Origin of the sequence: Pectobacterium versatile (assembly GCF_003932035.1) — a bacterium.
GTDB lineage: Bacteria > Pseudomonadota > Gammaproteobacteria > Enterobacterales > Enterobacteriaceae > Pectobacterium > Pectobacterium versatile.
Map to the genome: position 1 here is coordinate 2,476,320 of NZ_CP034276.1, position 57,671 is coordinate 2,533,990.

General features: G+C 52.2%; 52 protein-coding genes and 1 other annotated feature (2 of these 53 cut by a window edge). Of the genes, 20 read left to right on the plus strand and 32 right to left on the minus strand.

Annotated elements, in window-relative coordinates; translation table 11 throughout:
- On the minus strand, nt 1-238 hold the 5' end (the start) of the coding sequence (locus EIP93_RS11235; RefSeq protein ID WP_103940363.1) for an anthranilate synthase component 1. Its footprint begins 1,325 nt before the window's first position; 238 of the gene's 1,563 nt are visible here — the first part of the coding sequence; it begins with the start codon at nt 236-238; the stop codon falls past the left edge of the window.
- A gap of 31 nt (nt 239-269) precedes the next feature.
- Nucleotides 270-374: a sequence feature (Trp leader region), on the minus strand.
- Nucleotides 375-582: 208 nt separating this feature from the next.
- Here EIP93_RS11235 and rnm point away from each other — a divergent pair.
- From rnm to rluB, 3 genes are all read left to right on the plus strand, one after another.
- On the plus strand, nt 583-1,467 hold the full coding sequence (gene rnm, locus EIP93_RS11240; protein WP_164498011.1) for an RNase RNM: 885 nt from the start codon (nt 583-585) through the stop codon (nt 1,465-1,467).
- Between the two features lie 170 nt (nt 1,468-1,637).
- On the plus strand, nt 1,638-2,258 hold the full coding sequence (locus EIP93_RS11245; protein WP_103971542.1) for an L-threonylcarbamoyladenylate synthase: 621 nt from the start codon (nt 1,638-1,640) through the stop codon (nt 2,256-2,258).
- Nucleotides 2,259-2,452: 194 nt separating this feature from the next.
- Nucleotides 2,453-3,337: a 23S rRNA pseudouridine(2605) synthase RluB gene (rluB, locus tag EIP93_RS11250; protein ID WP_103860720.1), complete on the plus strand. Its 885-nt coding sequence runs from the start codon at nt 2,453-2,455 to the stop codon at nt 3,335-3,337.
- 84 nt (nt 3,338-3,421) lie between these two features.
- Here the strand turns inward: rluB and cobO are convergent, their stop codons facing one another.
- Both cobO and EIP93_RS11260 read right to left on the minus strand, forming a co-directional pair.
- Nucleotides 3,422-4,012, minus strand: a complete 591-nt coding sequence (cobO, locus tag EIP93_RS11255) for a cob(I)yrinic acid a,c-diamide adenosyltransferase (RefSeq protein ID WP_103971543.1) — start codon at nt 4,010-4,012, stop codon at nt 3,422-3,424.
- A 17-nt stretch (nt 4,013-4,029) separates the two neighbouring features.
- The gene (locus EIP93_RS11260; RefSeq protein ID WP_125232707.1) at nt 4,030-4,791 is read right to left on the minus strand and encodes a YciK family oxidoreductase; all 762 of its coding nucleotides are present in this window, start codon (nt 4,789-4,791) and stop codon (nt 4,030-4,032) included.
- Nucleotides 4,792-5,147: 356 nt separating this feature from the next.
- On the opposite strand from EIP93_RS11260, the gene sohB reads away from it, so the two are divergent.
- Nucleotides 5,148-6,194 (plus strand): protease SohB, encoded by a 1,047-nt coding sequence (gene sohB, locus EIP93_RS11265; RefSeq protein WP_095994530.1) that lies wholly within the window; start codon nt 5,148-5,150, stop codon nt 6,192-6,194.
- A gap of 58 nt (nt 6,195-6,252) precedes the next feature.
- On the opposite strand, the gene EIP93_RS11270 is transcribed toward sohB, so the two are convergent.
- Nucleotides 6,253-6,522, minus strand: coding sequence for a YciN family protein (locus EIP93_RS11270; protein WP_039276201.1), 270 nt, complete (start codon nt 6,520-6,522; stop codon nt 6,253-6,255).
- A 369-nt stretch (nt 6,523-6,891) separates the two neighbouring features.
- Here EIP93_RS11270 and topA point away from each other — a divergent pair, with 369 nt between their 5' ends.
- Nucleotides 6,892-9,492, plus strand: a complete 2,601-nt coding sequence (gene topA, locus EIP93_RS11275) for a type I DNA topoisomerase (RefSeq protein ID WP_125232708.1) — start codon at nt 6,892-6,894, stop codon at nt 9,490-9,492.
- A gap of 380 nt (nt 9,493-9,872) precedes the next feature.
- Nucleotides 9,873-10,847, plus strand: coding sequence for an HTH-type transcriptional regulator CysB (gene cysB / locus EIP93_RS11280; protein WP_005968651.1), 975 nt, complete (start codon nt 9,873-9,875; stop codon nt 10,845-10,847).
- A 119-nt stretch (nt 10,848-10,966) separates the two neighbouring features.
- Here the strand turns inward: cysB and dtpA are convergent, their stop codons facing one another.
- The 11 genes from dtpA to EIP93_RS11335 all read right to left on the minus strand — a co-directional run bounded on the left by dtpA (nt 10,967) and on the right by EIP93_RS11335 (nt 23,516).
- A complete protein-coding gene (gene dtpA, locus EIP93_RS11285; protein ID WP_103971545.1) occupies nt 10,967-12,484 on the minus strand; it encodes a dipeptide/tripeptide permease DtpA in 1,518 nt (505 codons plus the stop codon).
- 677 nt (nt 12,485-13,161) lie between these two features.
- Entirely contained in the window at nt 13,162-13,797 is a 636-nt protein-coding gene (gene nth, locus EIP93_RS11290; RefSeq protein WP_103860715.1) for an endonuclease III, read from the minus strand.
- A complete protein-coding gene (locus EIP93_RS11295) occupies nt 13,794-14,501 on the minus strand; it encodes an electron transport complex subunit E (RefSeq protein ID WP_039358556.1) in 708 nt (235 codons plus the stop codon). Before EIP93_RS11295 ends, nth begins: the two co-directional genes overlap by 4 nt.
- Entirely contained in the window at nt 14,498-15,127 is a 630-nt protein-coding gene (rsxG, locus tag EIP93_RS11300; RefSeq protein WP_039531578.1) for an electron transport complex subunit RsxG, read from the minus strand. The genes EIP93_RS11295 and rsxG overlap by 4 nt, the downstream gene beginning before the upstream one ends.
- Nucleotides 15,128-15,137: 10 nt before the next feature.
- Nucleotides 15,138-16,193 carry an electron transport complex subunit RsxD gene (gene rsxD / locus EIP93_RS11305; RefSeq protein WP_107332895.1) on the minus strand — a complete coding sequence of 352 codons (1,056 nt, stop codon included), beginning with the start codon at nt 16,191-16,193 and terminating at the stop codon, nt 15,138-15,140.
- Nucleotides 16,194-18,431 carry an electron transport complex subunit RsxC gene (rsxC, locus tag EIP93_RS11310; RefSeq protein ID WP_125232709.1) on the minus strand — a complete coding sequence of 746 codons (2,238 nt, stop codon included), beginning with the start codon at nt 18,429-18,431 and terminating at the stop codon, nt 16,194-16,196.
- Nucleotides 18,424-19,002, minus strand: a complete 579-nt coding sequence (gene rsxB, locus EIP93_RS11315) for an electron transport complex subunit RsxB (protein ID WP_125232710.1) — start codon at nt 19,000-19,002, stop codon at nt 18,424-18,426. Before rsxB ends, rsxC begins: the two co-directional genes overlap by 8 nt.
- Nucleotides 19,002-19,583 (minus strand): electron transport complex subunit RsxA, encoded by a 582-nt coding sequence (gene rsxA, locus EIP93_RS11320; protein ID WP_011093834.1) that lies wholly within the window; start codon nt 19,581-19,583, stop codon nt 19,002-19,004. The genes rsxB and rsxA overlap by 1 nt, the downstream gene beginning before the upstream one ends.
- Before the next feature lie 216 nt (nt 19,584-19,799).
- Nucleotides 19,800-20,015, minus strand: coding sequence for a transcription modulator YdgT (gene ydgT, locus EIP93_RS11325; RefSeq protein WP_103860710.1), 216 nt, complete (start codon nt 20,013-20,015; stop codon nt 19,800-19,802).
- A 272-nt stretch (nt 20,016-20,287) separates the two neighbouring features.
- Nucleotides 20,288-21,793, minus strand: coding sequence for an L-arabinose isomerase (gene araA, locus EIP93_RS11330; RefSeq protein ID WP_103860709.1), 1,506 nt, complete (start codon nt 21,791-21,793; stop codon nt 20,288-20,290).
- A 37-nt stretch (nt 21,794-21,830) separates the two neighbouring features.
- Complete coding sequence (locus tag EIP93_RS11335) at nt 21,831-23,516, minus strand: ribulokinase (RefSeq protein ID WP_116362133.1); 1,686 nt, start codon at nt 23,514-23,516, stop codon at nt 21,831-21,833.
- Nucleotides 23,517-23,888: 372 nt separating this feature from the next.
- On the opposite strand from EIP93_RS11335, the gene EIP93_RS11340 reads away from it, so the two are divergent.
- From EIP93_RS11340 to EIP93_RS11370, 7 genes are all read left to right on the plus strand, one after another.
- Nucleotides 23,889-24,872, plus strand: a complete 984-nt coding sequence (locus EIP93_RS11340) for an arabinose ABC transporter substrate-binding protein (RefSeq protein WP_039486909.1) — start codon at nt 23,889-23,891, stop codon at nt 24,870-24,872.
- A 96-nt stretch (nt 24,873-24,968) separates the two neighbouring features.
- Nucleotides 24,969-26,492 carry an L-arabinose ABC transporter ATP-binding protein AraG gene (gene araG, locus EIP93_RS11345; RefSeq protein ID WP_125232711.1) on the plus strand — a complete coding sequence of 508 codons (1,524 nt, stop codon included), beginning with the start codon at nt 24,969-24,971 and terminating at the stop codon, nt 26,490-26,492.
- A gap of 18 nt (nt 26,493-26,510) precedes the next feature.
- Entirely contained in the window at nt 26,511-27,497 is a 987-nt protein-coding gene (araH, locus tag EIP93_RS11350; RefSeq protein WP_095699450.1) for an L-arabinose ABC transporter permease AraH, read from the plus strand.
- 212 nt (nt 27,498-27,709) lie between these two features.
- Nucleotides 27,710-28,642 (plus strand): arabinose operon transcriptional regulator AraC, encoded by a 933-nt coding sequence (gene araC, locus EIP93_RS11355; RefSeq protein WP_103860706.1) that lies wholly within the window; start codon nt 27,710-27,712, stop codon nt 28,640-28,642.
- A gap of 114 nt (nt 28,643-28,756) precedes the next feature.
- Entirely contained in the window at nt 28,757-29,803 is a 1,047-nt protein-coding gene (locus EIP93_RS11360; RefSeq protein WP_103860705.1) for an oxidoreductase, read from the plus strand.
- 328 nt (nt 29,804-30,131) lie between these two features.
- Nucleotides 30,132-31,124 (plus strand): bile acid:sodium symporter family protein, encoded by a 993-nt coding sequence (locus EIP93_RS11365; RefSeq protein ID WP_125232712.1) that lies wholly within the window; start codon nt 30,132-30,134, stop codon nt 31,122-31,124.
- Nucleotides 31,125-31,367: 243 nt separating this feature from the next.
- Nucleotides 31,368-31,832 carry an SgcJ/EcaC family oxidoreductase gene (locus tag EIP93_RS11370; protein WP_103860703.1) on the plus strand — a complete coding sequence of 155 codons (465 nt, stop codon included), beginning with the start codon at nt 31,368-31,370 and terminating at the stop codon, nt 31,830-31,832.
- Between the two features lie 79 nt (nt 31,833-31,911).
- Here EIP93_RS11370 and add read toward each other — a convergent pair whose 3' ends face one another.
- The 4 genes from add to manA form a co-directional block, all read right to left on the minus strand.
- A complete protein-coding gene (add, locus tag EIP93_RS11375) occupies nt 31,912-32,928 on the minus strand; it encodes an adenosine deaminase (RefSeq protein WP_107333708.1) in 1,017 nt (338 codons plus the stop codon).
- A 120-nt stretch (nt 32,929-33,048) separates the two neighbouring features.
- The gene (locus EIP93_RS11380; protein ID WP_103940346.1) at nt 33,049-34,026 is read right to left on the minus strand and encodes an arsenic resistance protein; all 978 of its coding nucleotides are present in this window, start codon (nt 34,024-34,026) and stop codon (nt 33,049-33,051) included.
- Between the two features lie 98 nt (nt 34,027-34,124).
- Nucleotides 34,125-35,675: a YdgA family protein gene (locus EIP93_RS11385; protein WP_125232713.1), complete on the minus strand. Its 1,551-nt coding sequence runs from the start codon at nt 35,673-35,675 to the stop codon at nt 34,125-34,127.
- 88 nt (nt 35,676-35,763) lie between these two features.
- On the minus strand, nt 35,764-36,936 hold the full coding sequence (gene manA / locus EIP93_RS11390; RefSeq protein WP_125232714.1) for a mannose-6-phosphate isomerase: 1,173 nt from the start codon (nt 36,934-36,936) through the stop codon (nt 35,764-35,766).
- A gap of 238 nt (nt 36,937-37,174) precedes the next feature.
- Here manA and fumC point away from each other — a divergent pair, with 238 nt between their 5' ends.
- Nucleotides 37,175-38,572 carry a class II fumarate hydratase gene (gene fumC / locus EIP93_RS11395; RefSeq protein WP_103860699.1) on the plus strand — a complete coding sequence of 466 codons (1,398 nt, stop codon included), beginning with the start codon at nt 37,175-37,177 and terminating at the stop codon, nt 38,570-38,572.
- A gap of 63 nt (nt 38,573-38,635) precedes the next feature.
- Here fumC and tus read toward each other — a convergent pair whose 3' ends face one another.
- Both tus and EIP93_RS11405 read right to left on the minus strand, forming a co-directional pair.
- Complete coding sequence (gene tus / locus EIP93_RS11400; protein ID WP_125232715.1) at nt 38,636-39,571, minus strand: DNA replication terminus site-binding protein; 936 nt, start codon at nt 39,569-39,571, stop codon at nt 38,636-38,638.
- A 164-nt stretch (nt 39,572-39,735) separates the two neighbouring features.
- Nucleotides 39,736-41,004, minus strand: coding sequence for an MFS transporter (locus tag EIP93_RS11405; RefSeq protein ID WP_125232716.1), 1,269 nt, complete (start codon nt 41,002-41,004; stop codon nt 39,736-39,738).
- A 114-nt stretch (nt 41,005-41,118) separates the two neighbouring features.
- On the opposite strand from EIP93_RS11405, the gene EIP93_RS11410 reads away from it, so the two are divergent.
- From EIP93_RS11410 to EIP93_RS11425, 4 genes are all read left to right on the plus strand, one after another.
- The gene (locus EIP93_RS11410; RefSeq protein ID WP_010296073.1) at nt 41,119-42,015 is read left to right on the plus strand and encodes a LysR family transcriptional regulator; all 897 of its coding nucleotides are present in this window, start codon (nt 41,119-41,121) and stop codon (nt 42,013-42,015) included.
- A gap of 181 nt (nt 42,016-42,196) precedes the next feature.
- Nucleotides 42,197-43,414 (plus strand): sugar metabolism global transcriptional regulator Mlc, encoded by a 1,218-nt coding sequence (gene mlc / locus EIP93_RS11415; protein ID WP_103860697.1) that lies wholly within the window; start codon nt 42,197-42,199, stop codon nt 43,412-43,414.
- A 133-nt stretch (nt 43,415-43,547) separates the two neighbouring features.
- Nucleotides 43,548-44,213: a dethiobiotin synthase gene (bioD, locus tag EIP93_RS11420; protein ID WP_010296067.1), complete on the plus strand. Its 666-nt coding sequence runs from the start codon at nt 43,548-43,550 to the stop codon at nt 44,211-44,213.
- Between the two features lie 102 nt (nt 44,214-44,315).
- Nucleotides 44,316-45,803 (plus strand): MDR family MFS transporter, encoded by a 1,488-nt coding sequence (locus EIP93_RS11425; RefSeq protein WP_116362128.1) that lies wholly within the window; start codon nt 44,316-44,318, stop codon nt 45,801-45,803.
- Between the two features lie 62 nt (nt 45,804-45,865).
- Here the strand turns inward: EIP93_RS11425 and EIP93_RS11430 are convergent, their stop codons facing one another.
- The 5 genes from EIP93_RS11430 to EIP93_RS11450 form a co-directional block, all read right to left on the minus strand.
- Nucleotides 45,866-46,165 carry a DUF1161 domain-containing protein gene (locus tag EIP93_RS11430; protein WP_010296060.1) on the minus strand — a complete coding sequence of 100 codons (300 nt, stop codon included), beginning with the start codon at nt 46,163-46,165 and terminating at the stop codon, nt 45,866-45,868.
- Nucleotides 46,166-46,268: 103 nt separating this feature from the next.
- Nucleotides 46,269-46,889, minus strand: coding sequence for a hypothetical protein (locus EIP93_RS11435; protein WP_103860695.1), 621 nt, complete (start codon nt 46,887-46,889; stop codon nt 46,269-46,271).
- Between the two features lie 165 nt (nt 46,890-47,054).
- Entirely contained in the window at nt 47,055-47,405 is a 351-nt protein-coding gene (locus tag EIP93_RS11440; RefSeq protein WP_010296054.1) for a DUF1283 family protein, read from the minus strand.
- 265 nt (nt 47,406-47,670) lie between these two features.
- Entirely contained in the window at nt 47,671-48,420 is a 750-nt protein-coding gene (ydfG, locus tag EIP93_RS11445) for a bifunctional NADP-dependent 3-hydroxy acid dehydrogenase/3-hydroxypropionate dehydrogenase YdfG (RefSeq protein WP_010296052.1), read from the minus strand.
- Nucleotides 48,421-48,627: 207 nt separating this feature from the next.
- Nucleotides 48,628-49,812, minus strand: coding sequence for a pyridoxal phosphate-dependent aminotransferase (locus tag EIP93_RS11450; RefSeq protein ID WP_125232717.1), 1,185 nt, complete (start codon nt 49,810-49,812; stop codon nt 48,628-48,630).
- Between the two features lie 80 nt (nt 49,813-49,892).
- Between EIP93_RS11450 and EIP93_RS11455 the strand changes: the two genes are divergently transcribed.
- Entirely contained in the window at nt 49,893-50,096 is a 204-nt protein-coding gene (locus tag EIP93_RS11455) for a hypothetical protein (RefSeq protein WP_125232718.1), read from the plus strand.
- A 25-nt stretch (nt 50,097-50,121) separates the two neighbouring features.
- On the opposite strand, the gene EIP93_RS11460 is transcribed toward EIP93_RS11455, so the two are convergent.
- From EIP93_RS11460 to EIP93_RS11475, 4 genes are all read right to left on the minus strand, one after another.
- On the minus strand, nt 50,122-51,339 hold the full coding sequence (locus EIP93_RS11460) for a glycosyltransferase family protein (RefSeq protein WP_103860692.1): 1,218 nt from the start codon (nt 51,337-51,339) through the stop codon (nt 50,122-50,124).
- A 30-nt stretch (nt 51,340-51,369) separates the two neighbouring features.
- Nucleotides 51,370-52,194, minus strand: coding sequence for a mannosyl-3-phosphoglycerate phosphatase-related protein (locus tag EIP93_RS11465; protein ID WP_103971560.1), 825 nt, complete (start codon nt 52,192-52,194; stop codon nt 51,370-51,372).
- A 202-nt stretch (nt 52,195-52,396) separates the two neighbouring features.
- Nucleotides 52,397-53,359, minus strand: a complete 963-nt coding sequence (locus tag EIP93_RS11470; RefSeq protein ID WP_125232719.1) for a GlxA family transcriptional regulator — start codon at nt 53,357-53,359, stop codon at nt 52,397-52,399.
- A 45-nt stretch (nt 53,360-53,404) separates the two neighbouring features.
- Nucleotides 53,405-54,181, minus strand: coding sequence for an MBL fold metallo-hydrolase (locus EIP93_RS11475; protein ID WP_125232720.1), 777 nt, complete (start codon nt 54,179-54,181; stop codon nt 53,405-53,407).
- A gap of 246 nt (nt 54,182-54,427) precedes the next feature.
- Here EIP93_RS11475 and pptA point away from each other — a divergent pair, with 246 nt between their 5' ends.
- Complete coding sequence (gene pptA / locus EIP93_RS11480; protein WP_010296037.1) at nt 54,428-54,658, plus strand: tautomerase PptA; 231 nt, start codon at nt 54,428-54,430, stop codon at nt 54,656-54,658.
- 148 nt (nt 54,659-54,806) lie between these two features.
- Here pptA and EIP93_RS11485 read toward each other — a convergent pair whose 3' ends face one another.
- Both EIP93_RS11485 and EIP93_RS11490 read right to left on the minus strand, forming a co-directional pair.
- Entirely contained in the window at nt 54,807-56,303 is a 1,497-nt protein-coding gene (locus tag EIP93_RS11485) for a pyridoxal phosphate-dependent decarboxylase family protein (RefSeq protein WP_105879612.1), read from the minus strand.
- Nucleotides 56,304-56,312: 9 nt separating this feature from the next.
- Nucleotides 56,313-57,671, minus strand: the 3' portion of a protein-coding gene (locus EIP93_RS11490; RefSeq protein ID WP_103940322.1) for a diaminobutyrate--2-oxoglutarate transaminase. Its footprint extends 27 nt past the window's final position; 1,359 of the gene's 1,386 nt are visible here — the last part of the coding sequence; the start codon falls outside the window, past its right edge — the gene reads right to left on this strand; its stop codon occupies nt 56,313-56,315.

A 57,671-nucleotide genomic window follows, 5' to 3' on the forward strand; every position in this document is an offset into this window, starting at 1 on the left:
GGCTGGCACCGTTTGCCGTGAGTGCCTGAATGGAAACGTGTTGGCCCAGTGCGGTGATGCGCAGCGCGCTATCTACGATCAACAGGCTTTTCAGGTTTTCCTTGCTGTCGATTTCAGCCGACTCTAACAGCAACGTTGCCGGTCTGGCACCGCAGAGCTGATGGAAGATGGCGCTGGGGTCGTTACGGTAAACGGCCTCGGTACGCAGCAGTTCCAGTTTAGGTTGTGTTGTTTGCATTCTTGCTACCCGTTTAATGTTGTGCCCATCAAATAAAAAGCCCGCTTAGTTAAGCGGGCCTGGGAATATCTGCATGTGTGATAACAGCGATGCGTGATTAGTCCACCCGCGATAGGGAAGAGCGCCACCAACCATGCTTCATCATTTTCTGCGTTGCCATTATCATCATCTCACTGTTTGTATACTGATTACTGTCTGTGTACCGAACTTGCGTACTAGTTAACTGGTTCAGCGATAAAATGTCAACACCTTCAATATGATTATTTTATTACTCAGAGAAACGGCGGGCATTACCATTTGCTTCCTATTAATGGCATCATGCGGCCTTCGCATTATTCTTGTTAATGGATAGGCTTGTGCCAGAAGATTCTCAACCGATATCGTCATTTCCACTTTATGATTTGCATAGCCATACCACGGCATCTGATGGCCTTTTAACGCCGACGGCGCTGGTCAGTCGGGCGGTAGACATGCGGGTGAGCGTGTTGGCTATTACCGATCACGACACGACGGCTGGGCTTGACGAAGCGCAGAATGCGATTGCACAGCAGGGGTTTCCGCTGAGGTTGATTCCCGGCGTGGAGATCTCCACGCTGTGGGAAAATCATGAGATCCATATTGTCGGGTTGGGCATGGATATTGCGCATCCAGCGTTAACGGGTTTGCTGCAACAGCAGGCAGAGTGTCGGCAGAGTCGGGCGGAACAGATTGCGGCTCGGCTGGAAAAAAACCGTATTCCCGATGCGCTGGCTGGCGCACAGCGTCTGGCGACGGGAGGGCAGATTACACGAGCGCATTTTGCTCGTTACCTGATCGAACTGGGCATCGCGGCGAATATGAATCAGGTGTTCAAAAAATATCTGGCGAAAGGCAAAATCGGTTACGTGCCACCGCAGTGGTGCACCATCCCGCAAGCGATTGAGGCGATTCATCAATCCGGCGGTGTGTCGGTGTTGGCGCATCCGGGGCGCTACGATTTGACGGCCAAATGGTTAAAGCGACTGTTAGCTACCTTCGCAGAAAGCGGCGGGATCGCGATGGAAGTGGCGCAATGCCAACAGGCACCGGATGAGCGCACGCAGTTGGGACGCTATGCGCGTGACTTCAACCTGATGGCGTCGCAAGGATCGGATTTCCACCTGCCATGCGCCTGGATTGAGCTGGGCCGCAAGCTGTGGCTACCTGCCGATGTCGAACCCGTTTGGCACCATCCCGTGTTGGTAGGCTAGTGGTGCATAGCCGTGTTGATGCCATGTCGTTCTTTTTGAAATAACAAATTCATGGAATAACAATCTTTTACCATCAACACGTTCTATAATAATCCTATTGCACTATATTGCACGATGAAGCGGGTTGGAATGAACAACGCCGCGAAATGTCAGACGTACGAGGTAGGGTCATGAGCCAGTTTTTTTATATTCACCCACAGAATCCGCAACCGCGATTGATCAATCAATCGGTGGAATTTTTGCATAAAGGTGGGGTGATTGTTTATCCAACGGATTCCGGTTACGCGTTGGGCTGTATGTTGGGCGAAAAAAACGCGCTGGAACGCATCTGCCGGATTCGCGATCTGGGGAGCGATCATAACTTCACGTTGATGTGTCGCGATCTGTCCGAACTGTCGACATATGCCCATGTTGATAACTCGGCTTTCCGGTTGATTAAAAATAATACGCCGGGTAATTACACGTTTATTCTGAAAGCGACGAAAGAGGTGCCTCGCCGCTTAATGAATGAAAAGCGTAAAACCATCGGCCTGCGCGTGCCGTCCAATCCTATCGCTCTGGAGCTGCTGGCCGCGCTGAATGAGCCGTTGATGTCGACCACGCTGATGCTGCCAGGAAATGATTTTGCCGAATCCGATCCAGAAGAAATTCAGGATAGATTGGGAAAACTGGTGGATTTGATTATTCACGGCGGCTCGCTGGGTCAACAGCCGACGACGGTTATCGACTTGACCGAATCCGTACCGCGAGTCGTCCGTGAAGGCACCGGTGATGTCACGCCGTTCCTATAAGTGCAGCGACGAGCGGTAACAATGGGAATACAAATGGCGTGAAGATCGGTATAATCGCGCCAGTTTTTAATACGACGAACGATTTTTACGTACACACTATTTTTACGTACATTCAATTTTTACGTAACGGCTGAATTTTATCAGCAGTTATGACTCCCCCCGACGCCTGGGAAGGCGACACTAGAGGTTGCTCAATGAGCGAAAAGTTACAAAAAGTTCTGGCGCGTGCCGGACATGGCTCACGCCGCGAAATTGAAGGTATCATTCAGGCTGGACGCGTCAGCGTTGACGGTAAAATTGCCACTCTGGGCGATCGCGTTGAAGTGACGAAAGCCACCAAAATCCGTATCGATGGTCATGTGGTTACCGTTAAGGAAACCGAAGAGTCCGTGTGCCGCGTACTGATGTACTATAAACCGGAAGGTGAGTTGTGCACCCGTAACGATCCTGATGGCCGCCCGACGGTATTTGACCGTCTGCCAAAAATTCAGGGCTCTCGCTGGGTTGCCGTAGGGCGTCTGGATGTCAACACTTCCGGTCTGCTGCTGTTCACGACTGACGGTGAGTTAGCCAATCGCCTGATGCACCCAAGCCGCGAAGTTGAGCGCGAATATGCCGTGCGTGTCTTCGGTGTTGTTGACGACGAAAAGATCAAACAGCTGAGTAAAGGTGTACAGCTGGAAGACGGTCCTGCATCATTCCGCACTATCCGTTATCAGGGCGGTGAAGGTCTGAATCAGTGGTATAACGTGACGCTGACCGAAGGGCGTAACCGTGAAGTTCGCCGTCTGTGGGAAGCGGTTGGCGTGCAGGTTAGCCGCCTGATTCGCGTGCGCTACGGCGACATTTCGTTGCCGAAAGGCATTCCGCGCGGTGGCTGGACAGAAATGCCGTTGGAACAACTGAACTATCTGCGTGAGCTCGTGCAGCTTCCGGCAGAAACGGTATCGAAACTGCCGGTTGAGCGTGAGCGCCGTCGGGTGAAAGCGAACCAGATCCGTCGTGCGGTAAAACGTCACAGCCAGCTCAACAGTGCTCCGGCGCGCCGTACCTCGCCAAAACCGAAGCGCAACGGTTAATATCGTTATTCCTACGCTTTATGGGCAGCCTTTTCGCTGCCCGTTTTCATTTCGCTTTGCTCATCAACAATGAAAAACTAACGACTACCAGTCAATACCTTGTTGTGCCTGAATCCCGCTATCAAACGCATGTTTTACCGGACGCATTTCCGTCACGGTATCGGCCATTTCTAGCAAGTCACGATGGCAACCTCGTCCGGTAATAATGACCGTCTGCCCGGCAGGGCGCTGCGTTAATGCAGTGACAACGTCACTTAAATCCAGATAATCATAGCTAATCATATACGTCAGTTCGTCCAATACGACGAGGTCGAGCTGTGGATCGGCCAACATGCGTTTGCCATGTTGCCAGACGTGCTGTGCCGCTTCGGTATCCGTCTGGCGATTCTGCGTATCCCAGGTAAAGCCCGTCGCCATGACTTGAAATTCCACGCCGTGCTGTTGCAGCAGATTCTTCTCACCGTTCGGCCATTCGCCTTTAATAAACTGGATCACGCCTGCCCGTAATCCGTGGCCTATCGCTCGCGTGACGGTACCAAACGCCGCTGTGGTTTTTCCTTTCCCGTTACCGGTGAAGACGATCAGGATACCGCGCGTTTCATTCGCGGCGGCAATGCGGGCATCGACCTTTTCTTTCAGGCGCTGTTGGCGTTGCTGGTGGCGTTCATCGCTCATCGTGCGGCTCTTCTCTATTATTCGGCTGGACCGACTTTTCTGCCCGGCTGTGCGTCAAAACTCATCCCCGTCTTGCGGCGACTGTCATCGCCCATCAGGTAGAGATACAGTGGCATAATATCTGCTGGCGTTTTCAGTCTCATCGGATCTTCGTTAGGGAAGGCTGACGCACGCATTCCCGTACGCGTTCCGCCGGGATTAATACAGTTCACCCGCAGATTTTGTGAACGATACTCTTCGGCCAGTACTTGCATCAGGCCTTCAGTCGCGAACTTGGAGACGGAATAGGCTCCCCAGCCGGCACGACCTTCGCGGCCCACGCTGGAACTGGTGAAAACCAGAGAAGAGCAAGGTGATTTCAATAACAGCGGCAGCAGCGCCTGCGTCAGCATAAAGGTTGCGTTAACGTTGACCTGCATAACCTGATGCCAGATCTCCGGCGTTTGCTGTGTGATAGGGGCGATTTCCCCAAGTAATCCGGCGTTGTGGAGAACCCCATCCAGGTGCGGCACAATCTGAGCCAGTTCGTCAGCCAGTTGAAAGCATTGTGCGGAGGATAAAGCCAGCATATCGCAAACAACAACGTGCGCTGGTGTGCCGTGATCCTGCTCGATCTGCTGTTTAACCGACTGAAGTTTACTTTCTGTCCGTCCGAATAAGATAACGTGTGCGCCGTAGCGGGCGTAGGTCAGCGCAGCTTCCCGACCAATGCCGTCGCCCGCACCGGTGACCAGAATGATGCGGTTTTGCAGTAAATCGATTTTAGGTTGGTAATGCACAATGAATTCCTCTTGCCGTGGCGCAGAACAGCCACGCTTCAGATAATAGACCTGCCATCGCGTGTCGGCACGACGATATGCGTCAGTCGTGCCGATCGGAACGTCAGATAACGGCGCATCCGAGCAGGGTGAATGGGGGTGTTATGCCTCAAATGTCGTATGTTTTCAATGAGACTGCCTCTATTTATCCCCATGCTGTTGTAAAAAGCAGCATTAGGCGTAAAAACCGCAGGAATAACATCGCCATATTGCGTGCCATCAGTTAGGTTATAGGAAGGGAATGGCGCTCGACGTCAACGCCATGGTTGGTGAGTAAACCAACATTAATTAATACGCAGTCAATGAGGACGGTGTTTGTGGAATTACTTTCTCTGTACGGTTTATTCCTGGCTAAGGTACTCACCATCGTGGTGGCTATTGGTGCGTTAGTCGTTCTGGCATTCGGGATGACGCAGCGTAAACGCCCACATAAAGGTGAGTTGCAGGTCACGAATCTAGGTGAACAATATCAGGAAATGCAGCGCGAAATGCAGACTGCCTGTATGAGCGACACCGAGCGTAAGCTGTTATCTAAACAAGAAAAGAAGAAAGAAAAAGAAACCGCGAAGCAAGATAAACAACGCGCCAAACGTGGCGAAGAGAAAAATGTTAAGCCGTGCCTGTATGTGCTCGATTTCAACGGCAGTATGGATGCGGGCGAAGTCAGTTCGCTGCGTGAAGAGATCTCAGCCGTGCTCGCCGTGGCGAAACCGAAAGATGAGGTATTGCTGCGTCTGGAAAGCCCAGGCGGAGTGGTGCACGGTTATGGGTTGGCGGCCTCGCAATTGCAACGTTTACGTCAGGGGGGCGTACGCTTGACGGTTTCCGTGGATAAAGTGGCTGCCAGTGGCGGATATATGATGGCCTGCGTAGCTGACCGTATCGTAGCGGCACCGTTTGCGATTGTAGGGTCTATTGGTGTTGTGGCGCAAATCCCCAATTTCCACCGTTTACTGAAAAACAAAGACATTGATGTTGAGCTGCACACCGCGGGTGAATTCAAACGTACGCTGACGCTGTTTGGTGAGAATACCGAACAAGGCCGTGAGAAATTCCGCGAAGATCTGAATGTCACACATACGCTGTTTAAGGATTTTGTGCAGCAGATGCGTCCTTCGCTGGATATTGATTCGGTAGCGACGGGGGAGCACTGGTTTGGCACTCAGGCGAAAGATCTGGGGTTAATTGACGCTATCGGCACCAGTGACGATCTGCTGATTGCTGAAATGGCCAACCATGAGGTATTAAGCGTTCGCTATACGCGGCGTAAACGCCTGCTGGATCGTCTGACGGGCAGCGCAGGCGATACCGCAGAACGATTGATGCTGCGATGGTGGCAACGTGGTTCAAAGCCCCTGCTGTAATTGCTAAAACATTAAGCCGTACACGATCAAATGCCCGCGAATTTGCGGGCATTCGTTTTTAATCGATCAAGTCGTATTTTTCGGATAAAACATGCGCAAGATGCTTGAACATGTTAAATACCGCAGTGCTTTTTAAGGTCGGTATTCCGTTCTCATCGAGAAAAAACTCACCGCGAAAAACCAGCACGCCGTTTTTTTGTTCTACGCTATCAGCGACCATGCCATGCAAATAATCATCGTGATGTTTAATGATGTCATTGGCTTCAATTAATAAGCTCTGGCGGTCAATAGGACGCTTTTCTTCGTTAACCTGATGTTCAGGTGACATGATTGTTACTCCTGTACTCACCCTTGAAAAAAAGGGGCGTTGCACTATATCAATAAGGTTATTTCTAAAATCAACACCGCGATTTCAAAACGCAATGCGGTTATTTCAAAAGTCGCACCAAGATAAAGGGTACTGCGATACGGTTTCAGCGTAAAGCGTAGATTATGATGCAAAGGGACTACATTTTAGGTGCTTACCTGCCGATATTCAGTGTGGCAGGAAGCGGATAAAACAGAGTTTCCATGCTAATTAGGTTGCGTGGCAATATTTATCAGGTAGAGTGTGGGATTTTGCGCAGTCAGTAGAATCCGCTCTGGATGCCCCGAAAAATATCTGATTTTCAGAAGAATTCAGCAGGTAATAGTACATATGGGTAAAGCTCTCGTTATCGTCGAGTCCCCGGCAAAAGCCAAAACGATCAATAAGTATTTAGGCAATGACTACGTGGTTAAATCCAGCGTCGGTCATGTGCGCGATTTGCCGACGAGTGGCTCAGTCAGTAAAAAGAGCGCGGACTCAACGACTAAAGATAAAACGAAAAAGAAAGTCAAAAAGGATGAGAAATCCGCGCTAGTTAATCGTATGGGCGTCGACCCTTATCATGGCTGGAAAGCCAACTACGAAATACTGCCGGGTAAGGAGAAGGTTGTCTCCGAATTAAAAACACTGGCGGAAAATGCTGACCACATCTATCTCGCAACCGACCTTGACCGCGAAGGGGAAGCCATTGCCTGGCACCTGCGGGAAATCATTGGTGGTGACGATCAGCGTTTCAGCCGCGTGGTGTTTAACGAAATCACGAAAAATGCCATTAAACAGGCGTTTGAAAAACCAGACACGTTGAATATTGACCGCGTGAATGCCCAGCAGGCGCGTCGATTTATGGATCGCGTGGTGGGTTACATGGTTTCTCCACTGCTGTGGAAAAAAATCGCCCGGGGCTTGTCCGCTGGGCGCGTACAGTCGGTCGCAGTGCGTCTGATTGTCGATCGCGAGCGTGAAATCAAAGCGTTCGTGCCGGAAGAATATTGGGAACTGCACGCTGATTTGCTGGCAGGCAGCGATATTCAACTGCAAATGCAGGTGACGCACCACAACGGCAAACCGTTTAAACCGGTTAATAAAGAACAAACGCATGCGGCGGTCAGTCTGCTTGAGAACGCGCGCTATGTGGTTGCCGATCGTGAAGATAAACCGACCAGCAGCAAACCGGGCGCGCCGTTCATCACCTCCACGCTGCAACAGGCTGCCAGTACGCGCCTTGGCTTCGGCGTGAAAAAGACCATGATGATGGCGCAGCGTCTGTACGAAGCGGGCTACATTACCTACATGCGTACCGACTCAACGAACCTCAGTCAGGATGCCTTGACGATGGTGCGTGGCTATATTGGCGAAGAGTTCGGCAAGCGTTATCTGCCCGAGTCTGCGAACCTTTACAGCAGCAAAGAAAACTCGCAGGAAGCGCACGAAGCGATTCGTCCTTCCGATGTCGGCGTGTTAGCTGACAACCTGAAAGATATGGAAGCCGATGCGCAGAAGCTGTATCAGCTGATTTGGCGTCAGTTTGTCGCCTGTCAAATGACACCGGCGCAATACGATTCCACTACGTTAATCGTGGAAGCTGCCGATTATCAACTGCGTGCCAAAGGCCGAACGCTGCGTTTCGATGGCTGGACGAAAGTCATGCCTGCGCTGCGTAAAAATGATGAAGACCGCACGTTGCCGACCGTGTCCGTGGGCGAAGCGCTGTCGCTGCAGAAACTGCTGCCAGGGCAACACTTCACTAAACCACCTGCACGTTATAGCGATGCCTCTCTGGTTAAAGAGCTGGAAAAACGCGGGATTGGTCGTCCGTCTACTTACGCATCTATTATTTCAACCATCCAGGATCGCGGCTATGTCCGAGCGGAGAATCGTCGTTTCTACGCCGAGAAAATGGGTGAAATTGTTACCGATCGACTGGAAGAAAACTTCCGCGAACTGATGAATTACGATTTCACCGCACGGATGGAAAGCCGCCTCGATCAGGTCGCCAATAATCAGGCGGAATGGAAAGCGGTACTGGATGAGTTCTTCAACGAATTTAGCCAGCAGTTGGAAAAAGCAGAGCAGGATCCTGAAGAAGGCGGCATGCGTCCCAATGCGATGGTATTAACCAGCATTGACTGCCCAACTTGCTCTCGTCAAATGGGTATCCGTACTGCCAGTACCGGGGTGTTCCTGGGCTGTTCCGGCTATGCACTGCCGCCGAAAGAACGCTGTAAGACCACGATCAACCTGATACCGGAAACCGAAGTGCTGAACGTGTTGGAAGGTGATGATGCCGAAACCAACGCGCTGCGTGCTCGTCGTCGCTGTGAAAAATGCGGTACGGCGATGGACAGCTACCTGATTGATAATCAGCGTAAGCTGCACGTTTGCGGAAATAACCCAGCCTGTGACGGATATGAAATCGAAGCCGGTGAGTTCCGAATCAAAGGCTACGATGGGCCGATTGTTGAGTGCGAGAAATGTGGCTCCGAGATGCACCTCAAAATGGGGCGCTTCGGTAAATACATGGCGTGCACCGGCGAGACGTGTAGTAACACGCGTAAGATCCTGCGTAATGGCGATGTTGCGCCACCGAAAGAAGATCCGGTGCCGTTGCCTGAGTTGCCTTGCGAGAAGTCTGATGCCTATTTCGTATTGCGTGACGGCGCGGCAGGGGTCTTCCTTGCGGCCAATACGTTCCCGAAATCTCGCGAAACGCGGGCACCGTTGGTAGAAGAACTGGTGCGATTCAAGGATCGTTTACCGGAAAAACTGCGCTATCTGGCCGATGCTCCTGTGGCTGATAAAGACGGCAACAAAACGCAGGTACGTTTCAGCCGTAAGACCAAACAGCAATATGTCTCGTCAGAGAAAGATGGCAAGGCCACGGGCTGGTCAGCGTTTTACATTGATGGCAAATGGGTTGAAGGGAAGAAGTAACTTCTTTCAGTTACCCTACGCATAACTGGGTTATGTGTAAGACATCGCTAAATCAAGCCAGCCGCAAGGCTGGCTTTTTTGATCGCAGAAAATATCCAGATAAAACAGAAACATGAAGATTGTCCTGCGGTAGCATGAGGATTGTTGATCCGTGATAGAGAATAATGCGGTTTACCTCGGTGATAATCGCCTGCACCGCGTTCTTTATCGCTATCGCTATGCAAATATGGTTATATAAAAATAGTTTTTATGATTAAATGACATTAATTGATGGAAATATGCGCCAGATGGTTAAGGCGCAATCAAAGTCAATAAAACGGAACGTCGTCAGAACGTCGTGAGATGCCACGCGCACACTTCAATTGGGAATGGGATAAATTATGAAACTACAACAGCTTCGTTATATTGTTGAAGTTGTTAATCACAACCTGAATGTATCTTCTACTGCAGAAGGGTTGTACACCTCCCAGCCGGGGATCAGTAAACAGGTCCGCATGCTGGAGGATGAGTTGGGCATTCAGATTTTTGCCCGTAGTGGAAAACACCTGACACAGGTGACGCCAGCCGGACAGGAAGTCATCCGCATTGCACGTGAAGTGTTGTCGAAAGTCGATGCCATCAAAGCGGTTGCTGGAGAACATACCTATCCCGATAAAGGGTCTCTGTATGTAGCGACCACGCATACGCAGGCACGCTACGCGTTGCCAAGCGTCATTAAAGGTTTCATCGATCGCTATCCTCGCGTGTCGCTACACATGCATCAGGGCTCGCCGACGCAGATTGCTGAGGCCGTTGCGAAAGGCTCTGCGGATTTTGCTATTGCGACCGAAGCGCTGCATTTATACGACGACCTGATCATGCTGCCGTGCTACCACTGGAATCGCGCGGTGGTAGTAAAACCGGATCACCCGCTGGCGTCCAAAACCGATATCACCATCGAAGAACTGGCCGCTTATCCTATCGTCACCTATACCTTTGGTTTTACGGGGCGCTCCGAGCTGGATACTGCGTTTAACCGCGCTGGTCTTACGCCGCGTATCGTCTTTACCGCAACGGATGCCGATGTGATTAAGACCTACGTGCGTTTAGGGTTGGGGGTCGGGGTGATTGCTAATATGGCGGTCGATCCGCAGACGGAAACCGATTTGGTGACCATCAACGCGAATAGCATCTTCAGCTACAGCACGACGAAAATCGGTTTCCGCCGCAGCACGTTCCTGCGCAGTTATATGTACGATTTCATCCAGCGGTTTGCTCCGCACTTAACGCGCGATGTCGTCGATTCTGCCGTTGCGCTGCGTTCGAATGATGAAATTGAGGCAATGTTTAAGGATGTGACGCTGCCAGTGAAGTAAACGTCATTCAGGACGGATCAACCAACGTAAAAAAGCCAGACAGTGTCTGGCTTTTTATCATCTGGCTATCATCTAATTCTTCACCAATAACACGTCACACCGTCATTTGCGGCTAGTTATCAGGCAGAGGCTGTTGTAGTGACGGCGTCCACAGGAGCGTCAGTGACATCCTGCGTCATACGCGTCAGTTTCGGTGCGGTCAGCAGCATCAGAACGGCAATGATGCCCGTGACGATGCCAATCTGCATGAAGACATTGCTATAAATCTCAAGAGACGCGTGCGGGTCTACGACGTTCTCAGGCACGGCCATCATATTCGCAACGTAGCCTGCGATAATGGCGGCACCGGCTGACGTCAGGAACCAGGCACCCATAATGAAGCCCATCAGGCGCTGCGGTACCAGTTGAGCGACCATCGCCAGACCCAGACCGGAAATCATCAACTCCCCGATACTTTGCAGGCCATAGCAGAGGATCAGCCAGTTGACGGACACGATACCCTGTTCGTTTGCCATGCTGGCACCCCACGGCAGCACCAGAAACGCGCCGGAGCACAGCACCATACCAAGTGCAAACTTGTGCGCCATCGGCAATTGATCGCCCATTTTGTTGTAAACCGCAGCCAGAATCGGGCTGGCAACCATAATCCAGAACGGGTTGAGCGCCTGATACTGCTCTGGCTCAAAGGTAAAGCCTAAAATGGAGTGCTCAACGTTGCGAATGGCAAAGAAGTTCAGCGATGTTGGCATCTGGTTGTACAGCACAAAGAAAACAACGGCTTCCAGCATCAGCAGAAGGGCGACAATCATTTTCCGGCGTTCTGCACCGCTCACTGCCAGCATCTCTTTGATGAAGATGGCGACAACGGCCAATGAAATAAGCGTCAGAATCCAACGTGCGACGCTCTGGTTGTGCAGCAGCCAGGTGGAAAGTGCGACCAGCGCGACAATCCCCGCGAGCGTGACGGCGAGTTTCTGCAGATTGATTGGTTGGAAATCTGGCTGAGAACCTTGTGTACTGACCCACTTACGACAAAACATAAAGTTAATCAGCGTCAGAATCATACCTACTACGCTCAGGGAGAAGGCCACGCTCCAGCCATAGTTCGCGGCAAGCACGGGTGTAGCCAGCATAGAGAAGAAGGAGCCGATGTTCACCGCCATATAGTACATGGTGAAAGCACCATCCAGACGCGGATCGTCTTTCGCATAGCTGGTAGACAGTAGGGCTGAGGGGTTGGCTTTAAACAATCCATTACCGACGGCAATGGTCGCCATACCGATATACACCCACGTCACGCTGTGGCCTGAGTAGGCAATCATGGTGTAACCGATCGCCAGCACGATGGCACCCAGCACGATCACACGTTTGGTGCCGAGGACTTTGTCGCCTAACCAGCCGCCAATGGCGACGAAACCGTAGACCAGCGCACTGAATGAGGAGAAGAGGGTAATGGAGTCGGTTTCGGACATGCCCAGCATTTTGACCAGATAAACCGCCATAATGCCTTGCAGACCGTAGTAACCAAAACGTTCCCACAGTTCGATGCTAAAGATGAGATAAAACGCTTTTGGCTGTTTGAATGCGTTCATGCTGACGCTTTCGGGGGATTCGCTGTTGTTGTTTGCTGTTGACACAAAGACCTCTAATTTTACTTATCTCGTTTTTTTTAACGAGAAAATAACAAGAGTGAAGCAGTGAAACTGCAACCTCTTTTGATTAGTTATGGGGAGTAAAAACGGCGCTATATTGACGTGATTTTACGGATAGACAAGTTATTTGACATGTTTTGTTACAAGTGGTTTTTGTAGCGGGATAAAACCAGAAATTAAATGTTATGCAGAGTTTAATTTCATAACTTGCTTTCGCTTCGAATGATTATCTCGGTTTTTCGTATTTGGTTTTTTAAAAAGGGATATAATCTGCCTTTTTGTTAAAATTAAGACAATATCATTAACTATGAATGAATATGCAGTTTAATCTTTTGCATATCACTAAATATGCAGTGAGTATAAAAATACATCAAATGCGTGCAATAAAATAAAATACGACATAATCACGAAAGGTGACTTTCAATCACTAAATTTTCTATTAAAAATAACTTATTAGCCTTAAATAGTGGTTACTTGTACTTTTATACAGGCTTTTTAGTAGAAGAATACGCTACAACGCATCGAATAAACCGCCAGAGAGCAGAGTTGCCTGAGCAATAAAATGCAGAGAACACGCGGATCACGTTGAGAGTGAGAGAGCGAAAGACAAGGCGGAGTGTGGATAACAGAAAGGAAGGTCTGGCGCTCCAGACCACAGCAGATTAGACGTCGACCTTTTCGCCGAACTCACATAAATCCTCAATCAGGCAGGAGCCACAGCGCGGTTTACGGGCAATACAGGTGTAACGACCATGCAGGATTAACCAGTGATGGCAGTCGACTTTAAATTCTGCCGGAACGACTTTCAGCAGTTTTTCCTCTACCTGTTCGACATTTTTACCCGGTGCGAATCCTGTCCGGTTACTGACGCGAAAGATGTGAGTATCAACGGCAATCGTCGGCCAGCCAAATGCGGTATTCAGAACGACGTTTGCTGTTTTTCGACCTACGCCGGGTAAGGCTTCCAGCGCGGCGCGATCTTCAGGAACCTGCCCCTGATGCTTTTCCAGCAACAAACGGCAGGTCTTAATGACGTTTTCCGCTTTGCTGTTAAACAGGCCAATCGTCTTGATGTAGCCTTTAACGCCGTCTACACCGAGTTCAAGCAGGGCTTCCGGCGTGTTGGCGACAGGGTAGAGCTTTGCAGTTGCTTTATTGACGCTGACATCGGTTGCCTGTGCGGAAAGCAGTACGGCGATCAGCAGTTCAAACGGCGTGCTGAAATGTAATTCAGTCGTCGGATGGGGATTGTTGTCGCGTAAACGCGTTAAGATCTCAATCCGCTTTGCCTTGTTCACAGCGATTCCCCTACGGCACCCGTCACCGGTGCGGTTTTCCCTTCGGCAACAGCAGCACGGGCTCGGCGTTGTTTCATTTTCTCATCGATCAAATATTTCACGGCCAGCAACAGTCCCAGACCGATAAAGGCGCCCGGCGGCAGCATCGCCAGCAGGAAAGGGGAATCAAGGTGGACAACCTCAATGCGGAGAACCTTAGCCCAACTGCCCAGCAGCAAATCTGCGCCATCGAATAGCGTGCCGTTACCCAGAATTTCACGTAAAGAACCGAGTACCACCAGTGCGCTGGTCGCTCCTAACCCCATTGCCAGGCCGTCGATGGCGGAAGGGAAAACCGCATTCTTGGAGGCAAAGGCTTCTGCCCGACCGATAACGATACAGTTCGTCACGATCAGCGGGATAAAAATTCCCAGCGACTGATATAACCCGTAGGCATAGGCGTTGATCAACATTTGCACGGTACTGACCACCGAAGCGATGATCATGACGTAAATGGGAATACGGATTTCCGCGGGTACCCAGCGGCGTAACGCGGAGACAGCCATATTGGTACAGGTGAGAACCAGCGTGGTTGCCAGCCCTAATCCCAGCGCGTTAGTCGCGGTTGATGACACGGCCAGCAGGGGACACAGGCCCAGCAATTGAACCAGTGCTGAGTTGTTTTTCCATAACCCTTCAACGAAAAGTGCTTTGGTTTGACTCATTGGTTCTCTCCACAGGCGGACAGCGTGTTGATTTGTGATGGCAGTGTTTGCAGGTAAAGGGCGCTGCGTTTTACGCTATTAATAACGGCGCGCGGCGTAATGGTCGCGCCGGTAAATTGATCAAACATTCCGCCTTCCTTTTTCACTGCCCAGCGGGCGTCATGCTCGCCCTGTACCATTAGCCCATTAAACCGAGTGATCCAGTCAGAAATTCGCACTTCGATTTTATCACCCAGCCCCGGTGTTTCATGGTGTTCGGTCACGCGGACGCCGAGTACCTTACCGTGAAAATCCGCACCAACCAGCAGTCGAATAGCACCAGAATAGCCATCCGGCGCGGTACTTTCCAGTGCGGCGGCAACCGGCTCACCATTCTGACGGGCGATGAAAACGCGGTGCGGTGCTGACGATCCCAACGCCGGATTGGTGACAACGTAACACTCTTTCTGAATGTCACTATTGTATAACTCGGCGGGAACGACCTGATCCAACAGCATCTTTTGTTGCAGCATCGCCTGATGCGAAATTGTGGGTTCCGTTAACATGTTCACGATGGCTGTGATTGCCGTAGTGAATGCCGCAAACAGAGCCAGTGTCATCGCGTGGCGGCGCATAGTGGTAAACATTGTCTGCTCCTTAGCGATGGTGGCCGTAAGCGCGCGGCTTGGTGTAATAGTCGATCAGCGGTACGGTGATATTTGCCAGCAGAACGGCAAACGCGACGCCGTCCGGGTAGCCACCGTAGGTACGAATCAGCCAGACCAGTAACCCAATCAGCGCCCCGAAAATCAGACGCCCCCGGTTGGTGGTTGACGCGGTAACGGGATCGGTTGCGATGAAAAATGCGCCGAGCATAGTGGCACCCGACAGCAGGTGTAGCATCGGTGGCGCGAATTTCTCCGGCGAAATGATCCAGCTTAGCGAGGCGCAGAACATCAGCGACAGCAGGAAACTGACCGGAATATGCCAGCGAATGGTGCCGCGCATCAGCAAAAACAGCCCACCGATGAGAAAGCCGATATTCACCCACTGCCAGCCAATACCGGACAGCGATTGCGCAAACATCGGCTGTTGCAGAATGTCCTGCGGCGTTTGTCCTGAGCGCAGGCTGGTTTTAAACGTATCCAGCGGGGTAGCTTGACTGACGCCATCAACGTTGTGCATCAGTTGCTGCATGGTGTGCCCGTCAGGCGTGTGTCCGGTAAAGATGATCACTAACGCATCATGGAAATTGACGGGAATGGTTTGCAGCGGCGCGGGCGGCAGCCAGCTTGTCATCTGGACAGGGAAAGAGATCAGCAGCACCACATAGCCAATCATCGCGGGGTTAAACGGGTTTTGCCCTAAACCGCCATACAGCTGTTTGGCGATAATGATAGCGAAGACGGTTGCCATGACCACCATCCACCAGGGCGCAAGCGGTGGCAGACTGATGCCGAGCAGGACAGCGGTCAATAGTGCGGAATTATCAGCCAGCGTGGTGCGTACGGCGAACTTTCTCAGTGACAGTGTCACGCCTTCTGCGATAAGCGCGGTGGCGGACGCCAGCCCGACCTGAATCAGGTTACCGTAGCCAAAGAAGTAATACTGCGCCAGCATACCCGGCAGACAGGCCAGAATGACCAGCAGCATGATGCGTTGCGTGCGCTGCTGGTTATGTGTGAACGGTGAACTCGCAATTCTAAAAGCCATTTATTCCTCTTGATATGACGATGCCTGCGCGGCTTTACGGGCTTTAACGCGAGCGATAGCGGCAGCCACAGCAGCCTTACGCGGATCTTCCGGCTCTTGTACTTCAACGACGGCAACGGGCTCTGCCACCGCGTCAGGGACAGCCGACGGAACAGGCTCCTCCGTGTTTGTTGCAGGCTGCTGCGCTGCTTTACGGGCTTTAACGCGCGCGATAGCGGCGGCAACGGCAGCCTTACGTGGATCTTCTGGCTCTTGTACTTCAACAACGGCAATCGGTTCTGCTACCACGTTTGGGACAGCCGATAAAACTGGCTCATCCGTGTTTGTTGCAGATTGCTGCGCGGCTTTACGAGCTTTAACGCGCGCGATGGCAGCAGCCACGGCAGCCTTGCGTGGATCGTCCGGCTCTTGTGCTTCCAAGATGGCGATCGGTTCTGCCACCACGTTGGAAACGGTAGGCGTCGCCGCTTCTTCCGTACTTTCGGGGCTTGCCTCAGACTGCTGTGCAGCTTTACGCGCTTTAACGCGAGCAAGGGCGGCGGCTACCGCCGCTTTGCGTGGGTCATCAAGCTCGGCAGAAGGAACATTGGCCGCAGGCGTTTCCTGCTGCGCCCGTTCTTCACGTGCTAAGGCTTTGCGGGCAGCGCGCGCGGCGATGGCCGCGCTGTTATCCGGCTGTGCATCGGGGATTACCTCGATTGGCGAACCGACCTCTGTTGCGGCGGTTTGCTTACGGCGTACGCGCTCCAGTGCGGCCTGAACAGCATCTTTATCCGTGGTTGATACGCCAGCCGCCGCCTGTTTATGGCGCAACTCGCGAGCGGCTTTTTCTCGTTCCAGACGGGCTTGTTTAGCGTCAAAGCGCACTTTGGCATGTGCAGCACGCTGTGCCTCTTCATCGATGGCCCGAATTTCAGCCTTTTCCTGACGGTAATACTGCACCAGCGGAATATTGCTAGGACAGACATAAGCGCAGGCACCGCATTCGATGCAGTCAAACAGATGGTGATTGCGGGCTTTTTCGTGTTCCTGCCCGCGGCTGAACCAGTAAAGCTGCTGCGGCAAGAGTCCCGCCGGACAGGCATCGGCACATTTGCTACAGCGAATGCAGGATTGCTCTTCAGCAACTGGCTCCATTTCTGCATGTGACGGCGCGAGCAGGCAGTTGCTGATTTTGACGATAGGCACATCCAGCGACGGCAGGGTAAAGCCCATCAGCGGCCCACCCATCACCACCATCGGCTGCTTATTGACGTGGAAGCCACCCTGTTTGAGCAGGTGGCGTACCGGTGTCCCTAGTCGTGCCCAGACGTTGCCAGGTTGGCGCAAAGCTTCACCGGTCAGCGTCACCACGCGTTCGGTGAGTGGTTCGCCGTCGATCACGGCACGTTTGATAGCAAAGGCCGTGCCGACGTTCTGCATCAGTACGCCAATGGCGGCGGAGTGTTTACCGAACGGGACTTCCTTGCCAGTCAGAATCTTGGTGAGCTGCTTGGCACCGCCTGACGGATACTTGGTTGGGATGACGCGCAACTGCATATCGCTGCGTTTACCCAAGGCCAATCGCAGGGCGCTGATGGCTTCCGGTTTGTTATCTTCGATCCCAATCAGAATGCGTTTTGGCTGCAACAGGAATGACAAAATCTCGACGCCCTGAATAATCTCCTCGGCGCACTCCTGCATGAGTCGATCGTCGGCGGTGATATAGGGTTCACACTCTGCGCCGTTGATAATCAGGGTTTCAATCCCGCGCATCCCGCCTTGTAACTTGGCTGCGGTAGGAAAACCCGCGCCGCCCAATCCCGCGATACCAGCCTGATGCAGATGGGCAAGCAGGGTATCGATGCTCTGTGCGCGATAATCCGTAAAAGTCTGGCGCTCGCACCAGCGATCGTCGCCATCCGGTACGATGATGATACTGAGTTCGGACAGACCAGACGGATGTGCCGTCGTGTGCTGGCGGATCGCGTTCACCGTTCCCGATGTCGGTGCGTGAACAGGCAAGGTGCGGCCTTTTCCCCGCGTTAACGGCTGACCGCGCAGGACTTTATCGCCGACGCTGACGCAGATCTCGCCTTCCGGCCCAAGATGCTGCTTGAGCGGAATAATGAACTGTTCTGGCAGCGGGATCTGGCGCAGTGGTATCTGGCTGGACTGCGTCTTCATTTCCGGCGGATGAATGCCTCCGTCGAAATCCCAGATCCTGTCTTTTTTAAAGGCGGAAAACAGCTTAAGCATGTCGTTCTACTTGAATAACGCGTACTGGAATCGTATCGAGATCCCATTTCCAGTTAGCGGGAGTCGGCGCGATAGGACGTAATTCGATACAGTCCGTCGGGCAAGGGGAGACGCAGAGATCGCAGCCGGTGCACAAATCGCTGACGACGGTGTGTACCGCTTTGGTACTGCCGATGATGGCATCAACCGGACACGCTTGAATGCACTTGGTGCAGCCGATGCAGTTGCTTTCATCGATCCAGGCAACATGGCGTGCGGGAGCTTGAACGTCGGCATCACCTTCCAGCGGCTGCGGATCGACGTTGAGTTTTTGAGCCAGCTTCAGCATCATCGCTTCGCCGCCGGGGCCGCATTTATTAATACTTTCGCCATTCAGCGCGACCGCTTCGGCGTAGGGCCGACAGCCAGGGTAACCGCACTGGCCGCACTGGCTTTGTGGCAGCATGGCTTCCACTTCTTCCACGATTGGATCGTTTTCGACTTCAAACCGGCGGGAGGCGTAGCCGAGCACCAGACCGAATGCCAGCGCGAGAGCGCTTAATGCCGCAATGGCAATCCAGATAGCGGTCATCAGAATTTCACCAGTCCGGTAAAGCCCATAAACGCCAGTGACATGAGGCCTGCGGTGATCAGTGCGATAGACGAACCGCGGAACGGTGCAGGAATATCCGACACGGCAAGGCGTTCACGAATGGCGGCGAAGAGCACCATCACCAGCGAGAAGCCCGCCGCGCCGCCGAAACCATAAATCGTCGATTGCAGGAAACCGTGCGACAGGTTGATGTTGAGCAGGACGACGCCAAGCACCGCACAGTTGGTGGTAATCAGCGGCAGGAAGATCCCCAGCAGGCGGTACAGCTCAGGGCTGACTTTGCGCACGAACATCTCGGAGAACTGCACCACCACGGCGAGCACCAGAATAAAAGCCATGGTGCGCAAATAGAGAATATCGAGCGGAACCAGAATAAATTCGTTGATCAGCCAGGAGAACATAGAGCCTAACGTCATAACAAACGTGGTCGCCATTCCCATGCCAATCGCCGTCTCCAGCTTTTTGGACACACCCATAAAGGGGCACAGCCCAAGAAACTTCACTAAGACGAAATTATTTACCAGAAGGATGCTAACAAAGAGCAATGCGTATTCGGTCATTACGGTGCCTAGAAAACAAAACCGGACTATTATCAGGCATTGTTGGGTTTTCGACAACATACCCAAAGTAGGGTTATCGCCGTCCCCTTCAAGGGGCGGAAGGTCAGATTCGCTTAATAACAGAAGCGCCGGGCTATTATACAGTAACGAGCTGGGCGTTCTGCGTAATGTCCCGGAAGTAAATTATTGCATAACTATTCTTTTTATTGCTAACAACTACAGAACGCGATGCCAGACGGATTTTGGCACGCAGCCGAGATCGAACAAGCGTCCGCCAGATGCCAACTCGGCCCGCCGATGGTCTGCAGCACGATACATGTTGATGATTTCCTGACTGTCTGTCAGAGAATAATTGAGGTGATCAAAGAGTTTTTCCAGACTTTCTGTTGAACTGACTTTCCTAAATTTGAGCAAATAGTCATGAACGGTCATGGTGATTGGTCTAATAGTTATGTGGTTGAGATGACTAAGTATATTCAAGCGAAAAAGCCTGTCTAGAGGGTGATGAAAAAAGTACGCTTATTTTTCAACAACAAACGAATGAAAATGAAAAATAATAGATTGACAGGAAAATACTACGGCGTTTATGCCAACGTCGGGCGGTAGGGCGATGGAAAATCAAAACGCGGGATGGCGAGTGCCTATAAAGAGGCAGATTGTTCACGGATGATTAATCCATAGACAATCTGCCCCTGAGAGCGGACTTAGCGGCTACAAAGTTTGTAGTACACCTCGTTCCAGCGCAGCGCATCTTTGAATTCGTGGAGTCGGGTTTCGTTGTCGATTACCAACAGTTCAATGTTCTGCATCTCGGCGTAGAGCCGCATGTGTTCGAGATCCAATGCCTGACTAAAAACGGTGTGGTGCGCGCCGCCAGCCAGAATCCAGGCTTCTGCCGCTACTTCCAGCGACGGTTGCGCTTTCCAGATGGCTCGGGCAACCGGCAATTTCGGCAGCGGGCGCGGCTGTTCGATGGTATCGACCAGATTAACCAGCATCCTGAAACGGTCGCCCATGTCGATCACACTGGCGTTGAGGGACGGCCCAGCCGGCGTTGAGAAAATTAAACGGGCAGGGTCAGCTTTGCCGCCAATGCCGAGGTGTTGCGCATCCAGAATCGGTTTCTGCTCTTTCGCAATCGTCGGACAGACTTCCAGCATGTGGGAACCGACGACCAGATCGTTACCGTTCTGGAAGTTATAGGTGTAGTCCTCCATGAAAGACGTACCGCCCGACAACCCGCCGGCCATCACTTTCATAATGCGCAGCAGCGCGGCGGTTTTCCAGTCGCCTTCACCACCAAAACCATAGCCTTGCTGCATCAGACGCTGGACCGCCAGACCAGGCAGCTGTTTCAAACCGTACAGGTTTTCAAAATCGGTGGTGAACGCGTGATAGCCGCCTTGCTCCAGAAAGCGTTTCATCCCGAGTTCGATCTGGGCCGCATCCAGCAGGTTCTGGCGGTTCGCGCCGTTGAGTTTCACCGCGTCCGTTAACTGGTAGCTGGCTTCGTATTCTTCGACCAACGCATCGATATCGCCTTTGGATACGGCATCGACCACGGCGGTTAAATCGCCCAGACCCCAGGCGCTAACAGAGTAGCCGAACTGGATCTGTGCGCCGACTTTATCACCTTCGGTGACGGCGACTTCACGCATGTTGTCGCCAAAGCGCGCAACTTTCAGCTGTTTGCTTTCCTGAATGGCGGCGGCAACCCGCATCCATTTGCCGATACGGGCATGGGCGTTCTTATCCTGCCAGTGGCCGACGACGACCTGATGCGCTTGTCTCATCCGGGCACCGATGAAACCAAATTCACGTCCACCGTGCGCAGTTTGGTTCAGGTTCATGAAATCCATGTCCATGGTGTCCCACGGCACTTCGGCATTGAACTGCGTGTGGAATTGCAGCAGCGGTTTACTGAGTACGCTCAGGCCGCCAATCCACATTTTGGCCGGAGAGAAGGTATGCAGCCAGGTCAGCAGGCCGATACAGTTATCCTGATAGTTAGCATCGCGACACAGCGCCAGAATTTCGTCTGGCGTTTTCACCAGCGGCTTCAGCACCAGCTTAACCGGCAGGTTGGCCTGTTGATTCAATCCGGCGACGACTTTTTCTGCGTTCTCTTTTACCTGACGTAGCGTTTCCGGCCCGTAGAGATGCTGGCTACCGATGACGAACCAGACTTCAAGCTGCTTAAAATGATCCATGATGACTCCTGTAACGTGATCCCCAGAGGGATAAAAATTAGTTTTTTGCCGTAGACGCTGGGCTATAGGCCGGTTCCGCAAGGCGGCACCATTGCTGATAGCGTTCATAAAGCTGTTGATAACGGGCGACGCGCTGGCTGTCTGGCATTAAGGTGCGCTCTATGCCGCTGGCCATATGCTGCTGTGCCGTTGGGATATCGCCGTGAACGCCAGCGGCGACGGCGGCAAAGATCGCGGCACCCAGTGCACAGCACTGATCGGAGGCGACGATCTGCAAGGGGCGATTCATCACGTCGGTACACACTTGCATGATGACGGGGGATTTCCGCGCGATACCGCCCAGCGCCAGCACGTTCTCGACGGGAACGCCCTGATCTTCAAAGCACTCCATAATGGCGCGCGCGCCAAAGGCCGTCGCAGCAATAAAACCGCCGAACAGCGTGGGGGCATCGCTGCCCAGATTGAGATCGGTAATCACACCTTTTAGTCGCTGATTGGCGAACGGCGTTCTGCGGCCGTTGAACCAGTCCAGCACGACAGGCAGGTGATCCAGCGTGGGGTTTTCCGCCCAGCTGTGCGTCAGTCGCTCCAGCAGTTTGGCTTCCATCGCCTGTAATGACGTTTTGAGTTCAGGATGGTCTTTCGCTGCTTCCTGTAACGACCAGCCCAGCAGCCGTCCAAACCAGGCGTACATATCGCCAAAAGCGGACTGCCCGGCTTCAAGGCCGATATAACCAGGAACAACGCTGCCGTCGACCTGCCCACAGATACCGGCGATGGTGCGATCGGCAATGCGTGCGTCGTCGGCGATTAGAATGTCGCAGGTGGACGTGCCAATCACTTTAACCAGCGTATACGGCTGTGCGCCCGCGCCGACGGTGCCGACGTGGCAATCAAACGCGCCGCCCGCCAGAATGACCGTTTCGGGGATGCCGAGCCGCTGCGCCCATTCTGCGGTGATGGTGCCGACTGGTTGTTCGGCGGTCCAGGTATCGGTAAACAGCGGGTACTGTAATTTCTCGGTCAGGCAGGGATCGAGTGCGTGCAAGAAATCTTTCGGCGGCAGTCCGCCCCAGCTTGGATGCCAGAGCGATTTGTGTCCGGCGCTGCACCGGCCACGGCGAATATCGGCAGGCGCTTGCGTACCAGAAAGCAGGGCGGGCACCCAGTCGCACAGTTCTATCCAAGAAACGGCGGCCTGACGCACCGCCGCATCGTCGCGCGAGACATGTAGAATTTTGGCCCAGAACCACTCGGACGAATAAACGCCGCCGATATAGCGGGTGTAATCCGGAAATTGTCCGCTGCGGCACAGTGCATTGATGGCTTCCGCTTCTTCTATTGCCGTGTGGTCTTTCCACAGCACGAACATTGCATTGGGGTTGTCGGCAAACTCGGGGCGTAGTGCGAGGATCTGACCTTGCTCATCAATCGGTGCGGGGGTTGACCCGGTCGAATCCACGCCAATACCGATGATGCTCTGCCGCTGTTCGTTCGTCAGACGGGAAACCACGACCTTAACCGCCTGTTCCAGCGATTCAATATAGTCCAGTGGGTGATGTCTGAACTGGTTGTTGGCAGGCTGACAATATTTCCCCTCGCGCCAGCGGGGGTAGTAGACCACTTCTGTTTCCAACTCTTGCCCGCTTTGGCAGTCAACGGCTAAGGCGCGTACCGAATCACTGCCGAAGTCGAGACCAATCGTAATAGCGCCCGCACTCATGCTTTGCTCCTCATTAATCCCAGATCGTTGGTGTTTACGATGGCAGGGATAACGAGAGGCGGTGAGGAGCGGTTAGCTGGAAGTATGTATTTTTCTGTCGCCAGCAGCCATTTTGTGATGCTGGTCAAAGGTTAATGATTGGTTAAATTCGCTAAATGTATGCACAAACCTGTCATTGTTCCGGACTGTGATAAAGCTCTACATTCTTACCGAGAATAACGACTAAAACATAAAGCGTCTGAATGCTACTGAGTAAAGGAATCGTGCTAAGTCTGTGTTTTTCCTTTATCCAGACCGGAAATACCCTACCAGGAACTCGAACTCGTTTCAGCGTCGCTGACGAATGAAAAGATAATTACACCGGAGAACATCATGCATAAATTCACTAAGGCGCTGGCAGCAATCGGGTTGGCCGCTGTTATGTCACAATCAGCTATGGCAGAGAACTTAAAGCTGGGCTTTCTGGTTAAACAACCGGAAGAACCCTGGTTCCAGACGGAATGGAAGTTCGCTGATAAAGCAGGGAAAGACCTTGGTTTTGATGTGATAAAAATCGCGGTTCCTGATGGTGAAAAGACCCTGAATGCGATCGACAGTCTGGCGGCCAGTGGCGCGAAAGGCTTCGTTATCTGTACGCCGGATCCGAAGTTGGGGCCAGCTATTATAGCGAAAGCACGCAGCTACAATCTGAAAGTGATCGCGGTTGATGACCAGTTCGTGAACGCCAAAGGCCAACCGATGGATACCGTGCCATTGGTGATGATGGCGGCCACCAAAATTGGTGAGCGTCAGGGTCAGGAACTGTATAAAGAGATGACCAAGCGCGGCTGGAAAGTAGAGGAAACCGCCGTGATGGCGATTACCGCTGATGAGCTGGATACCGCACGTCGCCGCACGTCTGGCTCTATGGACGCGCTGAAAACCGCAGGGTTCCCAGAAAAACAGATCTACAAAGTACCGACCAAATCTAACGATATCCCCGGAGCGTTTGACGCCGCTAACTCCATGCTGGTTCAGCACCCTGGTGTGAAAAACTGGCTGATTATCGGCATGAACGACAACACCGTGCTGGGTGGCGTGCGTGCAACGGAAGGTCAGGGCTTTAAAGCCGCAAACGTCATTGGTATTGGTATCAACGGCGTGGATGCGGTGAGCGAGCTGTCTAAAGGTCAGGCAACGGGCTTCTTTGGTTCACTGCTGCCAAGCCCGGATATCCACGGTTACAAGAGTATCCAGATGTTGAACGACTGGGTCACCAAAGGCGTGGAGCCGGAGAAATTCACCGAAGTGACCGACGTGGTGCTGATCACTCGTGACAACTTTAAGGTCGAACTGGAGAAAAAAGGCCTGATGTAATCACGCCTGATTTCGTAAAGACGCGGATAACGCCGGTCAGCATGACGCTGGTCGAGGTTATCCGCGCTCTACCTGCATCGTTATGAGGAAACAGACATGACAGCACAGTCACCCTATTTGTCGTTTCATGGGATTGGTAAAGAATTTCCCGGTGTTAAGGCGCTTTCGGATATCAGTTTTTCCTGCCATGCCGGCCAGATCCATGCATTGATGGGGGAAAACGGGGCGGGCAAGTCGACGCTGTTAAAGATCCTGAGCGGTAACTATTCACCGTCAGCGGGCGAAATTCATATTCAGGGCAAACCCGTGCAGTTCAACAACACGATGGATGCCCTGAATGCGGGCGTTGCTATCATTTATCAGGAACTGCATCTGGTGCCGGAAATGACGGTCGCCGAGAACATCTACTTAGGTCAGCTGCCGCATAAATACGGCATGGTGAACTATTCGCTGCTGCGTTATGAAGCCAAACTTCAGTTGCAGCATCTGGGGTTAGATATCGATCCTGATACCCCACTGAAATACCTCTCTATCGGGCAATGGCAGATGGTGGAAATCGCCAAGGCGCTGGCCCGTAACGCCAAGGTTATTGCTTTTGATGAACCGACCAGTTCACTGTCTGCCCGTGAAATTGAGCAGCTTTTCCGCGTGATTAAGGAATTGCGCAGTGAAGGCCGGGTCATTTTGTACGTTTCGCACCGGATGGAAGAAATTTTTGCGCTGAGCGATGCCATTACCGTGTTTAAAGATGGCCGCTATGTGCGCACGTTCGACGATATGCAGCAGGTGAACCATGAGTCGCTGGTACAGGCGATGGTAGGGCGTAACCTGGGGGATATCTATGGTTATGCGCCGCGTCCGCACGGCGAAGAGCGTCTGACGCTGAAAGACGTGAAAGCGCCGGGCGTGAAATCCACTGTTTCCCTGAACGTGAAGCGGGGGGAAATTGTCGGGCTATTTGGTCTGGTGGGGGCGGGTCGCAGCGAACTGATGAAAGGGCTGTTTGGCGCGACCAGAATCACCAACGGTCAGGTGTTGCTGGATGGCAAACCGCTGGTAGTGAATTCCCCCATTGATGCGATTCGTCAGGGTGTGATGCTCTGCCCGGAAGATCGCAAGGCGGACGGTATCATTCCGGTGCACTCGGTGCGTGACAATATCAATATCAGCGCAAGGCGTAAGAGCCTGAAAGCTGCCTTTATTATTAATAATCAGTGGGAAGTGGATAACGCCGCGAAGCGCATTGCGGCGTTGAATATCAAAACACCGTCCGATGAACAGCTGATTATGAATCTTTCCGGGGGAAACCAGCAGAAAGCCATTCTTGGCCGCTGGCTGTCCGAAGAGATGAAGGTCATTTTGCTCGATGAACCTACGCGCGGCATTGACGTCGGCGCGAAGCACGAAATTTATCATGTCATCTATGAACTAGCGAATCAGGGGATCGCGGTGCTGTTTGCCTCCAGCGATTTACCAGAAGTGCTTGGGCTGGCCGACCGGATTATCGTCATGCGCGAAGGTGCCGTCTCCGGCGAACTGCTGCATACCGATGCCACAGAGCAGAAGGTGCTCAGTCTGGCTATGTTACGAACCCCCGATATCGAATCTGCGGTTGCCTGACCGCGAAGGAGCAAAATAATGTCAACGGTTACGTCTGCAACCTCAGAAAAGAAGAAAAACGGCGCGGGGTTATCTCGCATTTGGGATAACTACGGCATGCTGGTGGTGTTTGCCGTGCTGTTTCTTGGCTGCGCGATTTTCGTCCCCAACTTCGCCTCGTTTATCAATATGAAAGGGCTGGGACTGGCGATCTCCATGTCCGGCATGGTGGCCTGCGGAATGCTGTTCTGTCTGGCTTCCGGTGATTTTGACCTGTCGGTTGCGTCTATCATTGCCTGTGCTGGCGTGGCGACGGCGGTGGTGATCAATATCAGTGAAAGCCTGTGGATCGGCGTCGGTGCCGGGCTGCTACTGGGCGTGGCGTTCGGTTTGCTCAACGGGTTTGTGATTGCCCGTTTGAAGATCAATGCGCTGATCACGACGCTGGCAACGATGCAGATTGCGCGCGGTCTGGCGTACATCATTTCCGATGGTAAAGCGGTAGGGATTGAAGATGAGCGTTTCTTCGAACTGGGCTATGCCAACTGGTTGGGCTTGCCTGCGCCTATCTGGATCACTATCGGCTGTATGATTCTGTTTGGTCTGCTGCTGAACAAAACCACCTTTGGCCGCAATACGCTGGCGATTGGGGGTAATGAAGAGGCGGCGCGTTTGGCCGGGGTGCCAGTCGTGCGTACCAAGATCATCATTTTCGCCTTATCCGGTCTGGTATCGGCGGCGGCAGGGATCATTCTGGCATCGCGTATGACTAGCGGCCAGCCGATGACCTCCATCGGGTATGAACTGATCGTGATTTCTGCCTGTGTACTGGGCGGTGTGTCATTGAAAGGCGGGATCGGTAAAATTTCCTATGTCATCGCCGGTGTGCTGATTTTAGGTACGGTGGAAAATGCGATGAACCTGCTGAACATCTCGCCGTTTGCCCAGTATGTGGTGCGCGGTCTGATTCTGCTAGCGGCGGTTATCTTCGACCGCTACAAACAGCTGTCGAAGAAAACGGTATAAATGCCCGTGCGGCAGGTCAGAGCCTATCCCAGTAGGCGTTATTGGTGCAGTCAGTTTGGACTCGGACAGCGCGGAGAAACCGGAACGTACACGTAGTACGTGAGGATTTCGAGCACTGCCCAGGTTCAAAATGGCAAATAAAATAGTCCTAATGGGATGGCTCTAAGTGAGCCTGCCGCTTTCTCTCATTACTAGCGTATACCGGAGGCTCGATGTATCACCGTATGGCGCATGACTCTCAGCCTAATCCGCTGCTGCCGGGATATTCGTTCAACGCTTATCTTGTGGCAGGTATGACACCGATTCTGGCAGAAGGGCCGCTCGACTTCTTTATCGATCGTCCCGATGGCATGAAAGGCTACATCATTAACCTCACCATGAAAGGTCAGGGTCAGGTCTTTGATGGCGATGAGACCTTTTTCTGTAATCCCGGTGACCTGCTGCTGTTCCCGCCGAAATCGAAGCATTTTTATGGTCGTTCATCCAGCAGCGACTGCTGGTATCACCGCTGGGTCTATTTTCGCCCGCGTGCCTACTGGGCTGACTGGTTGGAATGGCATACCAAAAGCAGCGGTATTGGTCGCATGAGCCTGCCGAATAACCAACTGCTGCTGGAATTCGACAGGCTGTTTGCCAATATCGAGCAGACCCAGCGTTCCGGGCGTCGTTTTTCAGAAGAATTGGGGATGAATCTATTGGAGCGACTGTTGCTCAGAGCGATGGAGGAAGATCCACAGAGCCCGCAGAAGATCATGGATCCGCGTGTGATAGAAGCCTGCCAGTTTATTACCAGCAATCTGGCTGGAGAACTGCGTATTGACGAAGTGGCGCGGCACGTTTGCCTGTCGCCTTCGCGGTTGGCGCATCTGTTCCGTGAACAGGTGGGCATTAATATTTTGCGCTGGCGTGAAGATCAGCGCGTGATTCGCGCCAAGCTGTTATTGCAGACAACACAGGAGTCTATCGCCAACATTGGTCGCGTGGTGGGGTATGACGATCAGCTGTATTTCTCACGCGTGTTCCGTAAGCGGGTCGGCGTCAGCCCCAGCGATTTTCGCCGTCGCAGCAGTGAAATTAACTATCCGGCGGCCAAAACGCTGCCCGTGGCGTGGGGAGAACGGATGCCCAGCGCCGTGAGCGGCTGACAGACTAAAACGCATCAGATTCCTCTGGCTATTATCCCTCTCTGCAATCTGGCGGATGACGGGTATATACTGAGTGAGAAATCACAAAGTCAAAATAAGCTAAGGGGAATCGTCATGAGTGAGACCGTTCGTGTTGGGCTGCTGGGCTACGGTTATGCCAGTAAGACATTCCACGCGCCGTTAATTGCCGGTACGGCAGGTATGGAGCTGGTGGCCGTGTCCAGCAGCAGTGCTGAAAAAGTGCATGCAGACTGGGCCAATCTGCGAGTAGAGAAAGACCCTCAGGCGTTATTTAACGATCCCGATATTGACCTCATTGTTATTCCTACCCCCAATGACACGCACTTCCCGCTGGCGAAACAGGCGCTGGAAGCGGGCAAGCATGTCGTCGTCGATAAACCGTTTACCGTGACGTTGTCACAAGCATATGACTTGGGCGCCATAGCCGACCGCGTCGGAAAAATGCTTTCTGTTTTCCATAACCGCCGTTGGGACAGCGATTTTCTGACGCTGAAACAGCTGCTGGCGGCGGGAACGTTAGGAAATGTGGTGTATATGGAATCGCATTTCGATCGCTTCCGCCCCGAAGTGCGCCAGCGCTGGCGGGAAGACGGCAGCGAAGGGAGCGGGATTTGGTACGATCTTGGGCCGCACTTGCTGGATCAGGCGCTGGAGTTGTTTGGCTTGCCGGTGGCGATTCAGGTAGATATGGCACGGTTGAGGCCTGGCAGTAAGGCAATAGATTATTTTCATGCGACGCTGATTTACCCGCAACGTCGAGTTGTCCTGCATGCCAGTATGCTGGTGGCGGCCGCGTCTGCACGCTACACCGTGCATGGCACGCGCGGCAGCTTTGTCAAATACGGTCTCGATCCACAGGAAGATCGCCTGAAAGCGGGCGAACGTCCGCCACTGGCCGACTGGGGGCAGGATAAGCGCGATGGCGTGCTGACGCTGTCTCGTGACGGCATAACGGCGGAACAAACCATCGCCACGATTCCGGGTAACTATCCGGCTTACTATGCGGCAGTGCGCGATGCGCTGCTCGGCAAGGGGGAAAACCCCGTCAGCGTGCATCAGGCGATTCAGGTGATGGAACTGATCGAGCTAGGGCTGCTTTCCCACGAACAGAAAAAAGCCGTCACGCTGAAAAATAGCTAGATTTACCGCGTTTTATTCCAGATAGTTAATGGCTTGTTTAAATAGGCGATCTTAGGATCGCTGTAGACTACTGAGAAAATCAACCGAACGGTGATAATGGGTCGATGCGAAAATGCGGACATACGTTTTTTATGCTCGATTTACGATGTTCGGAAGGGGATCCTGATGCCTTTATCTCATTGCTACCGTTTACGGTCTGTAAACAGATTTATCGGTTCAGATTTCTAGATTCATATTTAGTCATAGATAACTTTGGGCGATCTTCGGATCGCCCGTCTTGTTAGAGTGTTAATTCGGCTGATAACAGACTAGGGGAAAGGTGTTAGGCATGGGGTGGTTACAACGGTTACGCATTGATAAGTTCTTATTGGTTCTGATTCTGGTGGTGGTGACGGCATCGATTCTTCCTGCGGAAGGCTCTGTGAAGGTTTTCTTTGAGCACCTGACAACCGCGGCGATTGCTCTGCTGTTCTTTATGCACGGTGCGAAGCTATCGCGTGAAGCGATTACCACCGGCATGGGGCACTGGCGTTTGCATCTGGTGGTATTTGCCAGCACGTTTATTCTGTTCCCGCTGCTGGGAATAGGCATGAGCCTGCTGTCGCCCGTAGTGCTGACGCCGACCTTGTATCTGGGTTTCCTCTATCTGTGCGCGCTACCGGCGACGGTGCAGTCGGCGATTGCTTATACCTCAATGGCCGGTGGTAACGTCGCGGCGGCGATTTGTAGCGCCTCGGCATCCAGTATTTTGGGCGTATTTCTCTCGCCGATTCTGGTCGGTTTGCTGATGCATACGCAAGGGGGAGAAACGGATACGCTGCACGCTATTGGCTCTATTATTATGCAGTTAATGGTGCCTTTCGTGATTGGTCATCTGTCTCGCCCGTTGATTGCCAAGTGGGTTGAACGTAACCGTAAGCTGATTAATATTACTGACCGGTCATCGATTCTTTTGGTGGTGTATGTCGCCTTCAGCGAGGCGGTTGTGCAGGGGATTTGGGGGCAGATCAACGCCTGGTCATTGCTTGCCGTCGTTGGTTGTTCGATAGTGCTGCTAGCGATTGTGCTGGTGGTGAATACGCTGGTTGCCCGTAAGCTGGGCTTTAACACGGCCGATGAAATCACTATCGTATTCTGCGGTTCGAAGAAAAGTCTGGCGAATGGGATTCCGATGGCAAACGTGCTATTTCCTGCCGCCGCTGTCGGTGCGATGGTCCTGCCGCTGATGATTTTCCATCAAATTCAGCTGATGGTCTGCGCTGCGCTGGCTCAGCGCTATGCCAAGCGGATCAACAAGGAACAGGATACGCCTCGTCAGTAAAAGATTATCGCGCACTCGCATCATGCAAAACGCCCTCGGTCTTACACAGGCCGAGGGCGTTGTCATTTGTAACAAACACTTGTAACTACAAGGAAACACAAGAAATAATCTATTACAGTGATAGTTTCGTGACGGTGTTACTTTTTTGTTGCATTACGTTATAACAATAGTCGCTCACCGAGATGTGCTGTCGATAGAGCAAGACACAGTTGATGATAATTATTATTTGAGATAGAGGGAAATATGTTTAAAAAAACGGTATTAACTTTAGCGATGTTAGGGACGTTGGCTTCCGCATCTGTGCAGGCTGCTCAGAATGTGCAATGTGTAAAAACCAGTCAAAAAGAGATTGCGTCGTTATTTGACCGTTGGAATGCATCGCTGCAAACGGGTGATGCGAAGAAAGTTGCGAAAAACTATGCGCCAGACGCGGTACTGCTGCCGACGCTGTCCGATCAACCGCGTACGACTGACGCAGAGCGCATTGATTACTTCGAACATTTCCTGGCGAAAAAGCCGGTTGGCAAAATTGACACCAGCACGATCCGCATCGGCTGTAATAAGGCCGTGGATACCGGAACCTACACCTTCACATTCGGTGATGGTAGCGTAGCCAAAGCGCGCTATACCTACACTTACGCTTGGGACGCGAAACAGAAGCAGTGGTTGATTACGTCGCACCACTCCTCAGCAAACCCAAGCAGCTGATCTCTGTAATTCATCTTTAACAAGTACGTATCAAGCGGCTAACAAAAGTTAGCCGTTTTTTATGGCTTGGAGATACACGCTACTGTGTGGCACCGCGTTTACGCAGAACCTTTTCACGCAGCAGTTGCTTTTCCTGCTCGCTGATAAACGCAATGTTCAGGCCGTTTTCCTGCGCTTTGCGAGTTTCTACCGCTGTCAGGCCAGCAAGTGGGGCCGCGACTTCATATTCGTGACGGATCTCTATGCCCTGAACGGCAGGATCGTCCGTGTTGATGGTGGCGGGGATTTCATAGCGCAGGAAGTGGACGAGCGGGTGCTTATCCAGTGATTCTACGGTGCTGGTTTGAATATTAGAGGTCAGACAGGATTCAATGCCGATCCCATGCTCCGCCATGTGTGTCATGAGGCGGGGATCGATAATGGCGGTTACGCCGTGTCCGATGCGCTCTGCGCCCAGATGGTTAATCGCCTGCCAAATACTTTCCGGCCCGGCCGCTTCACCCGCGTGAACCGTGATGTGCCAGCCAGCATCGCGGGCTTGCCGGAAATGAGAAGTAAACTGTGCGCCGGGGTAACCCAATTCATCACCTGCCAGATCGAGCGCGACTATGCGATCGCGCTGGGACAGCAGGGCGTCCAGCTCTTGCTGGCAGGCCTCGGTGCCGAATGTCCGGCTCATTATGCCAATCAGACGAATGTCGGTATCGAAATCACGGCTGCCAGCGGTAATGCCATCGATCACGGCCTCAACCACGCCAGCAATCGGAAGCTTATGATTCATCGCCATATAGTAGGGAGAGAAACGCAGTTCTGCGTAATCCAGCCCGGCTTTCATGGCATCTTCAACGTTCTCGTAAGCCACGCGGCGGCAGGCATCCAGTGAACCGAGTACGGCCACGCCCCAGTCGAGTTTTTGTAAAAAACTCAGTAAGTCAGGTTCGTTTTTGGTGACCTGAACATGGGGACGGAGCGTTTCAATATCGCTGGCAGGTAACGCTATATTGTACTGGCGCCCTAGATCCAGAATACTCTGGGCGCGGATATTACCATCTAAATGGCGGTGGATATCCGTCAACGGCAGGAGTGAATCAATCATCATGTTATTGTCTGATTATTGTTTTTCATACGACAAAGTATAAAAAGAAATCGTGGTAAATAGCCAACGGTTACCGCCGAAACTCACCGCACTGAACAATCATTGAGCAAAAACAACCTGTTATTGTTTTTCTTGATCTATAGAACGGGCGTTCAACTTAGGGATCGCTCGGATATAAATGAGTTCGCTGAGCAATTCTATTAACGTTTGGCTGACGATAACGGCCGGAAGTAGCGGCAGTGCGCCCGGAATTGCCAACGCCAGCGGCAGAATAACCAGAGAGTTGCGCGTGCTGGCGCTAAAGGCCACGGCGCGCCCGCCAGCCGAATCCAACCGGAACGCACGGCCAGTGAACCAGCCGAGCAGCGGTGCCAGCAGCGCGAAGAGCAGGTAAAACGGCACCGCGAGTAACACCGACGCCCAAGTGGTGCGCAGTTGGGGAATGACCGCCGCAACGACGATAAACAGCACCAGAGCGGTAGCCGGAACGGGAAGATAGCCTAATGCATCCGCAAATGTTGCCATTGCGCGCTGTCGCGCAGCTAGCCATTGCAGAAGGGCGGCCAGCGCTAAAGGTATGGCAATGAGCCAGATAAAGGCATCGATAAAGGGCGCAAAGGCGATGAGTCCGGCGGCGTCGTGGCCGAGAAATAGCGTCAGGTAGAAGGGCAAGACCAGCATTTGCAGCAACAGTAAAATAGGCGTTGCGGCCAACAGGCGGGCGGCATCGGCCCGTCCCAGATGCGCAAATGTCACTACGTAGTCAATACAGGGTGCGAGTAACACCAATATGATGCCCAATTTCACCAGTGGGTCGGCGGGGAGGAAGGGCAACAGCGACGCGACCAGCAAGGGAATCACGATGAAATTGGCAGTCAGCAACGCGCCGATGAATCTGACCTGAGTGATGCTTTTTCCGAGCGTGGTCAGCGGCACTTGCAGGAACGTGACAAACAGCATCAGCGCTAGCGCCGGATTAATCACGACATCCAGTTGCTCCGTTCCCGGCAGCGCCAGAGCTGTTGCCACTGCCGCTATCACAGCAACAAAATAGATCGCGGCCTGATGGGCTTCCATGAAGGATTTCAACGCGGACATGGTGTTATCTCAAAATCAAACTGGAGAGGTAGGGCAGGAAAAACGGTGGCGGCAAGTGCGGCCACCGTGTGTTTTTGCACGTAAGACGATGTACCGACTTATTGCGCCGGTGGTGTGACGGGTTCTTCCTGTGCGCCAGGCAGAGATTCTTCACCTTGTTCCGTTGGAACGGAGAAATACGGTGCGATGAAATCAGCCAGCGCTATTTTGTTGCCGTTGAAATCAATTTGACCATCGGCATAGTGCAGTGAACTGGTAATGGCGTTGTCTTTTGTGACGCTCAGTTGGTTACCCTCACCAATCTGGGCCATCATTTCAACCTGTTGTTTCGCCATGTCAGCGAGCTGCTTTTGCTCTTCATCGTTCGCCGGTTTCGGTCCTGCTTGTATCATTAGCTCTGCCAGCATATCCAGCGGAACATTGAGTTTGGCATCGAGTTTTTTGACCGACTGACGAATAATTTTTTCTTCATCCGACAGCGTTGCATCGTTCGCTTTATCGGTGCTCTGCAACGGATCGGTTAAATCCAGCGCCAGCGTGAACGTGCCTTCACCTTTACTGTTTTTCCAACTGATCGGGTCGATGGCAATGCTTGGGTTGCCCTTCAGCAACTGTGGCAGATATTGCAGAACAGACATGGCGATATCCTGCTGATAAGCGTCAGGATCGATAGCGGTCGGATCCTGCAACAGTTTCTGCACTTTTGCCTGATAGGCGGTGAGGAACTGTTTGGTGCCCGCGCCGTCAAGCTGTGAAATGGACATGCCGACGTTACCAGAACCCAGATTGCGGTCGCCGATGATTAACGATCCCAGCGTCACGGCCATTTTGCCCGCCAGATTTTTATCATCTTCCGTTGCGCTACTTTGCAAAGAGAAATCGTTCAACGTAACGGGCTCGCCACCTTCTACGGTAAACGTCATCGTTTTGAAGGACAGATTGCCGTCGCCTAAATCAAGATCGAATTTGCCTTTTTGATTGGTACCCTTGATGGAGAAATCGGTGAGATCGACGTTCTCTGTTTGGCCCCAGGCATTTTTCCTTTCCATCTTCACGCTGCTGATGGTGGTATCCAACTTGCTGCTGCGCAGGTCGTGTCCGATATCCACCAAGGCTTGCGCGCCGCTGAAGGAAAATTTCTGTTCTGGCGACTGATGGTCGATAGGGGCCAGCGTAACGAGCGACTGCGTATCACCGCTGTAAGCGACGCGAGTTTCGGATACAAAGAACGGTTTATCTTTCGTCAGCTCAAACCAGGCTTTGACTGCTGGCGTGTTGGCCAACTCGGTATGAACGGAAGCCATCGCCGGTGCGAGGTTGAACTTCTTGAGCTGTGCTAGCGGGAACGGCCCGTGAGACACGGTTTCGTTGAAGACCAGTTCTTCACCGGGTGCAAGGAACTGCGCACCTTTTGCTGTGCCGTCTGTCTGTAAAACATAGGCCAGGGTGCTGCTGAATACGCCGCCCTTATAGTCGCGATAGACCACTTTCAGCCCCGCGTTCGGGTAGGCTTGTTTGAGCTTGGTATTCAGCGTATCGGTAAAACCATCAATTTGCTGAGCCATCTGTTTGCCGGTGTACCAGGATGCGCCGGTCCAGACAGCACCCAGAGCAACAATAACGCCTACGGCGACTAACGACTTCTTCATTTTTATTCATCCTTTAGTAAAAAAATGCGCGTTTTCAACGCGAAACGCTGGCAACTTACCCAGAGGTAACTGCGGCGTATGGAACAAGTTATCGGTTAAATACGCGAGCGAGACGCCCCTGTCCCTCAACCGTTATCGGTGACTCACTGGCTGAAATGAAGCAGGACTCTCCCGGACGTAGCGAGAGCCGCTGCTCATTTTTTTGCAGGACGGCATGGCCGTCAATACAAAATACAATGGCGGCACTGTTCTGTCTGAGCGTCTGTGGGCTCTGGCTCAGTTCGTGCAGCGAAAAAGCAAAATCTTCAACAGGAATCGGGAAGCTGAGTTCATTACCCTGTCGGTGTGGCGTCGTGAGCAACTGGTTTGCGGGTTTGGCTTCAAACACGACATTATCCAGCAGCTCTGGAATATCAATGTATTTTGGCGTTAGCCCGGCACGCAGCACGTTATCCGAGTTTGCCATGACTTCTAATGCCACGCCTTTCAGATAAGCATGCGGCGTTTGCGCAAACAGGAACATGGCTTCGCCGGGTTGAAGCGTAATGACGTTCAGCAGCAGCGGGGAGAATAATCCGCTGTCGTCGGAATAATATTGTGTGATCGCGCGGATGGTCGCCCAAGGCCCGTCATTTTGACTATTTAGCGCGGCCTTCAAGACGCCGAGTGCGCGCGATTTTTGCTCACCTTCCATACTCAGCAGGTTAGTGAACAACATGGCGAGATTCTTCGCGTCGGGCTGTTGTAAAAACGCGGTGATTGACGGATGTGCACCGGCAACCGGCTCCAGTAACTGCACAATTTCAGATAATTCTCGGAACCCATTCATGGCCTGAAAGGGCGTTAATGCGTAGACCAATTCCGGTTTGTGGTTGGCGTCTTTGTAGTTTCTTTCGGCCGCATCCAGCGGGATACCCGCGGCATTCTCTTTCGCAAAGCCTTGTTCTGCCGACGATTTACTGGGATGAACCTGAATGGAAAGCGGTTGTTCCGCGCACAAGACCTTAAACAAAAAGGGCAATTCGCCAAAACGTTGCGCGATCGTTGCGCCAAGATGGGCGGTCGCGTCTTCTGCAATCACGTCTCGCAGGCTGCGAGTGTTGCCTTTTTCATCAATGATCGCCGAACTGCTTTTAGGATGAGCGCCCATCCAAAGTTCTGCCATCGGTAAATCGTTAGGGTTATCAATGCCATATAGCTCAGTTAAGGCGTGTTTGCTGCCCCAGGCGTAGTGCTGGACGCAATTGAGCATTTTTTGCATGTCGGCTCCCTGCTATTACATTAATTGTTAATTTCTGTGATGCCGGCTGTTAATTACCTGAGTGATTATGAATACACTGCATCTTCTTCGCTTCATGGTAATGTTTTATGTAGCGCGATACCAGACAGTGTTAGTGGACCAATAAGCGCGATAAGGCCAGTGAGTGTTATCAGAATAGGCTCAGCGATGTGATTCGATGTCTTCTACTAGTTGAATGTGTATTTTAAGGAGGAAAGTAATGAGCACGACGCGTAGTGAAAAAGACTCAATGGGACCGATTGATGTTCCTGCTGAACGGTTATGGGGTGCACAAACGCAACGATCGCTGGAACACTTCCGTATTTCTGAAGAGAAAATGCCACGTGCGCTGATTTATGCGCTGGCACAAACCAAACGAGCGGCGGCCCGCGTCAACATGGATCTCACGCTTCTGCCTGCCGATCGGGGAAATGCGATTATTCAGGCAGCGGACGAAGTGTTGGCTGGCCAGCATGCTGGGGAATTCCCGTTAGCGATCTGGCAGACGGGGTCTGGCACGCAAAGCAATATGAATATGAACGAGGTGTTGGCGAACCGCGCCAGTGAACTGCTGGGGGGAGAGCGGGGCAACAATCGGCTGGTTCACCCCAATGATGATGTCAACAAAAGTCAGAGTTCTAACGACGTCTTCCCGACGGCGATGCACGTCGCGGCTGTAGTCGCGATCAACGAACACCTGATTCCTGAGTTGAAAGCACTGCACGCCACGCTGGCGTCGAAGGCTGAGCTGTTTAAGGATATCGTCAAGATCGGCCGTACGCATTTACAGGATGCCACGCCGTTGACGTTGGGGCAGGAAATCTCCGGTTGGGCCGCGATGTTGCAGCATAACCTGAAGCATATCGAGAACAGTGTGCCGCACATTTGCGAACTGGCGCTGGGCGGTACCGCGGTCGGAACAGGGCTAAACACGCATCCTGAATATGCGGTGCGTGTGGCGGCGGAGTTGGCGACGCTCACCGGTCAGCCCTTTTTGACCTCGCCGAATAAATTCGAAGCGCTGGCGACCTGTGATGCGTTGGTTCACGGGCACGGTGCTTTGAAAGGGCTGGCTGCATCGTTAATGAAGATTGCCAACGATGTACGCTGGCTGGCGTCTGGCCCGCGCTGTGGTATCGGCGAGCTGAGCATTCCTGAGAACGAGCCGGGCAGTTCCATCATGCCGGGCAAGGTCAATCCGACCCAGTGTGAAGCGCTGACGATGCTGTGTTGCCAGGTAATGGGCAACGATGTCGCGGTGAATATCGGCGGGGCGTCTGGTAACTTTGAGCTGAACGTGTACCGCCCCATGGTGATTCATAACTTCCTGCAATCGATTCGCCTGCTGGCTGATGGCATGAAGAGCTTCGATGAGCACTGTGCGGTGGGTATTGAACCGAACCACGATCGCATCACCCAGTTGCTGAACGAATCACTGATGCTGGTGACCGCGCTCAATACGCATATTGGCTATGACAAAGCGGCAGAAATTGCCAAAAAAGCGCATAAAGAAGGGCTGACGCTGAAGGCGGCTGCGCTCAAACTGAACTATCTCACCGAAGCACAGTTTGATGAGTGGGTTCGACCGGAAGAGATGGTCGGTAGCCTGAAAAAGTAATGGCGCGATAGTCAGCGTTTTATCCTGTAGCCTGCCGGTGTTTACTCGCAGGCTTTTTCTTTTTCATTCCGGTGCATCGGTATACAGGTGCAAACGCGGAATAAGCAGGCGAAGTTCGGCCGCTTTCGGTTTGTGTTTATGCTTGATGTTGTTGGCGTCATAAGGATTGAGTTCGCCGATAATGGGCACGTCGCCGCCAGATTCCTGCTGACAAAGCACGAGTAGGGGGGACGGGCAGGGATGCTGAATCTGTTTCTGCTGTTCGGGATACCACACTCGTGCGATGGGCTGCACTTTGACTGGACGTTTGATTTTCAAAACAGCGTCTTCCGGCAGCGACAATACCGCGTCTCTCTCCTGCTCGACATGCTCAATCCACTGCGCTTTGGTATACGGTGCTGCGTTTTTTGCCGCATTCAGGCTTTTGGTCAGTTTCTCCAGTAGCTCCACACGTGTCATGTTCTTGATGATGTGCTTATTCGCCCAGCCAAAGCGGACTGATGCCGGATTAGTTATGAGCGTCAACGAACGATAAGCACTCAGCGTGATCAACCCTTTCAAATGCGTGTGGACGAACTCAAATCGCTGCTCAGGCTCCAGCCCGGATTCAACGGTAATAATCAGCTCCAGCTCTTTTTTCAGCGCATTGATTTCCGCAATGAGTGAGTTTGCCTGCTGATACTGTGCCGCGTTGACGGAAAAACAGAGTGCGCCCGGCAAGCGGATCGCGCTTTTGCTACTGAGCGTTTCTGGATAGTGGTGAATGAACAGACGCTGAAAATGGGCTAGCCCTTTATCGCGAGCCTCTTGCCCAATGTACTGTGTGACGGCGATATGCTCGATGGGGTCATGCTCCGTTCCTTTTTCCACATGGGGAAGGGAATAAACGCGACCAACTAACAGCCGATATTCGGCAAACTGTTGTTGCATCAGAGCCAGCTTGGTTTCTAACGTTTGGAAACAGCGGTTCATGCGATCGATTAGCGCGTAGCGATTCATAGCCAGATTCGTTTTAGTTACAACATACTTATCTTTATACTGATAAATGAACACTTCGGCAATCGTGCTCGTCATTATTTCAGGCAGGGTTTACGGGGGACATCGAGAGGGAGGGAACAACGCGGAGTTTACCTGATTCAGGCAAACTCCGGTAAGAAAGGGGTTTAAATGCGCTGCTTGAGTATCAGGCTGACTGCCAGCGCGAGAAGTAAAAGGGCGCTCAAAAACGCTGTAATGCCCATCCAGCCGAATGAATGCCAGAAGAATCCCCCCAGCGTGCCGGCCAGACTTGAGCCCAGATAGTAAGAAAAGAGATACATTGATGACGCCTGACCTTTCGCGCGCCGCGCTCGTTGGCCAATCCAACTGCTGGCTACCGAGTGAGCGGCGAAGAAACCTGCGGTAAAGAGCATCATCCCGCCAAAGATCGCGAATAGCGGGCTCAGTGCCGTCATACCCAGTCCCGCTAGCATCAGGAGGATCGCAATGCTCAGCACCGGGCCGCGTCCGTAGCGGGCCGTTAATGCACCGGCTTTCGGCGAGCTGTAGCTTCCGGTGAGATAAACCACGGAAAGTAAACCAACCACCGCCTGACTAAGTAAATAAGGCGGAGCCAGCAACCGATACCCAATGTAGTTAAACAGGGTAACGAACGCGCCCATCAGCAAAAAACCCTCAAGGAACAGCAGCGGCAAACCCGCGTCGCGCCAGTGCAGTTTGCTGTTCAGCAGAAGCGTTTTAGGGCGCAGCGAACCGGGTCGGAAATGGCGTGATTCCGGCAGGATACGCCAGAACGTGATCGCTGCTATGAGTGCCAGTACGCCGATTGTGCCGATAGCAACCCGCCACGGGAAATAGTCCGTTAAAACGCCGCTAACCAGACGCCCGCTCATGCCGCCAATCGAGTTGCCGCTGATATATAACCCCATTGAAAACGCCAGCACGCTGGGGTGAATTTCTTCACTCAGGTAGCTCATGGCGACGGCCGCGACACCGCTTAACGACAGGCCCATCATTGCCCGCATAATCAATACACCGTTCCAACTGGTCATAAACGCGCAAATGACGGTGCAGATTGCAGCCAGCATCAGCGACACAACCATCACATTCTTACGACCGATCGTGTCAGAGAGTGGGCCAGTGAACAGTAGCCCAAACGCCAGCATCACGGTCGATACGGAAAGCGACAGGCTGCTGGTCGCTGGCGAAATACCGAAATCCTGAGATAGCACCGGCAGCAGCGGCTGAACACAATACAGCAGGGCAAACGTCGCTAAGCCAGCAGAAAACAGCGCCAGCGTGACGCGCATAAATTGCGGCGTACCACGCGTGATATAAGGCGTTTTACCAGAAGATTTAGGGGCAATATCATCCGCATCGTCGGCCGTAGAAATAGGCCAGTCGTTCGGTGCAGAAGATGGCAGGTTACTCACAATAATTCCTTACCGGGAAAGGTAAATCAGGCGTAAAACAACAATGAGAGGATCATAGAAGAGTGATATTATTTTGTATAATATATTAATAATCATGATTGATATGTTTAAAGTATGAATATCGAACTACGTCACCTTCGCTATTTTATTGCGGTCGCTGAAGAACTGCATTTTGGCCGAGCCGCAGAAAGATTACGCATTTCTCAACCGCCACTGAGCCAGCAGATTCAAATTCTGGAGGAGCAGGTGGGCGCAAAATTGTTGGCGCGCAATAACCGGAATGTCCAACTCACCCCCGCAGGCGAGATGTTTCTGAAAGAGGCTTGGTCGATTATCAGTCAGGTCGATCAGGCGGCGGAACGAGCTTCCCGCATTCAGCGCGGCGAAATCGGGGAATTAACGATCGGTTTTACGTCGTCCGCGCCGTTTATCAAAAAGATCTCCAGCAGCCTGCTGCGTTTTCGCCAAACCTACCCGGAAGTGCATATTCAGATGATGGAGCTCAATACTAAACAGCAAATTGAACCGCTGCTGAACGGTAAGCTTGATATCGGCATTATGCGCAACAACCCGTTGCCAGACGCATTAGATCATCAGTTGCTGCTGAGTGAACCGCTGATTGCCGTCGTGCAGGAGTCCCATCCGTTAGCGCAGCAGGACGCAGGGCGTGCCATCAGCATTACACAGCTGGCGAATGAGCCGTTCGTTTTCTTCTCCCGTGCGGTTGGAACGGCGCTGTATGACGACACGCTGACGCTGCTGAAACGCTATGGCATCAGCCCCTACATTACGCAAGAAGTGGGCGAGGCGATGACCATCGTTGGGTTGGTATCCGCGGGATTAGGCGTGTCCATCTTGCCTGCGTCGTTTTTGCGTATTCGGGTCGATGGCGTGAAATATTTGCTGCTGGAAGAAGAGGACGCCACAACGGAAGTCTGGCTGGTTACGGCACGACATCAGCCGCAAAGTGCAGCAGCGAAAGTGCTGATGTCGCTGATGTTGGGCGGATAATCGTTAAAATATGCGCGCTAAATCACATAACGAATCAAATATTTGACGAGTTTAGTGAAAAGCCCCACCATACCCGCAGTTTTTTTATTTTGCAGCGTGAAAAATAGTCATGCCGCAATAATAAAGATAAATTTTTCAACAGCAGTGCCAGATATAATGCGAACGCGTAGGAGCCAGGTTTGTGATAGCCGACGGTCAACCAGGACACATCGATCAAATCAAACAAATGAATGCCGGTGCAGTGTATCGGCTGATCGATAAGTACGGCCCGATATCACGTATCGAACTGTCCAAACGCGCTCAGCTCGCGCCCGCCAGTATTACCAAAATCGTCCGCGAACTGCTGGAAGCCCATCTGGTACAAGAAACTGAATACCAGGATGTGGGCAGCAGAGGGCGTCCCGCTATTGGCCTGATTCTGGATACCGAAGCTTGGCATTATCTTTCTGCACGCATCAGCCACAATACTCTGTTATTGGCGCTGCGCGATCTCAGCAGCAAGCTGGTTGTGGAAGAAGAAATTCCGCTTCCCGCTGCGTCGCCACATCCACTGCTCGACCGTATTTTGAATGAAATCGATCAGTTTTTTATTCGCCATCAAAAGCGGTTGGAAAGGCTAACGGCAATCGCGATTACCGCACCGGGCATGATTGATGCCAGTAAGGGCATTATTCACCGGATGCCATTTTATGACGTTGAGGAAATGGCGATTGGTCCAGCACTGGAACAGCGCACGGGGTTGCCGGTGTATTTGCAGCATGATATCTGCGCCTGGACGATGGCCGAAGCGCTATACGGCGCATCGCGCGATTGCCAAAATGTGATTCAGGTGGTGATCGACCATAACGTCGGTGCGGGTGTGATTACCGGCGGTCGCATCCTCCATGCGAGAAGCCGGAATCTGGTCGAAATCGGGCACACGCAAGTCGATCCTTATGGCAAGCGTTGCTATTGCGGCAATCACGGCTGTCTGGAAACGGTCGCCAGCACGGAAAATATGCTGGAACTGGCGCAACAGCGTATGAATACGTCCATGAGTTCGCTTCTGCATGGTTCACCGCTTAGCGTTGAGAATCTGTGTGACGCTGCGCTCAAGGGCGATCAGTTAGCCAAAGATATCATTAACGATGTCGGTCATAACGTCGGCCGCATTGTCGCCATCATGGTGAATCTCTTCAATCCCGATAAAATTCTGGTGGGATCTCCCCTGAATAAAGCAGCCAGCATTTTACATCCCGCCATTTTAGGCTGTATTCAACAGCAATCATTCCCGCCCTATAGCCACAACCTCCAGGTGGAAGCGACCCAATTCTACAATCAGGGCACGATGCCCGGTGCCGCGCTGGTGAAGGACGCGCTCTACAATGGATCGCTGCTGGTTAAACTGCTACAGGGATAACCATAAAGGCGCAGAGCAACAAAACATTGCGCTAACGCAAACTGCCCGAATGAGGCATAGCCTAGACTTTCACGCTTGGAAAGCATTTTAGCTGTGCTTGTTTTTTGGTATTCAGGTGGTCTGGAGTTATCCCATGTTGAAACGTATTTTTGTCACTGGTACTGATACCGCCGTTGGCAAAACAGTGGTATCCAAGGCGCTACTGCAAAAACTGGCGCTGGCAGGCAAATCGGTTGCGGGCTACAAACCGATAGCAAAAGGGTGCGAAGAGACGGAAGCGGGGCTGCGTAATAAAGACGCACTGCTGCTACAAGCCGCCTCCACGCTCGAATTGCCCTATAACATGGTTAACCCCATCGCACTCCGAGAAGATGAAATCAGCGCCAGTGAAGGAACCATTGATTACTGCACGATGACGCAAGGCCTGCGTCACATGGGCGAAACCGCTGATATCGTAGTCGTCGAAGGCACGGGCGGATGGCGGACCGTCATGAACGATCTGCGTCCGTATTCCGAATGGGTAGTGCAGGAACAACTCCCTGTCGTGCTGGTTGTTGGCATCAAACTGGGCTGTATCAGCCATGCGCTGCTGACGGCACAGGCGATCATCAATGATGGTTTGCCGCTGGTTGGCTGGGTCGCTAACCGTATTAACCCCGGACTGGCTAATTACGCAGAAATCATTCACGTTCTGCGGAAAAAAATTCCGGCACCGCAACTGGGCGAACTGCCTTACTTGCCACGCGCCGAACAGCGGGATCTCTCGTCTTATATCGATCTTTCTGCCGTCAGCTATTAATTTCTTTCGTCTTCTATTCCCGCTTCTCTGCGGGAATAAATTTTCTCCGTCACGCCACCTGTTATACTCACAGGCAGTTTTTCTTCTTATCCTGAAAATATAATGAAAACAGAGAATAACCAGAAACAAACACCTGTTCCACATCGCCATTGGATTTTAATTGCCTGTATGCTGGCCATGTTCACGGCCGCGATTGAAGTGACAATTGTCGCCACCGCGTTGCCCACCATCATCGCGGATTTAGGCGGTTTTTCCCTATTGGGCTGGGTCTTTGCTGGTTATTTGCTAACGCAGTCGATCAGTATTCCAATTTATGGCCGCCTGGCCGACCTGTATGGCCGCAAAAAGATATTCTTCTTCGGCATGATCGTGTTCCTGCTCGGGTCGATTCTGTGCGGATTCTCGACGCAGATGGGCTGGCTAATCGTCTTCCGCACCTTACAAGGGCTGGGTGCGGGCGCGATTACCCCGATTGCTTTCACTATTGTTGCCGATGTGTACAGCTCGACCGAACGCCCCAAAATACAGGGCTATTTGTCCAGCGTGTGGGGCTTTTCCGCGATTATCGGCCCGCTGTTGGGGGCGTTTATCGTGCAACACTTCAACTGGGCGCTGGTCTTCTGGGTCAACGTGCCGATTGGACTGTTCTCCATCTTCCTGCTGGCTCGTTATCTGCCAACGATGAATGCCGTGCGCCAGCATCAGTTGGACTGGATGGGGGCGTTCTATCTGATTGTGTCCGTCGCCAGTTTGCTGATGGCGCTGCTACAGGCTGAGGTGTTTGGTTACTGGGTGATCCCGCTGCTTGCGATCTCTGCCGTGGGCAGCATTCTGCTGGTTAGACAGGAAAAGCGCACGCCGGAGCCGCTGTTTCCGCTGGCGCTGTGGCGCAATCGGGTCATTATCGCCGGTAACCTCGGCGGGTTAGTCGTCGGGGCAGCCATGATGGGTGTAAGCGCCTTTTTGCCAACGTTTATTCAAGGCGTAATGGGTAAAACACCGTTGGAAGCAGGCAGTATACTGGCGATGATGTCGATTGGCTGGCCGCTGGCCAGCACGATGAGCGGGCGCTTAATGCTGTGGACGTCTTACCGGTTTACGGCAATGCTCGGCGGTATTGTGCTGCTTATCGGCAGCCTGACGCTTCTGACCGTTCAACCGGACAGCAACCTTATGTGGGCGCGGCTAGCGGCATTTCTGATCGGCTCGGGAATGGGGTTGAGCAGCACCACATTTCTGGTATCAATACAAAACTCGGTGGACTACTCCATTCGCGGCATCGCCACGGCTTCCGCCATGTTTACCCGCATGCTAGGTTCCGCGTTGGGAACGGCAATCCTTGGTGCCACGCTGAACATCAGTCTGCACTGGCGATTGCCGGAAGTGAGCGATCCACTCCAGACGCTCATGGATCCGGCTAAGCGCATCCTGCTGAGCGTAAACCAGCTCGATACGCTGGCATCGCAAGTCGCCTCGTCAATCCACGGGGTATTTATCGTTTCGGCACTCATCGCGGCCATCACGCTGCTTTCCGCCAGAATGATCCCAGCAAGCCAGCGGCCGGGGCAGGCTGAAACCAGACAAAAATAAGGCAAAAGAAAAGGCGCGAAAGCGCCTTTTGAACATCTATGCTAGAACATCTAGAGGAAGGGCTACGGTGTGGTCGTCGGCTGGCCTTCTGTTGGCGCTGGCGCACTTTCCGTATTGGCGTCGCCCTCAGCATGGCGGGTGTAAACAATCTTGTGAGAATCACTCTCGCAGTGACCAACCACCTGACCACCGGCCTGATTCACCTGATCGTTCGGGACGATATCCAGCGTAAAACCAGATTCTGGTACGCCATTGGCGATGATTTTCTGGGTAATATCCGCTTTCACGCTTTCGCAAGATGCCTGTGCAGCCAACGGAGCAACCAGGAATAACGCGGCACCAAAAATGACGGTTTTTTTCATCTTTTGATCCTTTTCTCTGAAAAAAGTCCCTTTGAGTATATCAAACGATGACGATAACGCGAAAAAGCCGCGAAACCCGGCCATCAGTGATGGCCGGAGAAAGCTAAACGCAGGGCCCAGTGGCGCAGCCATACATCATAAAGAGTGGGAAAAGGATAACAGCCGGAACCATGAGGGGAGCAAGTAGCACTTCTTCGCCGGAGTTATCGCTGTTATTGATAACCACAGGAATGGGCTGCGGTAGGCGACCCTGTGTTGTCGGGCTGACCAGTGAGCCGTCTTTTTTACTAAATGTGCCATTCGCGCTAAACGTGACTTCACCTTTTCCCATTGCTGAAGGAATTCTCGCCGCGTAAAGCTCGCGTAAATCGACCAACTGCTCTTTGGTTAGTTGGCGTGTGTCGATCATGTTTTTATAGCTTGCATAGACTTGACCATTATTACGGAGAGAAAAATCGACCCTCACGCCAGTGATGATGTCTTTGTAATCACGATAAAACGCGTAATAGTCCTGATACTCTTTTTGAGCGCGGGCGTCAGAGAATTTATAAACGTAGGTAGCAGACTCCGCGATAAGCATCCCGTTGTCATTGGTGATCGCCGTGATGTTATCCGTCTTCGGATAGGTACTTGCGCACGAACTGACCAATAGACACATGATAAACACACCCCACAGTTTGATGTGAAAAGGGCGTGAAAATAATCGAGCTAAATCCATATTCATCCTGATGCACTCCATTTGGGATAAAAATGCGTGTTGCTACGATATAGCGATAATCGTTGAGTGTAACGGTGATGTCACCTTCGGATACAGGCTAATTTGCTGCACTATTTTTCTGTACTACAAAGAGAAAAGGGGAAACCCACGCCAGAAGGCGTGGGTGAAAAATCAGGGGGTAACGGGGCGGCCAGTACGACGATCGAGGCAACGATCGGTGGTGTTTTCCCAGTAAGCATTGACGTTGTAGCTGGCGTTGCATTTTTCACGCCCATCAATCGCTTTTTCAGTTTTATCGAATTCCTTCTCAACGCGGTTGTTCACTTTATTGCGCAGCGAACGGGTTGAATCCCATTGTTCCTTGCTTTGGCGCGCCGCTTCTTTTGATAACGCGCTGTCGCCGGAATCAATAATGATATGGCGCGTCTCTGCCAGTGCGGCAGGCTGCCAGGCAGCGGAAACGATAACCAAAGAAAGCGGGATGAATGCCCGAATCAAAGAAGAAAAAGAGTAGTGGTTCATGTTTCACCTTGACAGAACGAATGATAAAAACAAACGCCGGTGCCGCAGAACGATAAAGCGCACGGCAAGCGATAGACAACAAAAGGCGACCGCCGTTCCCTGTAACCTCCGCGCTTTGTGCAAAAGGAAGGTTACCTATAACGAGAAGTATACATCCTTCGCTTCAACGGCACTATAACCGCACCGCACAGCGCTGAAAGGGCGCTGACAAAAGAAAAGGGCATGAAACAGCGTTCATGCCCTTAATGCGAGTACTTGATGGTTATCAGCCTTCGCGATGTACGCTTAGCCCAGCAAAAGATTGGCTGACCGGCATCATTTCTAGCGTGTTGATGTTGACGTGTGCTGGCAGCGTGGCAACCCAGAAAACGGCTTCAGACACATCTTCAGCGGTCAGCGGCGTTGTGTTGTCATAGGTTTTACTGACTTTGTCGTCGTTACCTTTGAAACGCACGGCCGAGAACTCGGTTCCACCGACCAGACCCGGTTCGATATTCGTTACGCGGATTCGGGTGCCAGACAGATCGGCACGTAACCCCAGGCTAAACTGCTGTACGAACGCCTTGCTGGCACCGTACACGTTACCGCCCGCATAAGGCCAGTTTCCTGCGGTAGAACCGATGTTGATGACGTGACCGATATTACGCTCCACCATGGCTGGCAGCAGCGCGCGCGTCATAAACACCAGCCCTTTGTTGTTGGTATCGATCATATTTTCCCAATCGTCTACCGATGCTTTATGCGCAGGCTCAAGACCCAGCGCCAGTCCGGCGTTGTTCACCAGCACATCAATCGTCCGCCATTCGGCTGGCAGGGTGGCAACGGCCTGTTCAATCGCCTGACGGTCGCGCACATCCAGTTTCAGCGGATACAGCGCATCACCCAGTTCTGCCTTTAGCGCATCCAGACGTTCCTGACGGCGGCCGGTCGCGATCACTTTATGGCCCGCACTAATAAATTTACGCGTAATTGACTCACCAAACCCAGCCGTTGCACCGGTAACAAAAATAATCATGCTCTTATTTCTCCCTGACCGTTTTCATATTTTGCTTGTGCCTGATATCACTATAAATAATGAAAGGCATACGATCATTTAGCCGCGCAATTCCCCGTGGGTCAAGCGTTACTCCGGTTTCAACGATGTGGTTTGGGAAGAATCGCCCCTCAGAACGAGAGGCGAATGTCGGCCACGACGGTGCAGCAAGACCAGTATTACGGAAGATTAAATCCAGTTTTTGTTACGGAATTCACGCATGGTATCCGCAACCCACTGCATTTCCTGCGGTGTCCCCAACGAGATGCGACACCAGTTATCCGCAGGAGGAAACGCACGGCCAATCAGCACACCTGCGTCTGCCATATGCTTTTGGTAATCCTTGAGCGGCACGACCAATTGGTGGAAAACAAAGTTTCCCTCCGACGGTAAGTAAGGCAGTTTCAGGTCATCGAGCGCTTTCAGCAGGATTTGGCGCGACACATCATTACTCTTTTTGCTGTAGGTAATGAATGCCGAGTCGTCCATAGATGCTAATGCGGCATCCACGCCGCTAAAGTTGATTTTTTCGCCCGCGACATACTTTCCCATCAACGCAATCACGTTGGGATGGGCGACGGCATACCCAACGCGCATACCGGCCATCGCGTGTATTTTGGAGAAGGTTTTGAGCAGGATAATGTTCTCTGCACCTTGGGTAATCATCGGTGAAATAGAACGAAAACGCGGGTCATTGACGAACTCGGCGTAGGCCTCGTCAACGATAAACATCGTATTGGCTGGCTTGCTGGCAATCCACGGTTCAATTACATCCGCAGGCGTAATCGTGCCCGTTGGGTTATTCGGATTGACCAGATAAACGATGGAAGGGCCGCTGTAACCGGCAACGGCCGCTTTTAGCCCTTCAATATCGAACGCCCAATTGTCGAGCATTTTGACTTTCGTGACTTTAATGCCAGCAATTTTGGCAAAATGTTCACCATCGCCATAGGTTAATTCCGGAATCACCAACTGTGCATCCAGCGATGCGTAGGCTTCAATTGCCGCCCGGATACCTTCGGACGATCCGGCCGTCAACAAGATGGAAGGGGCCTTGACCTGATGATGCGCCGCCAGCTTATTGCCAAGCAGTAAAATTTCATTCTTTGCATAGCGGTTGGCTTTCACGACGGCCTCGCGCGCGGCGGCCTGTGCCTTGGGCGACATACCCAGTGGGTTTTCATTAAAGTTAATACGGATTGGATTAGCGGCCGACGGTGCGGTAAATGCAGCATTCTCAGGCTGTGTCTCGGCAAAAACCCGCGAACTTAACCCTGTCGTTACCGCCGCCGTTCCCAGCAGGGCGCCAGAAAGTTTTAATAATGCTCTGCGTTTCGGGTTTAACACGTCGCTTTCATTGATTAAAAAATTCATCAAAACACTCTCCTTAGTTACATAATGACAGGAGAGCTAAAGCATAAAACGCGCCAACTTCCTTAATCGATGGAACGCTAATGCATTGTCAAATAGGTGAAATGACATTTTCTTACGGCAAGTATTCCCGTCTGGCGGGAAATAGTGTGTTTTCTGATGCGCTGATTAAAGGTAAGAAAAACTGGTTGATTCATCGAGTGATTAAATCGAATAATATGAATTACTTATGCAAGGGAGCCATCATGACGCATGCAATGATGCATCATGATGCGTCTGCCCTATGAGATAGCGAGTGCATAGCAGAGGGCATCACGTTTCCTGATTGTCGGCTTCTACCGCCGCATACAACCGCTCAAGGATATCGGGAAACGCAGACTGCACGCGGTTCCAGCTCGGTACAAACGGTTTATCCCCCAGGACATCGCTATAGGCATGGCCAGAAAAGGTAACCACATCAGAAAATAGCTCCACCGCCGACTCCTCTTTATGACGATCGAAACTCAGGCCGTTCATGCGTGCGTCATGTTCGAAAGCATCAATCATATCAAGCGCGGTCCGGTAGTAGGTCGCCCGCAGGACGCGGAAAGAGTCCGTGGTGATATTCACGCCGAGAATCGCCAGCTTGCGATACAGCGCTTTTGTGATGTCACCCGCCATACGTTGCAATCCCGCGTTTGGATCATCTTCAGACATCGGCTGATGTTTATGGTCGTAGCGATCCGCGATATCCACCTGACAAATGCGGCGGGTTGCGGTTCCGCGATAAATTTCTGACAGCACGCCAATTTCCAGTCCCCAATCGCTCGGGATACGCAAGTTGTTCAGAATGGTGGTGCGCATTGCAAACTCGCCGGAAAGCGGATAGCGGTAGCTGCGCATGTAATCCAGATAGTCGGAATTACCGTAGACCTTTTGCAGCGATTTCAGTAACGGGTAAACCAGCAGACGTCCCACGCGGCCATTCAGTTTTCCCTCTGCAACACGGGCGTAATAGCCTTTGCAGAAATCATAATTAAAGTGCGGATTTGCTACGGGATAGAGCAGGCGGGCCAGCATTGCCCGGTCATAGGTGACAATGTCACAATCGTGTAGAGCAACACAGGAAGAACGACGCGATGCCAGCGTGTAGCCGACACAAAACCAGACATTCCGGCCCTTGCCGGGTTCCTCCGGTGCCAGTGACTTTTCTGCCAGTTCGTCGCTGAGTGCTTTCAGGCGCGGACCATCGTTCCATAGAATTCGATGTCGGTGCGGCAACCGAGAGAAAAATTTTCGCGCGTAAAGAAACTGCTCCCGATCGGCGCGATCCAACCCAATCACAATTTCGCCAAGGTAAGAAACCTGAGACAACTGATCGACAATGTGGCTCAGCGCAGGGCCTTCCAGCTCAGAATACAGCGATGGCAGAATCAGCCCCATGCTGTTTTGCCCGGAAAATACCTGAAGTTCATACTCCAGCTCTTCTGTGCTTCGCTGAGTGAGATTGTGAAAATTGGTAATGATGCCATCTTGATAAAATTCGCTCATCCTATGCTCCCATACCATCTTGAGGCGATGTCATACCGAGAAATGACCGTTGCTGATAAAGTGATCCAGCCCTTCACTCCAGCCTTGAGGCCCTGAATGTTGCGTAAAATATTGCTTGCCGCTGTACGATTCAGGTAGGTTAACAATTTGATTTTCCTTGCCTTTAATTAATACGGCGCAGTCCACCGCGCATAACAGAGAGATATCGTTCGGGCCGTCTCCCAGACCAAGCGTTGTGATGTCAGTGTCACATTTCTCGATATACTGTGTTTTTATCCAGTTAGCCATAAATCCCTTACTCGTTTGAGCACTCATGACGTGATAGAAGCGACCACCTTGCGTCAGAGACAGGCCTGCGTCTGCCAATAACTGGCAGAAACGCGGTAGGGCATTTTGCTCGTCCAGCCACAGCAGCGGTTCAGAGCCTTCACGTTGTTGTGCTCGTAGGGCGTCTTGCACGGTTAACCCCGTCATCTCTGCTATTTCCTCGCTGTTCATATCGCCAAAGCCTTTGAAGCGAAAACCGGATGCGCGCAGCTGCGCCAACCGAGCACGGATGACGGAATATTCCACGCCAATCCGCTTCCGTGGGTAATCGGGATGCGTTTGCCATGTTGGCGGCAGCACGGCAATAGCGCCGTTTTCCGCAATATAGGGATACGGTTCCAACCCAAGCGCCCGCCGTAAAGGTTCAACTTCGGCCTCCGTTTTACTGGTGGTAATAATCAGCGGGATTGCCTCGTTCGTCAGTCGAGTCAGCCACGGTTGCGCGGCATCCCACCGATAAGTCTTATGATCGAGCAACGATCCGTCGAGATCGCTGAAAATAATCAGCTTCGTATTACGCGTTTGCATAGGTTCTCCATGTTTTATCGTGGATAAACAGAGAGTAACGATGGACGATTAACGTTAGTTAGAAAGGAGACGTATCTGTCAGTGAGGTGTTGTGTTCGTGGTATTGATGAATGTGATCATAGTCACAATTTAAGGATAGGCGGTGATCCCTATCTTCACCAATAAGATAACGATCTGGCTATTTTCCGACAGGCAATGAACATCAACGGGTGCTGCTTTTATCCTGAAACGTTTTACGCCAGTCGGTCGGACTCACGCTAAAACGCTGTTTGAACTGCTGGCGAAATGTCACCACTGACTGAAAACCCACGCTATCCGCAATTGCTTCGATGGAGTGGGATGTCGATTCCAGCAATACCTGACTACAGCGAAGCCGTTCCGCCGTTAACCAGTCGCTGACCGTCATACCCGTGGCACGGAAGAAATGCCGGGTAAATGTCCTGCGACTCATCTGCACGCGGCTCGCCAATGCATCCAAAGAGTGGGGGGAACGGAGATGGCTGCGCAGATAGTCCAGCAGCTGATTGATTTTACTATCCCGCGTATTTTCTGGCACCGGATGTTCAATAAACTGGGCCTGTCCACCTTCGCGGTAAGGCGGGATCACCAGACGGCGGGCGGCGCGGTTAGCGATAGCGCTGCCACAATGTTGACGAACCAGATAAAGGCAGCAATCTATTGCCGCCACCGTTCCCGCAGACGTAATCAGATGTTCATCTTCGACATAGAGCGCGTTCGTGTCCAACCGTACATCGACAAAGCGGGCGATAAAATCCTGCTCAAACGCCCAGTGTGTCGAGGCACGACGGCCATCTAACAACCCGGCATAAGCCAGCACATAAGTTCCCAAACATAATCCGGCGATCTGTGCTTTGCGAGCGCTGGCAACACGTAACACATCCAGAAGCCGCGCAGAAGGGCGCGTCTCTGGATGACTCCAATAGGGAACGACGATCAGGTCGGCTTTTTCCAACGCGGACAATCCGTGCTCAACGTTGATGGAAAATCCGTGTTCTGATGCCACCATGCCCGGGTTTTCTGCACAGAAAAAAAGCTCAAACTGTTTTTCTTCATAGAGCATGTCGCTGAAAACCATACCCGGTATGGATAAATGAAACGGGCTAAAATTCTCGGAGACAACCACCGCGACGGTTAGCACAGCCATAATAGCCCTCATCAAATAATCAATAGGTTCCGGTTATTGTCCGGTTCAGAATTGCACACTTTCACCATCGTTCGGTACATACACGATGGACTGAAGCTTTTCTTCATGCAAATAGTCACGCAGTTCAGCACGACTCAGAAGGCAATGGTTCACCGCTTCCATATGTGTTGCGACTATCGCCGCATTGGGTACGAGCTGATGCACGCGCTGAACATCCTCTTTTCCCATGATAATGGAACCAAAGCCGGGAATAACGGCATTGCCTATATTCAGCGCCACCACATCGGGCGTGTGGTGTGTTAGGGCATCGATAACATGCTGATTCCAAACGGTATCACCTGCCAGATAAAACGACTTCTCATGCGCATGCTGGAAGATAATCCCGCAGACGTCACCCAGTCGTTCCGCCATCTGTGGGTTGGCATAGGTTTCATCAGAACCATGCTGACCGGATGTTTTGATCAGCGTGATGCCGTCATATTCCGTTTGCTCACCAAGTACACACACTGAGCTAAATCCCGCGTTCCGAATGATGTCAGCATCCTGCGTATTTTGGCTGAAGATCGGCATTGTTTTCGGGATAGCATTGATGGCTACATCATCCCAATGGTCGAGGTGTGTATGCGTCACAATTACGGCATCAACATCCAGAATTGTCGCCATAGGCAAAGGAAGCTCGACCAGTGGATTACGCAGATGGTCGTTTGCAGTACCTGGGAAACCGGGGTAGGTCGCCTTTGGTGCCAGCATCGGGTCAATCAGAAACGTTTTCCCACCAAATTCAAGTTGTAATGTCGCATTACGAATCTGCGTTATTTTCATCTTATTGCTCCCATATCAGGTTAACTGGCAGCGCCATTACGCGCCAAACAGAAACAGTATAAGAATCTGACAGATCGCCAACAGTGGCCTGAATGACACACTTCGATGAATTTAGGCCAATTTATCTCAAACGGATTGTTTATCATCAGGCAGGGAATCCTATTGCCGTCTTCATGAACACTGGTTATCTTGACTAACTAGCTATCTTAACCAACGTGCTGTTTCATCACTGAAAAGGACAATTTCATGCCCCATATTGATGTCAAACATTTCCCAAGAAACCTGTCTGAAGAAGAGAAGAAAGTTGTCGCGGAAGATCTTGCTGCGGTTCTGAAGAAGCACTTCGGTTCTTCCGACGACTCGCTTTCTGTGGCGTTTAACGAAATTCAGCCGGAGCGCTGGAAGGATGACGTTTACGATCCATTCATCAAACCGCAGTTGGATACGTTGGCGAAAAAACCGGGATATTCATATTAATTCGCCCGCATCCTGACGGATTAATTTGCCTGCTCCGAAACGTTTTCCACTGTAGCGGAGCGGGTTGACCACCACGGGTTATAAGCAATAAAAAAGCCGATAACCTGTTAAGTGTTATCGGCTTTTCACCATGCGGTAAGCAGGGGGATTACGCGGTCAGCAGAGGCTGTGCCGTGCTTTCAACCAGATCCAGCAGGACTTTGACATCGCCCAGACTGACCGTTGGGTTCAGCAACGTCAGTTTCAGGCAGGTAACACCGTTAAATTCGGTGACGCCTACGTTGGCACGACCTGATTCCAGCAGTGCATCACCAATGCGTTGGTTCAGCAAAGCGATAGTCGCGTCATCCGCTGTTGCCAGCTGTTGCGGGCGGAAACGGAACAGTACGCTTGCCAGCTGTGGCTGCATCACCAATTCCAGTGAGGCATGTTCATCCACATACTGTGCAACCTGCTGTGCCAGCGTGACGCCGTGATCGATGATTGCGGCGTACTGCTGTTGGCCTAATGCTTCCAGACCCATCCACAGTTTCAGCGCATCAAAACGACGCGTCGTCTGCAATGATTTCGACACCAGATTAGGAACGCCCTGTGCTTCATCGAACTCAGAGTTCAGGTAAGCCGCTTGATAGCGCATCAGCTCATAGTGGCGAGCTTCTTTCAACAAGAAAGCGCCGCAGCTGATGGTCTGGAAGAATTGTTTGTGGAAATCCAACGTGATGGAATCCACCAACTCAATGCCGTCCAGATAATCGCGATACTTCTCGGACAGCAGCAGTGCGCCGCCCCAGGCTGCATCAACGTGTACCCAAATCTGGTGTTCTGCCGCCAGTGTTGCAATCGCCCGTAAAGGATCAATCGCACCGGCATCAGTGGTCCCTGCCGTCGCCACAATCGCCAGAATCTGCTCGCCGTTAGCCTTGGCCAGCGCCACTTTCTCTGCTAAATCGTTCAGATCCATCCGCGCGAAGCGATCGGTTTTCACCAGCGTCACGCATTGATAACCCAGACCCAGTAAAGCCATGTTCTTTTGCACCGAGAAATGGGCATTTTCAGAACAGAACACTTTAATTTTCTTCAGATTACCAACCAATCCATCTTGCTGGATCGAATGTCCCTGACGAGCAAAGAAGGCATCACGCGCCAGCATCAACCCCATCAGGTTACTCTGGGTGCCACCACTGGTGAACACGCCAGCGTCACCAGACTGGTAGCCTACCTGAGTACGCAGCCACTCAATCAGCTTCATCTCGATGATGGTCGCAGACGGGCTTTGATCCCAGGAGTCCATGCTCTGGTTCGTGGCGTTAATCAAGACTTCCGCTGCCTGACTGACCACCAAACTCGGGCAGTGCAGGTGAGCAACACACTGTGGGTGATGCACCGACAGGCTGTCTTTCAAAAAGTACTCAATCGCACGCTCGATAGCGGCCTGGTTACCCAGGCCCTGAGGATTAAAATCCAGCGTGATGCGCTCACGCAGTTCAGCAACGGTTTTCCCCTGATACATCTCAGGCTGTTGCAGCCACTGCATGACGGCTTGACTACTTTGCGTAATCGCGTCCTGATAGGCCTCGATGCTTTGTGCCGAGGAGGCCAAAATCGGATTTACTTCATTTTTAACTAACTTGGACATCGTGGTCATTCGCTCCACTCAGACTGGCTTCACGCCAGCAGACAGCAGGGCGCTTTCAAATTTATCCAGGAAGATTTCCAATTCAGCATTGCTGATCAGCAGGGAAGGCAGCAGACGCAGAACGCAACCATGACGGCCACCGCGCTCCAGAATCAGGCCCGTTTCAAAGCATTTCTTCTGCAGCAGAGCAGACAGCTCGCCGTCAGCCGGGTAGCAACCCATGTGATCCTGCGCTTCATTAGGCTTAACAATCTCAATCCCGATCATTAATCCCAGACCGCGAATGTGACCGATCACCGGATAACGTTTTTGCAGCTCAGCCAGTTTGGCTTTCAGCCATTCACCTTGCTCAGCGACTTTATTGGCTACCTGATTGTCTTTGAGGTGCTTCAGCGTCGTCAGGCCGGTTGCCATTGCCAGTTGGTTACCGCGGAAGGTACCGGTATGGTGACCCGGAGCCCAGGCATCGAACTGCTTCTTGATACCCAGTACGGCTAATGGCAAACCGCCGCCAACGGCTTTGGACATCACGATGATATCTGGCTCAATGCCAGCGTGTTCAAAGGCGAAGAATTTACCGGTACGCGCAAAGCCCGCCTGCACTTCGTCGATGATCAGCAGGATGCCGTGTTCCTGCGTGACTTTACGGATGCGTTGCAACCACTCGACAGGTGCCGGGTTAACGCCGCCTTCACCCTGAACCGCTTCCAGAATGACTGCCGCAGGTTTGCGTACGCCACTCTCAACGTCATTGATCAGGTTTTCGAAGTAGTAGGTTAATGCTTTAACGCCGGCTTCACCGCCAATGCCCAGCGGGCAGCGGTACTGGTGCGGATAAGGCATAAACTGGACTTCAGGCATCATGCCGTCGACCGCTTCTTTCGGTGACAGGTTACCCGTTACCGACAGCGCGCCATGCGTCATGCCGTGGTAGCCACCGGAGAAGCTGATCACACCAGCACGACCGGTGTATTTTTTTGCCAGTTTCAGCGCGGCTTCAACAGCATCTGCGCCAGAAGGGCCGGTAAACTGGAGGCAATACTCTTTGCCCTGACCAGGCAATAAGGAAAGCAGATATTCGGAGAACTGATCTTTCAACGGCGTTGTCAGATCAAGTGTATGTAACGGCAAGCCGCTAGTAATGACACGTTGGATGCTTTGCAGCACGTCAGGATGGTTATGTCCAAGCGCCAGCGTTCCCGCTCCGGCCAGACAGTCAAGATATTGATTATTCTCAACATCGGTGATCCACACGCCTTCGGCTTTCGCAATTGCCAAAGGCAATTTGCGTGGATAACTCCTCACGTTCGATTCAAATTCAGCTTGTCTTGCCAAATAGGTTTCATTGTTTCCGTTTAATGAATTCGCACCTAAACT

What these genes read in the sequence shown, in the direction of transcription:
- rnm (WP_164498011.1), top strand. Translation starts at nt 583, where the DNA reads ATGGATAGGCTTGTGCCAGAAGATTCTCAACCGATATCGTCATTTCCA.
- EIP93_RS11245 (WP_103971542.1), top strand. Translation starts at nt 1,638, where the DNA reads ATGAGCCAGTTTTTTTATATTCACCCACAGAATCCGCAACCGCGATTG.
- rluB (WP_103860720.1), top strand. Translation starts at nt 2,453, where the DNA reads ATGAGCGAAAAGTTACAAAAAGTTCTGGCGCGTGCCGGACATGGCTCA.
- cobO (WP_103971543.1), bottom strand. Translation starts at nt 4,012, where the DNA reads ATGAGCGATGAACGCCACCAGCAACGCCAACAGCGCCTGAAAGAAAAG.
- EIP93_RS11270 (WP_039276201.1), bottom strand. Translation starts at nt 6,522, where the DNA reads ATGTCACCTGAACATCAGGTTAACGAAGAAAAGCGTCCTATTGACCGC.
- topA (WP_125232708.1), top strand. Translation starts at nt 6,892, where the DNA reads ATGGGTAAAGCTCTCGTTATCGTCGAGTCCCCGGCAAAAGCCAAAACG.
- cysB (WP_005968651.1), top strand. Translation starts at nt 9,873, where the DNA reads ATGAAACTACAACAGCTTCGTTATATTGTTGAAGTTGTTAATCACAAC.
- EIP93_RS11295 (WP_039358556.1), bottom strand. Translation starts at nt 14,501, where the DNA reads ATGAGTCAAACCAAAGCACTTTTCGTTGAAGGGTTATGGAAAAACAAC.
- rsxG (WP_039531578.1), bottom strand. Translation starts at nt 15,127, where the DNA reads ATGTTTACCACTATGCGCCGCCACGCGATGACACTGGCTCTGTTTGCG.
- rsxD (WP_107332895.1), bottom strand. Translation starts at nt 16,193, where the DNA reads ATGGCTTTTAGAATTGCGAGTTCACCGTTCACACATAACCAGCAGCGC.
- rsxC (WP_125232709.1), bottom strand. Translation starts at nt 18,431, where the DNA reads ATGCTTAAGCTGTTTTCCGCCTTTAAAAAAGACAGGATCTGGGATTTC.
- rsxB (WP_125232710.1), bottom strand. Translation starts at nt 19,002, where the DNA reads ATGACCGCTATCTGGATTGCCATTGCGGCATTAAGCGCTCTCGCGCTG.
- rsxA (WP_011093834.1), bottom strand. Translation starts at nt 19,583, where the DNA reads ATGACCGAATACGCATTGCTCTTTGTTAGCATCCTTCTGGTAAATAAT.
- ydgT (WP_103860710.1), bottom strand. Translation starts at nt 20,015, where the DNA reads ATGACCGTTCATGACTATTTGCTCAAATTTAGGAAAGTCAGTTCAACA.
- araA (WP_103860709.1), bottom strand. Translation starts at nt 21,793, where the DNA reads ATGGATCATTTTAAGCAGCTTGAAGTCTGGTTCGTCATCGGTAGCCAG.
- EIP93_RS11335 (WP_116362133.1), bottom strand. Translation starts at nt 23,516, where the DNA reads ATGAGTGCGGGCGCTATTACGATTGGTCTCGACTTCGGCAGTGATTCG.
- EIP93_RS11340 (WP_039486909.1), top strand. Translation starts at nt 23,889, where the DNA reads ATGCATAAATTCACTAAGGCGCTGGCAGCAATCGGGTTGGCCGCTGTT.
- araG (WP_125232711.1), top strand. Translation starts at nt 24,969, where the DNA reads ATGACAGCACAGTCACCCTATTTGTCGTTTCATGGGATTGGTAAAGAA.
- araH (WP_095699450.1), top strand. Translation starts at nt 26,511, where the DNA reads ATGTCAACGGTTACGTCTGCAACCTCAGAAAAGAAGAAAAACGGCGCG.
- araC (WP_103860706.1), top strand. Translation starts at nt 27,710, where the DNA reads ATGTATCACCGTATGGCGCATGACTCTCAGCCTAATCCGCTGCTGCCG.
- EIP93_RS11360 (WP_103860705.1), top strand. Translation starts at nt 28,757, where the DNA reads ATGAGTGAGACCGTTCGTGTTGGGCTGCTGGGCTACGGTTATGCCAGT.
- EIP93_RS11365 (WP_125232712.1), top strand. Translation starts at nt 30,132, where the DNA reads ATGGGGTGGTTACAACGGTTACGCATTGATAAGTTCTTATTGGTTCTG.
- EIP93_RS11370 (WP_103860703.1), top strand. Translation starts at nt 31,368, where the DNA reads ATGTTTAAAAAAACGGTATTAACTTTAGCGATGTTAGGGACGTTGGCT.
- add (WP_107333708.1), bottom strand. Translation starts at nt 32,928, where the DNA reads ATGATTGATTCACTCCTGCCGTTGACGGATATCCACCGCCATTTAGAT.
- EIP93_RS11380 (WP_103940346.1), bottom strand. Translation starts at nt 34,026, where the DNA reads ATGTCCGCGTTGAAATCCTTCATGGAAGCCCATCAGGCCGCGATCTAT.
- EIP93_RS11385 (WP_125232713.1), bottom strand. Translation starts at nt 35,675, where the DNA reads ATGAAGAAGTCGTTAGTCGCCGTAGGCGTTATTGTTGCTCTGGGTGCT.
- manA (WP_125232714.1), bottom strand. Translation starts at nt 36,936, where the DNA reads ATGCAAAAAATGCTCAATTGCGTCCAGCACTACGCCTGGGGCAGCAAA.
- fumC (WP_103860699.1), top strand. Translation starts at nt 37,175, where the DNA reads ATGAGCACGACGCGTAGTGAAAAAGACTCAATGGGACCGATTGATGTT.
- tus (WP_125232715.1), bottom strand. Translation starts at nt 39,571, where the DNA reads ATGAATCGCTACGCGCTAATCGATCGCATGAACCGCTGTTTCCAAACG.
- EIP93_RS11410 (WP_010296073.1), top strand. Translation starts at nt 41,119, where the DNA reads ATGAATATCGAACTACGTCACCTTCGCTATTTTATTGCGGTCGCTGAA.
- bioD (WP_010296067.1), top strand. Translation starts at nt 43,548, where the DNA reads ATGTTGAAACGTATTTTTGTCACTGGTACTGATACCGCCGTTGGCAAA.
- EIP93_RS11425 (WP_116362128.1), top strand. Translation starts at nt 44,316, where the DNA reads ATGAAAACAGAGAATAACCAGAAACAAACACCTGTTCCACATCGCCAT.
- EIP93_RS11430 (WP_010296060.1), bottom strand. Translation starts at nt 46,165, where the DNA reads ATGAAAAAAACCGTCATTTTTGGTGCCGCGTTATTCCTGGTTGCTCCG.
- EIP93_RS11435 (WP_103860695.1), bottom strand. Translation starts at nt 46,889, where the DNA reads ATGAATATGGATTTAGCTCGATTATTTTCACGCCCTTTTCACATCAAA.
- EIP93_RS11440 (WP_010296054.1), bottom strand. Translation starts at nt 47,405, where the DNA reads ATGAACCACTACTCTTTTTCTTCTTTGATTCGGGCATTCATCCCGCTT.
- ydfG (WP_010296052.1), bottom strand. Translation starts at nt 48,420, where the DNA reads ATGATTATTTTTGTTACCGGTGCAACGGCTGGGTTTGGTGAGTCAATT.
- EIP93_RS11450 (WP_125232717.1), bottom strand. Translation starts at nt 49,812, where the DNA reads ATGAATTTTTTAATCAATGAAAGCGACGTGTTAAACCCGAAACGCAGA.
- EIP93_RS11455 (WP_125232718.1), top strand. Translation starts at nt 49,893, where the DNA reads ATGCATTGTCAAATAGGTGAAATGACATTTTCTTACGGCAAGTATTCC.
- EIP93_RS11460 (WP_103860692.1), bottom strand. Translation starts at nt 51,339, where the DNA reads ATGAGCGAATTTTATCAAGATGGCATCATTACCAATTTTCACAATCTC.
- EIP93_RS11465 (WP_103971560.1), bottom strand. Translation starts at nt 52,194, where the DNA reads ATGCAAACGCGTAATACGAAGCTGATTATTTTCAGCGATCTCGACGGA.
- EIP93_RS11470 (WP_125232719.1), bottom strand. Translation starts at nt 53,359, where the DNA reads ATGGCTGTGCTAACCGTCGCGGTGGTTGTCTCCGAGAATTTTAGCCCG.
- EIP93_RS11475 (WP_125232720.1), bottom strand. Translation starts at nt 54,181, where the DNA reads ATGAAAATAACGCAGATTCGTAATGCGACATTACAACTTGAATTTGGT.
- pptA (WP_010296037.1), top strand. Translation starts at nt 54,428, where the DNA reads ATGCCCCATATTGATGTCAAACATTTCCCAAGAAACCTGTCTGAAGAA.
- EIP93_RS11485 (WP_105879612.1), bottom strand. Translation starts at nt 56,303, where the DNA reads ATGACCACGATGTCCAAGTTAGTTAAAAATGAAGTAAATCCGATTTTG.